This window comes from Paenibacillus sp. NPDC093718 (genome assembly GCF_050279985.1).
GTDB lineage: Bacteria > Bacillota > Bacilli > Paenibacillales > Paenibacillaceae > Paenibacillus_AQ.
Genome location: NZ_JBNNUS010000001.1, coordinates 230,687 through 288,357 on the forward strand (window position 1 = coordinate 230,687; position 57,671 = coordinate 288,357).

Annotated in this window: 56 protein-coding genes, 1 tRNA gene and 1 pseudogene (1 of these 58 cut by a window edge); 6 read left to right on the plus strand and 52 right to left on the minus strand. The window is 48.4% G+C overall.

Going from position 1 to position 57,671, the window contains the following annotated elements; genetic code table 11:
• The 6 genes from ACQKPA_RS01115 to ACQKPA_RS01140 all read right to left on the minus strand — a co-directional run.
• Positions 1-735, minus strand: partial view of an MFS transporter gene (locus tag ACQKPA_RS01115; protein ID WP_427490213.1) — the 5' portion only. Its footprint begins 507 nt before the window's first position; 735 of the gene's 1,242 nt are visible here — the first part of the coding sequence; the start codon lies at positions 733-735; its stop codon lies off the left edge, out of view.
• A gap of 142 nt (positions 736-877) precedes the next feature.
• On the minus strand, positions 878-1,156 hold the full coding sequence (locus ACQKPA_RS01120) for a DUF6171 family protein (protein WP_427490215.1): 279 nt from the start codon (positions 1,154-1,156) through the stop codon (positions 878-880).
• Between the two features lie 9 nt (positions 1,157-1,165).
• Positions 1,166-2,659, minus strand: coding sequence for an alpha-N-arabinofuranosidase (locus ACQKPA_RS01125; RefSeq protein WP_427488699.1), 1,494 nt, complete (start codon positions 2,657-2,659; stop codon positions 1,166-1,168).
• 196 nt (positions 2,660-2,855) lie between these two features.
• On the minus strand, positions 2,856-3,602 hold the full coding sequence (locus tag ACQKPA_RS01130) for an amino acid ABC transporter ATP-binding protein (protein ID WP_427488701.1): 747 nt from the start codon (positions 3,600-3,602) through the stop codon (positions 2,856-2,858).
• Positions 3,603-3,617: 15 nt separating this feature from the next.
• Complete coding sequence (locus ACQKPA_RS01135) at positions 3,618-4,277, minus strand: amino acid ABC transporter permease (RefSeq protein WP_113058793.1); 660 nt, start codon at positions 4,275-4,277, stop codon at positions 3,618-3,620.
• A gap of 158 nt (positions 4,278-4,435) precedes the next feature.
• On the minus strand, positions 4,436-5,203 hold the full coding sequence (locus tag ACQKPA_RS01140; RefSeq protein ID WP_427488704.1) for an amino acid ABC transporter substrate-binding protein: 768 nt from the start codon (positions 5,201-5,203) through the stop codon (positions 4,436-4,438).
• Positions 5,204-5,485: 282 nt separating this feature from the next.
• On the opposite strand from ACQKPA_RS01140, the gene ACQKPA_RS01145 reads away from it, so the two are divergent.
• On the plus strand, positions 5,486-6,211 hold the full coding sequence (locus tag ACQKPA_RS01145; protein ID WP_427488706.1) for a hypothetical protein: 726 nt from the start codon (positions 5,486-5,488) through the stop codon (positions 6,209-6,211).
• Positions 6,212-6,322: 111 nt separating this feature from the next.
• On the opposite strand, the gene ACQKPA_RS01150 is transcribed toward ACQKPA_RS01145, so the two are convergent.
• From ACQKPA_RS01150 to ACQKPA_RS01190, 9 genes are all read right to left on the minus strand, one after another.
• Positions 6,323-6,838, minus strand: a complete 516-nt coding sequence (locus ACQKPA_RS01150; RefSeq protein WP_113058790.1) for a hypothetical protein — start codon at positions 6,836-6,838, stop codon at positions 6,323-6,325.
• A 336-nt stretch (positions 6,839-7,174) separates the two neighbouring features.
• A complete protein-coding gene (locus ACQKPA_RS01155; protein ID WP_339218179.1) occupies positions 7,175-8,104 on the minus strand; it encodes a manganese-dependent inorganic pyrophosphatase in 930 nt (309 codons plus the stop codon).
• 126 nt (positions 8,105-8,230) lie between these two features.
• Positions 8,231-9,253 (minus strand): UDP-N-acetylmuramate dehydrogenase, encoded by a 1,023-nt coding sequence (locus tag ACQKPA_RS01160; protein WP_216531996.1) that lies wholly within the window; start codon positions 9,251-9,253, stop codon positions 8,231-8,233.
• Between the two features lie 201 nt (positions 9,254-9,454).
• Complete coding sequence (gene rpoD / locus ACQKPA_RS01165; protein WP_336245447.1) at positions 9,455-10,432, minus strand: RNA polymerase sigma factor RpoD; 978 nt, start codon at positions 10,430-10,432, stop codon at positions 9,455-9,457.
• Positions 10,433-10,606: 174 nt separating this feature from the next.
• Positions 10,607-11,950, minus strand: a complete 1,344-nt coding sequence (gene nagZ / locus ACQKPA_RS01170) for a beta-N-acetylhexosaminidase (RefSeq protein WP_427488709.1) — start codon at positions 11,948-11,950, stop codon at positions 10,607-10,609.
• 151 nt (positions 11,951-12,101) lie between these two features.
• On the minus strand, positions 12,102-12,257 hold the full coding sequence (locus ACQKPA_RS01175; RefSeq protein WP_427488711.1) for a hypothetical protein: 156 nt from the start codon (positions 12,255-12,257) through the stop codon (positions 12,102-12,104).
• Between the two features lie 123 nt (positions 12,258-12,380).
• Positions 12,381-13,229 carry a DegV family protein gene (locus tag ACQKPA_RS01180; protein ID WP_427488713.1) on the minus strand — a complete coding sequence of 283 codons (849 nt, stop codon included), beginning with the start codon at positions 13,227-13,229 and terminating at the stop codon, positions 12,381-12,383.
• Positions 13,230-13,379: 150 nt separating this feature from the next.
• Complete coding sequence (locus ACQKPA_RS01185; protein WP_427488715.1) at positions 13,380-13,733, minus strand: GIY-YIG nuclease family protein; 354 nt, start codon at positions 13,731-13,733, stop codon at positions 13,380-13,382.
• A gap of 27 nt (positions 13,734-13,760) precedes the next feature.
• Positions 13,761-14,516, minus strand: a complete 756-nt coding sequence (locus ACQKPA_RS01190) for a DUF2087 domain-containing protein (protein ID WP_427488717.1) — start codon at positions 14,514-14,516, stop codon at positions 13,761-13,763.
• 157 nt (positions 14,517-14,673) lie between these two features.
• Between ACQKPA_RS01190 and ACQKPA_RS01195 the strand changes: the two genes are divergently transcribed.
• Complete coding sequence (locus ACQKPA_RS01195; protein WP_427488719.1) at positions 14,674-15,972, plus strand: MFS transporter; 1,299 nt, start codon at positions 14,674-14,676, stop codon at positions 15,970-15,972.
• On the opposite strand, the gene ACQKPA_RS01200 is transcribed toward ACQKPA_RS01195, so the two are convergent.
• The 4 genes from ACQKPA_RS01200 to ACQKPA_RS01215 all read right to left on the minus strand — a co-directional run bounded on the left by ACQKPA_RS01200 (position 15,962) and on the right by ACQKPA_RS01215 (position 19,747).
• Positions 15,962-16,639: a DUF4166 domain-containing protein gene (locus ACQKPA_RS01200; protein ID WP_427488721.1), complete on the minus strand. Its 678-nt coding sequence runs from the start codon at positions 16,637-16,639 to the stop codon at positions 15,962-15,964. The genes ACQKPA_RS01195 and ACQKPA_RS01200 overlap by 11 nt on opposite strands.
• On the minus strand, positions 16,623-17,576 hold the full coding sequence (locus tag ACQKPA_RS01205; RefSeq protein WP_427488723.1) for a DoxX-like family protein: 954 nt from the start codon (positions 17,574-17,576) through the stop codon (positions 16,623-16,625). The genes ACQKPA_RS01200 and ACQKPA_RS01205 overlap by 17 nt, the downstream gene beginning before the upstream one ends.
• A 189-nt stretch (positions 17,577-17,765) precedes the next feature.
• Positions 17,766-18,404: a response regulator gene (locus ACQKPA_RS01210; protein ID WP_427488725.1), complete on the minus strand. Its 639-nt coding sequence runs from the start codon at positions 18,402-18,404 to the stop codon at positions 17,766-17,768.
• The gene (locus tag ACQKPA_RS01215) at positions 18,401-19,747 is read right to left on the minus strand and encodes an ATP-binding protein (RefSeq protein WP_427488727.1); all 1,347 of its coding nucleotides are present in this window, start codon (positions 19,745-19,747) and stop codon (positions 18,401-18,403) included. The genes ACQKPA_RS01210 and ACQKPA_RS01215 overlap by 4 nt, the downstream gene beginning before the upstream one ends.
• Before the next feature lie 262 nt (positions 19,748-20,009).
• Between ACQKPA_RS01215 and ACQKPA_RS01220 the strand changes: the two genes are divergently transcribed.
• Entirely contained in the window at positions 20,010-21,548 is a 1,539-nt protein-coding gene (locus ACQKPA_RS01220; RefSeq protein WP_427488729.1) for a VTC domain-containing protein, read from the plus strand.
• A gap of 72 nt (positions 21,549-21,620) precedes the next feature.
• Here ACQKPA_RS01220 and ACQKPA_RS01225 read toward each other — a convergent pair whose 3' ends face one another.
• The 9 genes from ACQKPA_RS01225 to ACQKPA_RS01265 form a co-directional block, all read right to left on the minus strand.
• The gene (locus ACQKPA_RS01225; RefSeq protein ID WP_427488731.1) at positions 21,621-21,959 is read right to left on the minus strand and encodes a hypothetical protein; all 339 of its coding nucleotides are present in this window, start codon (positions 21,957-21,959) and stop codon (positions 21,621-21,623) included.
• 182 nt (positions 21,960-22,141) lie between these two features.
• On the minus strand, positions 22,142-22,759 hold the full coding sequence (locus ACQKPA_RS01230; RefSeq protein ID WP_427490217.1) for a TVP38/TMEM64 family protein: 618 nt from the start codon (positions 22,757-22,759) through the stop codon (positions 22,142-22,144).
• 53 nt (positions 22,760-22,812) lie between these two features.
• Entirely contained in the window at positions 22,813-23,283 is a 471-nt protein-coding gene (locus tag ACQKPA_RS01235) for a DinB family protein (RefSeq protein ID WP_427488733.1), read from the minus strand.
• Positions 23,276-23,875, minus strand: coding sequence for a DUF4269 domain-containing protein (locus tag ACQKPA_RS01240; RefSeq protein ID WP_427488735.1), 600 nt, complete (start codon positions 23,873-23,875; stop codon positions 23,276-23,278). The genes ACQKPA_RS01235 and ACQKPA_RS01240 overlap by 8 nt, the downstream gene beginning before the upstream one ends.
• A gap of 38 nt (positions 23,876-23,913) precedes the next feature.
• Positions 23,914-24,720: a GNAT family N-acetyltransferase gene (locus tag ACQKPA_RS01245; RefSeq protein ID WP_427488737.1), complete on the minus strand. Its 807-nt coding sequence runs from the start codon at positions 24,718-24,720 to the stop codon at positions 23,914-23,916.
• 99 nt (positions 24,721-24,819) lie between these two features.
• The gene (locus ACQKPA_RS01250; RefSeq protein WP_427488739.1) at positions 24,820-25,539 is read right to left on the minus strand and encodes a DsbA family oxidoreductase; all 720 of its coding nucleotides are present in this window, start codon (positions 25,537-25,539) and stop codon (positions 24,820-24,822) included.
• 136 nt (positions 25,540-25,675) lie between these two features.
• Complete coding sequence (locus tag ACQKPA_RS01255; RefSeq protein ID WP_427488741.1) at positions 25,676-26,257, minus strand: uridine kinase family protein; 582 nt, start codon at positions 26,255-26,257, stop codon at positions 25,676-25,678.
• Between the two features lie 172 nt (positions 26,258-26,429).
• Entirely contained in the window at positions 26,430-26,690 is a 261-nt protein-coding gene (locus ACQKPA_RS01260) for a YqkE family protein (protein WP_071220257.1), read from the minus strand.
• A gap of 132 nt (positions 26,691-26,822) precedes the next feature.
• Positions 26,823-26,895: transfer RNA gene (locus tag ACQKPA_RS01265), tRNA-His, on the minus strand.
• Between the two features lie 192 nt (positions 26,896-27,087).
• Here ACQKPA_RS01265 and ACQKPA_RS01270 point away from each other — a divergent pair.
• Positions 27,088-27,936, plus strand: coding sequence for an alpha/beta hydrolase family protein (locus ACQKPA_RS01270; RefSeq protein WP_427488743.1), 849 nt, complete (start codon positions 27,088-27,090; stop codon positions 27,934-27,936).
• A gap of 73 nt (positions 27,937-28,009) precedes the next feature.
• On the opposite strand, the gene ACQKPA_RS01275 is transcribed toward ACQKPA_RS01270, so the two are convergent.
• The 8 genes and pseudogenes from ACQKPA_RS01275 to ACQKPA_RS01310 form a co-directional block, all read right to left on the minus strand.
• Positions 28,010-28,525, minus strand: coding sequence for a GNAT family N-acetyltransferase (locus tag ACQKPA_RS01275; RefSeq protein WP_427488745.1), 516 nt, complete (start codon positions 28,523-28,525; stop codon positions 28,010-28,012).
• A 2-nt stretch (positions 28,526-28,527) separates the two neighbouring features.
• A pseudogene (locus ACQKPA_RS01280) lies at positions 28,528-28,801 on the minus strand (hypothetical protein).
• 131 nt (positions 28,802-28,932) lie between these two features.
• Positions 28,933-30,537, minus strand: a complete 1,605-nt coding sequence (locus ACQKPA_RS01285) for an S-layer homology domain-containing protein (protein WP_427488747.1) — start codon at positions 30,535-30,537, stop codon at positions 28,933-28,935.
• Positions 30,538-30,642: 105 nt separating this feature from the next.
• A complete protein-coding gene (pulA, locus tag ACQKPA_RS01290; protein ID WP_427488749.1) occupies positions 30,643-32,595 on the minus strand; it encodes a type I pullulanase in 1,953 nt (650 codons plus the stop codon).
• A 12-nt stretch (positions 32,596-32,607) separates the two neighbouring features.
• Positions 32,608-33,912 carry a DUF4129 domain-containing protein gene (locus tag ACQKPA_RS01295; protein WP_427488751.1) on the minus strand — a complete coding sequence of 435 codons (1,305 nt, stop codon included), beginning with the start codon at positions 33,910-33,912 and terminating at the stop codon, positions 32,608-32,610.
• Positions 33,909-35,015 (minus strand): DUF58 domain-containing protein, encoded by a 1,107-nt coding sequence (locus ACQKPA_RS01300; protein ID WP_216531973.1) that lies wholly within the window; start codon positions 35,013-35,015, stop codon positions 33,909-33,911. Before ACQKPA_RS01300 ends, ACQKPA_RS01295 begins: the two co-directional genes overlap by 4 nt.
• Before the next feature lie 12 nt (positions 35,016-35,027).
• Complete coding sequence (locus tag ACQKPA_RS01305) at positions 35,028-36,008, minus strand: AAA family ATPase (RefSeq protein ID WP_427488753.1); 981 nt, start codon at positions 36,006-36,008, stop codon at positions 35,028-35,030.
• A 188-nt stretch (positions 36,009-36,196) separates the two neighbouring features.
• On the minus strand, positions 36,197-36,586 hold the full coding sequence (locus ACQKPA_RS01310; protein ID WP_427488755.1) for an antibiotic biosynthesis monooxygenase family protein: 390 nt from the start codon (positions 36,584-36,586) through the stop codon (positions 36,197-36,199).
• Positions 36,587-36,735: 149 nt separating this feature from the next.
• Between ACQKPA_RS01310 and ACQKPA_RS01315 the strand changes: the two genes are divergently transcribed.
• Entirely contained in the window at positions 36,736-37,035 is a 300-nt protein-coding gene (locus tag ACQKPA_RS01315; RefSeq protein ID WP_427488757.1) for a hypothetical protein, read from the plus strand.
• Between the two features lie 155 nt (positions 37,036-37,190).
• On the opposite strand, the gene ACQKPA_RS01320 is transcribed toward ACQKPA_RS01315, so the two are convergent.
• The 14 genes from ACQKPA_RS01320 to ACQKPA_RS01385 all read right to left on the minus strand — a co-directional run bounded on the left by ACQKPA_RS01320 (position 37,191) and on the right by ACQKPA_RS01385 (position 55,205).
• Entirely contained in the window at positions 37,191-38,123 is a 933-nt protein-coding gene (locus ACQKPA_RS01320; protein WP_427488759.1) for an NAD(P)/FAD-dependent oxidoreductase, read from the minus strand.
• Positions 38,124-38,290: 167 nt separating this feature from the next.
• Positions 38,291-39,520 (minus strand): chromate transporter, encoded by a 1,230-nt coding sequence (locus ACQKPA_RS01325; protein ID WP_427488761.1) that lies wholly within the window; start codon positions 39,518-39,520, stop codon positions 38,291-38,293.
• Between the two features lie 285 nt (positions 39,521-39,805).
• Entirely contained in the window at positions 39,806-41,035 is a 1,230-nt protein-coding gene (locus tag ACQKPA_RS01330; RefSeq protein WP_194543464.1) for a CynX/NimT family MFS transporter, read from the minus strand.
• 166 nt (positions 41,036-41,201) lie between these two features.
• On the minus strand, positions 41,202-42,581 hold the full coding sequence (locus ACQKPA_RS01335) for a helix-turn-helix domain-containing protein (protein WP_427488764.1): 1,380 nt from the start codon (positions 42,579-42,581) through the stop codon (positions 41,202-41,204).
• A gap of 313 nt (positions 42,582-42,894) precedes the next feature.
• Entirely contained in the window at positions 42,895-44,283 is a 1,389-nt protein-coding gene (locus tag ACQKPA_RS01340) for a helix-turn-helix transcriptional regulator (protein ID WP_427488766.1), read from the minus strand.
• Between the two features lie 448 nt (positions 44,284-44,731).
• Positions 44,732-46,006, minus strand: coding sequence for a VanZ family protein (locus ACQKPA_RS01345; RefSeq protein ID WP_427488768.1), 1,275 nt, complete (start codon positions 46,004-46,006; stop codon positions 44,732-44,734).
• Positions 46,007-46,087: 81 nt separating this feature from the next.
• Complete coding sequence (locus ACQKPA_RS01350; RefSeq protein ID WP_427488770.1) at positions 46,088-48,679, minus strand: ABC transporter permease; 2,592 nt, start codon at positions 48,677-48,679, stop codon at positions 46,088-46,090.
• Positions 48,676-49,359 carry an ABC transporter ATP-binding protein gene (locus ACQKPA_RS01355; RefSeq protein ID WP_427488772.1) on the minus strand — a complete coding sequence of 228 codons (684 nt, stop codon included), beginning with the start codon at positions 49,357-49,359 and terminating at the stop codon, positions 48,676-48,678. Before ACQKPA_RS01355 ends, ACQKPA_RS01350 begins: the two co-directional genes overlap by 4 nt.
• Positions 49,360-49,453: 94 nt before the next feature.
• A complete protein-coding gene (locus tag ACQKPA_RS01360; RefSeq protein WP_427488774.1) occupies positions 49,454-50,455 on the minus strand; it encodes a sensor histidine kinase in 1,002 nt (333 codons plus the stop codon).
• Positions 50,456-51,139: a response regulator transcription factor gene (locus ACQKPA_RS01365; protein WP_427490219.1), complete on the minus strand. Its 684-nt coding sequence runs from the start codon at positions 51,137-51,139 to the stop codon at positions 50,456-50,458.
• A 322-nt stretch (positions 51,140-51,461) separates the two neighbouring features.
• Positions 51,462-52,256, minus strand: coding sequence for an ABC transporter ATP-binding protein (locus ACQKPA_RS01370; RefSeq protein ID WP_427488776.1), 795 nt, complete (start codon positions 52,254-52,256; stop codon positions 51,462-51,464).
• Positions 52,256-53,176, minus strand: a complete 921-nt coding sequence (locus ACQKPA_RS01375; protein ID WP_427488778.1) for an ABC transporter permease — start codon at positions 53,174-53,176, stop codon at positions 52,256-52,258. Before ACQKPA_RS01375 ends, ACQKPA_RS01370 begins: the two co-directional genes overlap by 1 nt.
• A 58-nt stretch (positions 53,177-53,234) precedes the next feature.
• A complete protein-coding gene (locus tag ACQKPA_RS01380) occupies positions 53,235-54,275 on the minus strand; it encodes an ABC transporter substrate-binding protein (RefSeq protein ID WP_427490220.1) in 1,041 nt (346 codons plus the stop codon).
• A 291-nt stretch (positions 54,276-54,566) separates the two neighbouring features.
• Complete coding sequence (locus ACQKPA_RS01385) at positions 54,567-55,205, minus strand: SGNH/GDSL hydrolase family protein (protein ID WP_076322084.1); 639 nt, start codon at positions 55,203-55,205, stop codon at positions 54,567-54,569.
• A 201-nt stretch (positions 55,206-55,406) separates the two neighbouring features.
• Between ACQKPA_RS01385 and ACQKPA_RS01390 the strand changes: the two genes are divergently transcribed.
• The gene (locus tag ACQKPA_RS01390) at positions 55,407-56,312 is read left to right on the plus strand and encodes a rhodanese-related sulfurtransferase (RefSeq protein ID WP_427488781.1); all 906 of its coding nucleotides are present in this window, start codon (positions 55,407-55,409) and stop codon (positions 56,310-56,312) included.
• Between the two features lie 100 nt (positions 56,313-56,412).
• Here the strand turns inward: ACQKPA_RS01390 and ACQKPA_RS01395 are convergent, their stop codons facing one another.
• A complete protein-coding gene (locus tag ACQKPA_RS01395) occupies positions 56,413-56,661 on the minus strand; it encodes a DUF1450 domain-containing protein (RefSeq protein ID WP_015736210.1) in 249 nt (82 codons plus the stop codon).
• Between the two features lie 92 nt (positions 56,662-56,753).
• Positions 56,754-57,545: an SDR family oxidoreductase gene (locus ACQKPA_RS01400; RefSeq protein WP_427488783.1), complete on the minus strand. Its 792-nt coding sequence runs from the start codon at positions 57,543-57,545 to the stop codon at positions 56,754-56,756.
• Positions 57,546-57,671 lie beyond the last annotated feature (126 nt).

The following is a 57,671-nucleotide window of genomic DNA, read 5'->3' on the forward strand; positions in this document are numbered from 1 at the left end:
CTTGACATACACCAGCGTGATCGCTCCCACCCAGATGGTTCCCGCGATCCCTTCAATCATATCCATCATCGTAACGATTCTTAATGTAGGATTTCTCCACAGGTAGAACCAGCCTTCACGAATCACTTCCCAGCCTGGTTTCGCTCGTCCAGCCGCAGCCGGTTCCTTCTCCCTCATGGAGCGCGCTGCAATCGAAAGGCACACAACGGATATCCAGATGAGTACGCAGCTCATGATCAATGTGGGCATATGTCCAAACCTTACAACGAGAAAGCCCGTGAAGGTATATCCTGCAATCTGCAAGGATTGACTGGTCACGGATAGTGAGCTGTTAGCCTTAACCAGCCGGTCAGGTGCAACTACTCTCGGAACCATGGACTGGATGAGCGGGTTTCCCCATCCTTCGGTAAAAGCAATGAACAAGATAAACATACACAGCACGGAAACCTGAGATGAGATGTATGGAAATGCAACAACCAATGCGGTTAACAACAGGGCTTTCATCACTTGAAGCCTTACCAGAAGCTTGGAGAAACCGAATTTCTCCATCACAAGCGGAGCCGTAAGGCCGGCGACTAACCGTGCGACTGCGTTAAACAGCGGGAACAGCGCGGCAATAAAGGCCGATCCTGATTCTTGATACATAAAGGTAGTCAGTACCATGATGTAGACAACGCCTGCCAGCGAGATGCTTGAATGCGCGGTCCAATAGTATAGAAAGCCTCCTCGTTTCATATTCACACCCTATCCTGCTGATCTTTCTTCTAATAGTCATAACATAGGTTGAAAGTTTCTGTAAAGATAATGGGAGTTCCCCCATACTAAAAAAAGCCTGCTCCCATGATCCATTCATGAGAGCAGGCTTACTATAACTCCGCTATGAAGCGCTATCGGCAACCGACCAACGGTCTTGCCCCGGATAAGGGCATCGCTTGTCTTTCAGCTTTGCGGTGATCTGTACGATGCAGCCGCACAGCGTGCACGTTGTGTCCCCTTGCAGCTTCGGACAAGAGAAGCACGCACGCAGACGGGTATCATACTCAACATCCGACACGCACCTGTCAGACGCAAACATTGGAGAAGACAGGACGCGCGTAATTTGTTCATCGTTAACCCGGTAATCGTCATGGCAACCTTTACACCGATTATCCGCCATCACCTTCGTTTAGCCTGCTGTAATCTCGAGAACGGTAACGGACATCGGTGCCAGCTTGGCACGCAGTACGTCGCCTTCCTGTTCAAAAGCATGGAATGCAGCCGGCTTCAGGGTCTCCGGCGATTCAAAGGTGTTATGAGCGTCCAGCGAATCGGAGGCTAGCTGCCGGCCTACGATCTTGGACACCGCTCCGCTTAGTCCCCGAAGCTGAATCGTCACGTCACTTTGCTCCGCATGACTCACATTACACAGACTCACATGGATTTTGCCAGCTTGATCCTTCGAGGCCGTTACGGATACTTGCGGAATCTTCTCGCCGTCCATCTCATAATCAGCGCCGCTGTAGTTGGTAGCCAAACGCTCTGCATCCTGATGCACTTTATACATATCAAACACATGATAGGTCGGAGTAAGAATCATCTTCTCGCCTTCGGTTAAAATGACGGACTGCAGCACATTGACTATCTGCGCAATGTTCGCCATGACCACCCGATCATTATGCTCGTGGAAGATATTCAGCGTTAAACCCGCCACCAGAGCATCACGGATCGTATTCTGCTGATACAGGAAGCCCGGATTGGTGCCAGGCTCTACGTCAAACCAGGTCCCCCACTCGTCTACAATGAGGCCGATCCGCTTGTTAGGATCATACTGGTCCATGATTGCCGAATGTCTCGTAATTAATTCATCCATATGAAGTGCCTTCTTCATCGTGGTGAACCATTCCTGTTCGCTGAATCCGGTAGCAGCCCCTTTGCCTGTCCAGAATTCGCCCGGAATGGTGTAATAGTGAAGACTGATGGCATCCATGAACGGGTGCGTTTCTCGCATTACGGTTTCCATCCAGCGGTAATCATCCACGTTCGGGCCGCAGGCAATCTTGTAGATCTTGTTATCGCCATAGTTCCGAACATAAGTCTGATAGCGTCTGTACAGATCCGCATAATACTCCGGCCGCATATTGCCGCCGCAGCCCCAGTTCTCGTTCCCGACGCCAAAATATTTTACATTCCATGGCTTCTCGCGGCCATTCTCCTGGCGCCATGCGGCCATCGGCGACACGCCATCAAAGGTCATATATTCAACCCATTCCGACATTTCCTGCACGGTGCCGCTGCCGACATTGCCCGATATGTATGGTTCACAACCCAGAAGCTCGCAAAGACGGAGGAATTCGTGGGTGCCAAAATGGTTGTTCTCCACAACGCCGCCCCAGTGCGTATTGACCATTTGCTTCCGATTCTCTCGTGGACCGACGCCGTCCTTCCAGTGGTACTCGTCGGCAAAACAACCACCAGGCCAGCGCAGCACCGGTATGTTAAGCTGTTTCAGCGCCTCCAGTACATCATTGCGGATCCCCTCCGTATTCGGAATCGGTGAATCCTCTCCCACCCATATGCCCTCATAAATGCAGCGACCCAGATGTTCGGAGAAATGACCATAAATATTGCGGTTGATCTTGCCTTTGGATAAATCCGAATGAATGGTAATAACATGACTCATGACTTATTCCGCTCCTCGCTGTTGTTTTATAGATGTTTATATGAAACAGTTTAATAATCTTTAAAACAATGATATCGACCAAACCGGATTCCGTCAACCCGTAATTTAAACGCTTTCACGAAATAGCCTTATTTTTCGCCAAAAAAAAGACCGGCCCAAAGCCGATCTTCCGATCGGGCTCTGAGCCAGTTTCTCTTCAACGCGTCGCCCGGATTAAAAATTCCCGGGTCCGTTCTGCATTAGGTTGGTTAAATATTTGATCCGGCGTGCCGGATTCGACGACCTGTCCGTTATCCATGAAGATAATTCGGTCCGCCACTTCTTTGGCAAAACTCATCTCATGCGTGACGATCACCATCGTCATATGCTCCTCGGCCAGCTGCTTGATAACCGCCAGCACTTCGCCGGTCAGCTCGGGATCCAGCGCCGATGTCGGTTCGTCAAACAGCATGATGTCCGGATTCATCATCAGTGCTCTCGCAATGGCCACACGCTGCTTCTGTCCGCCCGACAAATTCCCGGGGTATACATCTGCTTTATCAGATAAACCGACCTTCTTCAGTAAAGCGGCGCTGTTTAACCTAACTTCTTCCTTAGATTGTTTCTTCACATGTTTAGGTGCCAGTCCCAGATTCTCCTGTACCGTGAGATGAGGAAACAGGTTGAAATGCTGGAATACCATGCCCATCCGGGATGTGATCGCTTTGATCCTCGGCGGGCTGGCATACACGCCATCCTTCACGAGATATTGATCCTGCAGCTTGATCGATCCGCCATTAATCTCCTCCAGATGCACCAGGCTCCGGAGCATGGTGCTCTTACCCGAACCGGAAGGTCCGATGACGGCAATCACTTCATTCTTCTGAATCTCAAAGCTGACGTCCTTCAGCACGTCCAGCTGGCCGAAGGATTTTTTCACATGGGTTACTTCGATAATTGCCATTACACGACAGTCCTTCTATTCATATTTAAATCGGCGTTCCAGAAACTTAAACAACATGGTTAACACTAGCGTCATTAGCAGGTATATTACGCCTGCAATGAAAAACGGCATAATCGTGACATCTCGATTGACCGCCGTATAGGCGAAGTGCAGTAACTCCGGAACCGCTACGGCATACAGCAGCGCCGTATCTTTTACCAGCGTAATGGATTCGTTGGATACCGCCGGCAGGGCTACGCGAAACATTTGGGGCAGAATCACTTTCGTGGTCGTTTGCCAGCGGTTCAGGCCCAGCACCTTGGACGCTTCATATTGACCCTTGTCAATCGCCAAAAGGCCTCCCCGGAAGATTTCCGCAAAATAAGCGGCATAGTTTAGCACAAATGCCAAACATGCGGCTACAAAACGGTCCAGAACGAGATACTCTCCGATCACGGGCAGCACTGGCAGTCCGAAACAAAAGAACAACAGCTGCAGCAGCAGCGGGGTACCACGAAACACATAAATATAGGCATTGGCCAACCAAGCCAGCGGCTTGATTGCGCTTCGAACCATTAACGTGAACACAAATCCGAGCGGGATGGAGACCAGGATAGCAATTAAAAACAACAGTATCGTTGTCTGTGCGCCCTCCAGCATCGGTTTGCCGATTTGAACAATGTAATCCATACTCATATACGCTTAACTCCTAATGGAAAAACTTCTTGAGTTACTTGAAGTTTTTCAAAAATATCGTAGACCCAAGGCAGGGAACACAAAACCGGAGCCTTTGGTCAAAGTCCGGTTTCTTGGAATACCTATGGAAGGATGAATAACCATCCTTGTGGAACGTCTTACTTCAACACTTTGTTTTCGCCAAACCATTTCTCGGAAATCTTGGCTGCTGTGCCATCGGCATTCATTTCGTCCAGTGCTTTTTGCAGGCTTTGAAGCAGCTCCTCGTTGCCTTTTTTAACCCCGATCCCGTACTGCTCCGGTGCCAGAGATTCCTCGAGAATCTTGTATATTCCCTCTTCCTTGGACATGAAGTATTTCATCACGACTTCGTCTATGACCACAGCCTCTACGCGTCCATTCTTCAAATCGCTCAGAGCCAGCATATTGTCAGGGAATTCGTTGATCTTCTTCACTTGCGTGTGAATCTCGTTGGCGATTAACGCATCGGCAGCCGAGGACAGCGACTGCAAACCGATCTCTTTGCCTGCCAAATCGCTGATCGAAGTTATATCCGAATCAGCCAGCACGGCGACGACCTGACTGTTCTCCAGATAAGGCTTGGTGAACAACACTTTCTCCTTGCGCTCATCGGTGATGGTATAGCCGTTCCATATCAAGTCAATGCGGCCGCTGCTAAGTTCGGACTCTTTCGATTTCCAGTCAATCGGCTGGAACTTGACTTCCTTGCCCATCTTCTCAGCGGCTGCACGGGCATAATCGATATCAAAGCCGACAATTTCATTGCTCTCGTCACGAAAACCCATGGGCGCGAACTTGTCGTCGATCCCGACAACCAGCTCATTGCCACCGCTTGCTGAGCTTGAACAGCCGACTACGGTTAATAACAGCATGAAGCCTGCTAATACTGATGCTATCTTTTTCACCAAAAAATCCCCCTTGTAGACATTAAACGCAGCTATATTCTGGATGCCAAGGAATCCGCATCAGATGCAAAAACTGCTTTTTCGCTTTAGTACGTTATCAAGACTCCATGATACCATATTAGCAGAGAAGAGTCGATAGTTTCATAGAATGGTCAATTTTCACCACTATTATGAAATTTATGTATTTTCATCCTATTTTAAGGTTATTTTAAGGATGGATTCAGTTTAGCGGGAAAGAATGATGGACTGTAAGGCCAACATCAAGAAAGGCGGTAAACAACAATGACAACCCACTTGAAGTCAGTGAAGCGGCTGGTGCTTGTCGCCATCGCTGTAGTCATGGGCCTCGCTTATCTTCCCGTCTCGGTCTCGGCGGAACCGATCGGACAGCAAACAGAATCACCGGCTGTTCCTTCTTCCCAGGACGAACGCGGGCAACATAAACCCGGTCATATGTTCAAGGCAATCTCCGAATTTCTGAAGCTGGAACCGCAAGTTCTTCGAGATAAACTCAAAACCTCGACACTCGCGGAAATAGCCAAGGAACAAGGTGTATCCAGAGAGGCCATAAAAGCCAGGATCGTTGAGCTGTTGAAGGATAAAATCTCCTCGCATCCGAAGCAGCTGGGCAAATCCATCGATTACTCCGCTGCCGCGGACAAGCTGCTTGACGCCAAAGGCGGGTGGCAGAAGCAGCGAATGCATCAGCGTCATGGCCGGCTGATCTCGGATAGCGACGAGCTGGCCAAACTTTTGAAGACGACGCCGGAAGCACTCAAGCAGTCGCTCCAATCCGGAAAATCGCTGGCACAGATCGCGAAGGAGCAAGACGTGCCCGTCCAGTCCGTCATTGATCAACAAGTCCAGGCACTCACGAAGCGTCTGGATCAGAAGTTGACCGAAGGCAAGCTGACGAAGGAAGAATACGAGGAGCGCAAATCCAGAATTGCTCCGTTCGTCAGCGATGTGGTGAATGGTAAACTCAAACCGATGAAACACAGCCGGTAAAGTACCCGCTTAACGCATAACCTTTTGTCATTGATAAAACACAAGAGCCGCTCCATCGGTTAGGAATAACCCATGAAGCGGCTCTTTATCGTCCGTCTATTTAACTTCCATTTAAGGCACGTATTGCTGGATCATCTTCACTACGACGCCATCTTCGACGGTGATATGAAATGGAAACCATTTCATGTCTACGATATCATCCTTTTCGTAGATGTTCGTGAATTTGTCCAGGCTTACCATCTGATTCCAGGAAATCTGAGCATCCTCATACCGTCCGGTATGATCGTACAACTGAAGCAGCACTTCGGCATCGTCTGCCACAGGAAGTTCAATCTGTTCTTCCGTATCATTTACGATGTAATAGCCATCCGGTGCTTCCGTCATCTCAGGGTCCTGCTCCCGTTCGCGGAATACCTGATTCGCTTCCTCGCCCTCGTACCATTCAATCGGATCTACTTGCAGATAGACCTTGCCATCTCTGATCTCAAGCCCGTTAATATAGACAGCTTCCTGATTCGAAGCTTTCGGAACCGGCTCATAATTGTTGCCTGAGGCTACGCCAACGGTTGTCATCATGATCAGTACCAGCAGCATCATTGCTCCCAATTTCCAAGCCGACTTCTTCATCTTCTCATCGCTCCCTCTTCATTTTCTATTAAATAGATTCAGCTCGTGAACCCAACCCGACTTATCGTGCATTAAATATTAGTAACCCAATTCCTGGATATTTGAAACGTATATGTATTTTATCATTCCTATCTTTATTATAAGAACCCACTTGGTAAAATGGATGTCAATTTGATGTAAATTCATTACAATATTTCAATCTTCGTAAGCGCTTAAATACGGGACGATGAAAGATCGTCCGTTATGGTCGAACCGGGAAACATCCCAAATAAAAAACAAGCCCTCCCCGCTGATTCCTCAGTCGATGGTCAGGCTTGTTTAAATTCACACCAAATATTATTGATTGAATGCTTCGGTCAGGACAGGAACAATCTGCGATTTGCGGGAAACCACGCCTTTAAGAAGAGCCTTGTTCTCCGACAGGGACACATTGTATGCTTTCTCAACGGCTTTGGACTCTTTACCGAGTGCAAGAGCGATCGAATCGTTGTTCAGAATATCTGTCACTACGAAGACGAACAGGTCCAGGTTTTTGTCGGCAATAATCGCTTGAATCGCATCTTCGAGTTCGGCTTGACGGGACAATACATCATTGGTATCAACCGCGTTAACCTGTGCGATTTCCACTTTGGCTCCGCCCATTTGGAATTCCTTGGCGTCCAGGGAGATCAATTGCGCGATGGTTTTGTCGCTCAGATCAGCGCCCGCCTTGAGCATCTCCAACCCATAGCTGTCTGCATCCACGCCAGCGATCTCAGCCAGCTCGCGAGCTGCTGCGATATCTTCGTCTGTGCATGTTGGGGATTTGAACAACAGGGAGTCCGAGATGATGGCGGACAGCATCAGGCCAGCAATTTCTTTGCGAACGGCTATACCTTTTTCCTTGTAGATCTTGTTCAGAATGGTAGCTGTGCAGCCGACAGGCTCCGCACGGTAGTATAATGGGTGGCTTGTCTCAAAATTCGCGATGCGGTGATGATCGATAACCTCAATCACGCGAACCTGATCAATGTCGCTTGCGCTTTGCTGACGCTCGTTATGGTCCACGAGAATAACGTCTTGGGCTTCGTTTGCAACCGTCTCAACGAAACGAGGAGCTTCGACCTTAAAGTAATCGAGCGCATATTGCGTTTCACCGTTAACGTCTCCAAGACGCACAGGCTCGGCGGAAAGGCCGAGCTGGTTCTTCAAATCAGCATAAGCAATAGCAGAGCAGATCGTGTCCGTATCCGGATTTTTGTGTCCAAAAATTAATGTTTTTGCCATATATAATGCCCCTCTCGCAACATAAATTTCATCGTTTATATCAATAAACAGATGATCACCTATCTGATTATATCGTTAAATTCTACTTATTCCAATTCCTTTACAGAGATTATTTTTAGACCGTGTTTATACCAATACGATTTCCGGTTCCGGAACGAATCCAAAATGGTTGTTAATCGACTCCGAGATCAGATTCATCAAGTAGAGGATATCGGTTGCCTTTGCATGCTTCTGGTTCAGAATCATGTTGCCGTGATGCGGAGAGATGATCGCGCCGCCATATTCGGTTCCTTTCATATTCAGCTGATCCACGAGCGAGCCGACAGCTACCCCATAATCATAATTATTTTTGAATACGGAACCGCAGGACGGGTAATCGAAATGGCGTTTACTCGTCCGGTACTTGATGATGTCAAGCATCGACTGCGGCGTCTCTATTCCCCTTCCTGCCAGCGCGTGCACTTCGCCCAGAAAGAATGAGAAAAACGATGGCAATGAGGATGGATGGCTGCCGCGAGTCTTCCACTCCGTGAGAAGTTCAGACGTCATGCTGATCTGTTCCTCCGAGCTGACCGGAATATTAAGATCGGCCCCTACTATGATCCACGGATGCTGCTGGAAGATGGATTGCTTGTATGCAAATAAACAGTCCGCTACGGGAATGGACCGTACCTTTAAGCTCGGATCCGTCGTATCGATATAATAGACCGTGTCCAGAATATCGCAGATTTGACGCGCATTATATTTAGCGTTCATATAGATGCCGGCCCCTACGCAGCCTGGCAGCAAAAAAGTAAAATCAAGCAAATCCGTTCCACCCATTAAACCCATCAAGGACAACAACGACATGGGCGCGCCGGATGAAACGTACCATTTATCACCCGACACCCGCAGCTCCACCAGGTTTTTGAGCGATATAAACACCAGGTCATGTTTCGGTTCATCCGGAAACAGAATATTGGAGCCCATTCCAAAGATGTACCATGGCATCCCGCGTTTCCTGCAGTCCTGCAGGAGATCCGCCAGGTCATTTGCCGTTTCAGGCATGGCCAGATAATTGGCTGAACCGCCGATCCCATACGTCGAAAAAGCAGACAGCTCCACATTGCGCTTGCACAATCGGTCGATAGCAGATGTATGTAAAGTCATCGTAGACATGTCACTCCCTATTCTTCACATTAGGCACAACATTCCTTACTAAATGTGGGGATGTTACATCATTATGATCCAACTGCTTAGGTGGTGTCAATCTGGTGAGGAATCCTGGCGAAATAGCAAAAAATCCCTGGATTACAGCCCGTAGACCGTAACCAAGGGATTCATTCATCATTTCTTTATCGTGCCCAGGATTTATTCGAGGAAATCCTTGAGACGTTTGCTGCGGCTCGGATGACGCAATTTACGAAGCGCCTTCGCCTCGATCTGCCGAATGCGTTCACGCGTAACGCCGAATACCTGGCCTACTTCCTCCAGGGTGCGGGTCCGTCCATCCTCAAGTCCAAAGCGCAGCCGGAGCACATTCTCTTCACGCTCGGTGAGCGTATCCAGCACTTCCTCCAGCTGTTCCTTCAGCAGCTCAAACGCTGCGGCATCTGCCGGCGCCAATGCGTCCTGATCCTCAATGAAATCACCCAGGTTGGAGTCGCTTTCCTCACCGACCGGCGTTTCCAGAGACACAGGTTCTTGGGATACCTTCTGGATCTCACGTACTTTTTCCGGCGAGATATCCATCTCTTTACCGATTTCTTCCGGTGTCGGTTCGCGTCCCAGCTCCTGAAGGAGCTGCCTGGAGACACGTACGAGCTTATTAATCGTCTCTACCATATGCACCGGAATCCGGATAGTTCTTGCTTGGTCAGCAATCGAGCGGGTAATCGCCTGGCGAATCCACCAAGTGGCATACGTACTAAACTTAAAGCCCTTGGAGTAGTCGAACTTCTCCACCGCTTTGATCAGGCCCATATTGCCTTCCTGTATCAGATCCAGGAACTGCATTCCCCGGCCAGCATAGCGTCTTGCTATACTTACAACGAGACGAAGATTCGCTTCGGCCAAACGGCGTTTCGCTTCTTCATCTCCCTCCTCTATTCGTTTGGATAGTTCCACTTCTTCATCGGCTGTAAGGAGGGGAACACGACCGATTTCTTTCAGGTACATGCGAACCGGATCGCTAATCTTGATGCCTGGTGGAAGTGAGAGATCGTCATGAACCGAAAAATCCTCTGTCGGAGAATTAGCCGCTTTCTCTGTTTCCGTAACCTCTCGTTCCAATGCAAAATCCGCACTTTGACGGTTCTCCATTCTATGCCCCCCTGTTGACAATCCCATATTTTCATGCTAATCTAGCATTAGGTTATTATGACATTAAGCCAATAGTTATTTATCCTTCATTCTAGCATATTTTTTACACTATATCAACTTCTAATATATTCTAGTTCGGTTCACCCGATCTCAGGCTGAGATCGGGTTTTTTAATATGCTTCATCCTCATTACATATACGTTTATTTGAGCTGATCTAGTACAGCTTTCGTTTCTTGATTCAACGATTTCACATCGGGAGCCTTCACGGGCTTATCGCTCAGCTGATATTTGTGCTTTAGTTCAAGCGTTGCCCTCACCCGGTCGTTCAGCATCTCCTCCGGGATCACGCCGCTATGGACAGCCTCGGTCAATGCCTGAATGACGGCTTCTTCCAGTGCATATTCATGTCCGATCAGAATAATGTTGCTCCCTGCGACGACGGACTTCACGGAAGCCTCTCTTACGTCCGTGCTGCCGGAAATAGCCCCCATTGTCATATCATCCGTTATAACGACACCCTTAAACCCCATTTCTTCCCTTAACAAATCGTTGATAACGGGTTTCGAATAGGAGGATGGCGTATCCGGATCGATGCTCTTCATCAGCAGATGCGCAACCATGACTACATCGGCCCCTTCATCAATCGCTTGTTGAAACGGTACCAGCTCCAATTCACGCAGACGCTTCAGATCATGGTCAACAACGGGCAGACCGAGATGGGAATCAACCGAAGTATCGCCATGTCCTGGAAAATGCTTCACTACAGGAACGACACCATTCTCCTGTATCCCCTTCATCGAGGCGATTCCTTGCGCGCTTACGGTTTCTGCTGTTGTGCCAAAGGATCGATCGCCGATGACCGGATTGTTCGGGTTGCTATGAATGTCCAGCACCGGGGCAAAAACCATATTGAGTCCGATTCCCGACACCTTCTGTGCGATAAGACCACCAACTTGCTTGGTCAATGCAAGGTCCTCGCTGCTTCCGATTTTTCCGCTTGACGGCAGCTTCGCGTATTCATCAGGAAAACGGGTAACCCGTCCGCCCTCTTCATCGATGCTCAGCCAGAGCGGCACCGGATTCTCAGCATTTGCTTTTTTCAGCTCATTCAACAGGTCTACCGACTGCTGGATGCTCTCGATATTATCCTTAAAAAAGATAAATCCGCCAACATGGTAATCCTCCAGTAATCTGCGCGAGGTATCATCCAAGGCAGTCCCTTCGATTCCAACCAGCACCAGCTGACCGATCTTCTCCTTGACGGTCATGCTATTAAGAAGCTCAGCTACCGCATCTTTAGTCCCGTTCTCGGGCAGATTCCCTTCCTCGCCTTCACTGTCCGTGCTGCCAGATGGAGGCGGTGTCCCGTCTTCATCAGCTGGAGACGGAGTCTGCGGCTCCTGTACTTGCCCGGGCGGCGAAGCTCCTGATCCGTTGTCCCCGGGGTTGCCCGGTTTGGCTCCGCCCTGACAACCTGCTACAGCCAATAGCAAGATGACAACCAGCACCGTTAAGCACATCCATGTTGTCTTACGCTTCAACATTGTCACCTTCCTTCAAATTCACACTACATATATTCGTCCTCTGTTCCACAGAGTCCTTCCATCATAACATGATTTCCTTACACCCCAAACCAGCTGAAGCTGTCCGCTTAAGAAGAAGAAAAGAGCCGCATCGACAGCGACCCTTCCTCTTCTATTTAAGCAGTCCGAGCTCACGGGCTTGCTCCTCTGTTAATATAAACTGCTCTGTGTCCCACACTTCATCCTGTTCCGTTCTACCGAACATCAGCATGATATCATCCCATATATTTTTTTGCATCGCTTCAGCTTGCGTGATAATCACCTTCATATTAACGTCATCCCTTTCCTTGGAAACATCCCCTACTACATATACAACCATCTAGGGTGGTATAGAATCGAAAAACAAGCAAAAGCCTGCAAATAGTATCTGCAGGCAGGATCTGTAATATAACTAGGAATAAGCAGGATGATATTTAATCCACGCCATGGCAATGGTGCCCTCGCCCGCATGGATGCCCGCAACGGGTATAAAGGTCATGATTTCGGTTTTTAACGCCGGATGAGCTCCGCTGATTTCCTTCTGGATTTCCTCGGCCTCTTCTACGTTGTTCGCGTGCATGATGCAGACCTTTTTAATTTTCTGCAAATCCATTTTCATTAGTTCCAGCATTCGCTGCTTGGCCTTCTTGAACGTCCGGATCTTCTCTTCCACGATGACCTTGCCTTCATCAAAACGGAGCAGCAGATGAATGCGGAGCAGGTTGCTGAGAAGAAGCTGGGTGCCGGATACCCGGCCGCTGCTATGAAGCCGGTGCAGGCTTGCCGGAATAAGGTAGAATGACATGTTTTGCACCATGGACTGGATTTTATCTTTAATCACCTGCACGGTATCCCCCTGGCTATGCCAGTGAATCCCGGACATGATCATTTCGCGCACCGGAAACGCTCCCGCTTGAGAATCGATGCCAACCACGGGTACCTCGGCAATCTCTGCCGCCTGCATAGATGAATTCAATGTTCCGCTGAGCTCGGATGAACAGTGAATGGCGATGATATCATCATACTTCATTTTCAAGGATTCATATAACTCGATGAATTCACCGATTGGAGGCTGTGAACTGCTGACTTTCGGTTCATCTTTCATTCTTTCATAAAAGGCCTCTGCCGAAATGTCAATTCCTTCTCTGTACGCCTCCTGTCCAAGTATCAACCTCAAAGGTACAATATAAATGTGATTTTCCTTGGCGAAGTCAGGATCGATCGTACTCGTGCTGTCGGTTACCCATGCTATGGATCTCATTATCGTGTTCACGTCTCGCTTTCGTGTAGTAAGAAGTAGGATAGGAAGCGATATAAGCCGCTAAATTCATCATATCTTACCCTTACAGCGCATTGCAAACGAAAGGAATGTGATTTCATATACTGCACTTAGGTTCGCCACACAAAAGCCTTATTTTCGCTCTACGTTATACCCCTTTTCTCCAAAAGGTTCCAGCTGCTCAATCCAATATGCCTCCCGTTTGCTGACCGCATCCTTCAGATCATAGAACGGATCCTGCTTCGGCTCAATGGTCTCCAGAATCTCAAAGACAAAAGCATCCTCGCCATACTCATTCCATTCCCGCTGAAGCGTCTTATTGTAACTCGTTCCCATCTGCAGCTCGAATCGTTTGCCGTTCATGGTCTTCAAGTTATTCGTTCCGGCAACAAACACTTTGCCGTTCTTGATGTTTCGAATTTGATACACGCCTGCTTCTATCTTGATTTCCTTATACATTTGATTTAGTTCCTGTCTGCGATTCATCGCATTAAACCCTCCTAATCTTAGCGTTCAAGTCGTTAACCAGTACTCGCTGCCATCGTCCTTGCGATCCAAAAAACCATATTCAATCAAATATCGGCGAATCGTCACATAATCGGGATAGTCCCTCCCAATCGTATCGTTGATTTCTTGTTCCGTATATTTGACGTCCGGTTGAAAACGAGCTGCAATTTCTCGCAAAACGACGTACTTCTGCTTCTCTTTGAGCTTAAATGTCTTCAGCGGACCATCGGTCCCTTCAGGAAACACCTTGGCCAGGATCGCTTGCCGCTCTTCTTCGGTGACATTGTAGCGCTCATCCACCATCTTGGCGCGCTTGGGAATCTCCACGAATGCCGGTGCATGGTCATCCTTTTCCTTCAGCAGCTCCATTAAAGTCAACAGCACCTTGGACTGTCTTTCCTTCTCCTTCAAGGCAAACCGGTGATTGCGAATCGTCGATGCACTGCCTATGCCGAGCTCCTGTTGCACCTCTTTATCGTTCATGCCTTGATAGAAGAGCTGCAGCAATCGATTCTGATGCTCGGTCAATCCAGTCAGCTTCTTATCGAGCCCCGACAGATACTGAAACACGGAGCCATGCTCCCGGCGGATATGAACGGTCATGTATCGTTCTGACTCATATAACACATCCTGGTCCGGGTAGATGATCCCTTTCTCGATCGTCTTGCCGCACAGGAGGCATACCCATACGGGACCTTCGTCGATATAACCTTGCTTAAGTTCATCTATAGAAGCATTCCAGAAACGCTCGTTCGGATCCAATGCAAACACCACTTTTCAATTAGTAATTTATATAGACATTTTATATTTTTGTCTATAACATGTCAATCACACTTCATTTCGATATAATATTTCTTCCTCCCTTCTGTGGAACCTGCTAGAATAGAGGGTGCTGCTGTAAAATTTAGGAGGTATCATCATGAGTTTCATCCAACAGTCGGCAAAAGAAATGCGTTCTTGGCCGCGTAACATCAAGCTGTTTTTTCTAGCCAACGTGCTGTATCAGATCGGTACCGGCATGTTTAGCGTGCTCTACAATTTGTACATACAAGGTCTTGGGTATAATGACTCCATGAATGGAACAGTGGTCAGTATTCAATCCCTGGCAACGGCATTGATGTTCATTCCGATTGGCCTGATCGGAGACCGCGGCAGCCGCAAGCGAATCCTCGTCCTGGGGGCATTGTTAAGCGGTGCGGGTCTGATCGCGCGCTCTTTTCTGGAGAGCGAGTTCAGCTTGCTCGGTCTTGCGATATATACCGGTCTGTTCGCATCCTTTTTTCAGGTTCTGGCTATCCCCTTTCTAGCGGAAAACACGGCGAAATCGGCTCGCATGCGGATCTTTAGCATCCACGCCTCGCTTGTCCTTGCTTCTCAAGTGCTCGGCAGCATGGGAGGCGGATTCTTGGCGGATGCCCTGCAGGCCGTTGGTATGAACAAGGTCGGCAGCTTGAAAACCGCGCTATTCATAGGCGGCCTGGCTACCTTGGCGGCATTTATCCCGCTCTTGTTCACAGCCGATCAGAAGGCCGAAGACATACAGGCACTGGATGCACCTCTCACTGATCTTCAACCAGCTCAAGCAGAAGGAGCAGTTAACACCTCCCGTTTGGGGGATTACAAAGTCATCGGTCAGTTCGCGCTTGCCCAATTGTTAATCGGCCTGGGCTCGGGGCTTGTCGTGCCTTATTTGAATTTGTATTTTACCAACCGCTTCTCGGTATCGTTATCGGCCGTCGGCATTCTTATATCACTCGGACAAGTCATGACAATTGTATCGATGCTGATCGGACCTACGCTGGTGAATCGGGTGGGAGCCGTCAGGGCCGTGGTGCTCTTTCAAGTCCTATCCTTGCCCTTCCTGCTGTTAACCGGGTTCACGAACGTACTGCTCATTGCATCGGTCGGCTTCCTGTTCCGCCAAGCTCTGATGAATGCCGCTAATCCGATACAGTCCTCGATTCTGATCGACCGCGTACCGGATCACCGAAGAGGCATCGCCAATTCGGTCACGCAAACAGCCTTCATGCTGGGCTGGGCTACCATGGGACCCGTACAATCCAAACTCGTCACCACTTACGGCAACTATTGGGGATATGCGATCACGTTTTGTATTACCGGAACGCTATATGTTGTATCTTCGTTTCTATACTACCGAATGTTCCGTGAGCGCAAGAGCAGCAGCCTCTCCTCCTCCGATACCGCCGCTACTCTCTAGCCTCAACTCGCAGAGGTTTTACATGGAGCGGAACGGCTCCATCGGCCACAGCAATGGTCCGGGCCTGGAAGCTTCCCTTGTACCGGAAGACAGGCCCCAATATCGGATTGCGCACCTCAACGGATATCCGGTATTGTTGATTCCCGTCATCATACCATTCGTTTACATCGGCTGTTCCGGTGAACCACCGGGGAAATCGAAACTGACAAAGCCCCTCATAAAACCTCTGCTCCCCCGATTGAATGCGAATTCCGCCGTTAGTCCCCGCAGCTATCCGAAGATCGACCGCCAAGTGCTGTTTATTCCCTAAATAATCCACGATACGGCTGCGCTGTGCGCTATAGATCATCGTGGCATCAAACCGCCTCCGAATACCTGGAAAGTCAAAGCTGCGGCACCACGTCACCGTTTCTCTTCCCCATTCGTCCCGATAGGCATAATTCTCAATCCGAAACGGGATCCCTTTCCCTCGATTCGGAAACATAATATGCCGCATCGTGCCTATATAGAGGGGCAGTGCAGCCCAAGGCGCGTACCAGATCTCTTCCATGATGCCTTCACCAATCGAAGCGATGTTATCCTTGCTGTCAAACCCGAAGCGCTCCCGAATTTTGGGATGGAGCATTTGAAATTGATTGCCTAGAGCATGTTCATAGATCGAGGTCATGTCTCTCCCCTCCTTTGCGGGATTTATCCCCGGGGACGGGTTTTCGTGCCGGGCGGTAGGCGCTTGGTAAATCTGATGCGGACAGCGAAGCCATGAAGCATAATCCCATCATGGATCCGCTAAGCGTTGACGGATTGAACGGGGCTTTCATTAACTGAGGGTCTGTTATCCATGCTCCAAGCATCAAGATCACAAGCAAGATAATTTGCAGCCTATACCACAACCGACTCTTGTGAAAGAGCAGCGTCAATAATCCGAACCCGATCTCGGTTATGCCGAGTAAGGTCAGCACCAGGCCCTCCTGCCCTCCTGCCAAGCCCGACTGCCTCAACAGATCAAGCTCCCCGGCTTCCGGGAACAACAGCTTCGGTACCAGCCCCTCATAACACCATAGAATGACCAGCATAAGTACGCTCAAGGCGTGGATGAGTGCCTTTTGGATCGTTGCCGAAGGCGGAATATCCTTCTCTGCCCACAATCGCAGCACATCAAAGCTCCAAGCCGTCGCCAGGCCGAATAAAGGCCGGAACAACAAGCGGTCAAACCAGGCGCCCGCCAGGCCGAACCGCGTTTTGTAATCGTATTGGGTGGAGAAGCTTATGCCCCCGTTCCCCTTGTCCTGATACTTCCAATAGCCGCTGCCCTCCCGAATGAGGGAGCTGTGCTGATCCGAGCCGAATCGCAGCACCGAGATCCGTTTCCCCGTCTTCGGGTGAACAGCCGTTTTCGTGGCTCCCGCCCCTGTAACTTCCAGTCCGAACCCAATGCGGGTTTTATATAAAAACCGCTGAATGTCCGAATCAGCCTCCGGTATATAATGAATCTCGGAAAATCGCAGATCCCACTGTTGATGCAGCTCAGGCCTTTGCGTCAACGTCCACAGCTTATCCATATCCGTCTTAATATCAAGTTCAACATAGATCGGATTTCTCTTCATGCGCTTTAGCTCCCCTTGGGATGTCCTTTAGGTCTTCAGCCGGACACCTCTCTATTTACAAGTCATTGTACCGCCGCGGGGGACTCGCCGTTAGACCTCATTTTTGTAGAACATGCCAAGAAGAGGTACTACGTTTCGTAGTACCTCTTCCGATCCTTCTATATGATCCAGTCTTAATCTGCACCAGTGCTAGTTGTCGTTCTCTCTTACAATCCCTTTGCGGCGGACCTTCTCCACGGCTTCCTTGCTGCTTCTTACCCCGAGCTTTTTCAAGATTTTATTGATCTGGTTCTTGAGCGTGCTCTCGGTTTTGAACAGTTTCTGCTCCATCTGGGAATGGGTGTATCCTTCATCCAACAGATCAAACACCTCACGCTCCGCAGGCGTTAAGCCGCGAAGCTGCTCTTCGCGCTTAAGGCGGGCAAATTCCTTGAGCAGCACCTCCATCGACCCCGGATGAAGCACGGCGCTTCGGATCGCTGCCGGTAGCTCCTTAAACCTGGGCTTCTCAATATAATTGACGGCTCCAGCCGTAAAGGATTGCATGATCACCAGCTCGTCACCCAGCGAGGTCAGCATGATGACCTTGGTCTGCGGTTTACGCTCAAGAATTTCGGCGGCCGCGTATATCCCGTCAAGTCGACCTGCAGTGAGCTGAATATCCATAAGCACGATGTCAAAGGAGAGGATTTGCGCCATCGCAATCGCTTGTTCGGGCGACTCGGCCGTGCCGACAACGATCATGTCTTCCTGCGCATTCAGAAAAACGGTCATCGATTTAACCCAATCCGGATCATCCTCTACCAAGAAGATTTGTATGCGGTTCAAGCTTCTTCCCTCCCGGATAAACGAATCATTTTACTGCGCGGAAAATATAACGAAATCTCCGTACCGACCGATTCGCGGCTCTCCAGACTTACGGAACCACCGCTTTTCTTCATCACGTTATAAACATACGACAAACCGAGCCCGAAGTTATCTTTCTTGTGGCCCTTGGTACTGTAAAAAGGTTCAAACACAAGCGCCTGCTGCGCTCTTGGAATGCCGGTCCCGTTATCTTTAACGGTAATCGCCGCCCCTTTGCGGTCCGCCGTTATCGTTATCGTAATCAGCCCTCCTTCAGGCATCGCCTCCACGCTGTTGCGGATGAGATTGCTGATCGCTTCCTTCAAATGGACGGTATCCGCGAGCAGCCACGGCCGCTGGCGGCAGATTACGTTCAACTCGACGCCATGCCTGCGCAGCAGATCCTGTTCGCGGAGCTGCAGTTCAGCAAGCAGCTGATCCACGCGGACTGGCTGTTCCATCAGCTTATACTCCTTCATTTGCTGCTGCATGCGCCCCACCATGGCAAGCAAATGCTCGGATGAATTCGCTATGACTTCAAGCTGTTCGATGGCAACGCCGTTGTCTTGTGGCAGCAGCCGCTTTACATTTTCAGTGCTCATCGCAATCTTCCCGATCTCGTTCTTAATGGTATGATTCAGCATCGATGTCCCCGAGCTGACGGCTTGCATCGTGCGATCCAGCGGATCGCGCTCGAATTTCAGGCGTACACCCAGGACGCCGTAAACAAAGGTACAGATGACGGCAACGCCCAGCGAATACAGAATGAACAGGGACACGTACCGGAATGAATCATAACCTGGCGAGATCAGATTTCCAACATTAATCAGCAGCATCACCCCGAGCAAGGTAGGCACCATAATCCAGGTGGTGATCCACATGCCTTTGCGTTTTTGCGGATTCATCTCGTGCGACAACGCGCGAATTAGCAAGGCACATGCGGCCACATAATAGGGAACCGTCCATACGAATAACCAGCCATAATGAATTAGGTAAGCTTCCGTCAATAGCACCTGGGCCAGCATCGCGAGCACCGGCAGAAACAAGCCTATTTTGAAATCGCGTTTTCTCTTATGATCCTCAGGCCTGCGGGTATACACCATGCAAAATATTAACACGCCGTACGGTGTCAGCGTATGGTTGAGAAATTGAATCCACGGCTCGTACCGGGCCGCGATAAATCCCGCAGGCACAAGCAAATCTGTCAAGCCGCCGATTCCTGCGCTCCACAGAAAGAAAGCCGCCCAGCGGTTCACCTCGCTCCGAGGCTGATTGAACAGCAGCACAGCCGCCGCGCTCCATAGCGCTACCACATAATATATCATGACGCATCGTCCATTCTCTTCGCGAATATAGTTTCATCCTACCACAATTGTTACAGCAGCGGGACCTCTTAGCTTGCCTCCACGAACAAGTCGAATCCATCGAACCATGAATTTTGTCTTGCTTCGATACTTCGATTTTTTATATAGCGAAAACATTCAGTTTACATTCAGCCGCATTTAAGAAAGATATCAGGAACGATTGATAGGATAGATTTCGTAAGCAATCAAGCACACGAATGATAGAGAGAAACGAGGTGGAATTATGACAACCCAATTGAAATACCGGAACGAGCTTAAATTTTTTGTGAATATTCACCAGTACCGAATCATCCGTCAACGTTTAAAAAATCTGGTGACCTACGATCAGCATGCAGGCCCCGGCGGGGAATATCACATTCGAAGCTTGTACTTTGACGATATCAACAACAAAGCCTTATACGAGAAGCTGGCTGGGGTTCGGGACCGGGTGAAATACCGCATCCGTATCTACAACGTAACCGACAACACCATTCATTTTGAGAAAAAAATCAAATTCCGAGATTACATTGCCAAGCTGAAGGAGCCGCTCACAAGGGAGATGGCCGATCAGATCATGGCCGGTCAATACGAATGCCTCTATCAGCCGGACAAGCCATTGATGATGGAGCTGTATCACGAGATGAAGCATAAGCTGCTGCGGCCCAAGGTCATTGTCGATTATGTCCGCGAGCCGTATGTCTGCGCCAACGGAAATGTCCGAATTACGTTTGACAAGGAGCTTCGAACCGGCCTGCACTCCACGGAGCTGTTTAATCGGAAACTGCTGCCCATCCGGGCGATCGATGAGAATCTGAAAAGGCCCCTGATTGCCAAGCTACTCGAGGTTGACGAATATAAGGAACGCTATCACGCCATCATCTCGGAGATGCTGGAGGGCTACATGCAGCAGGAAACATTCAATGAACGGGTTGCGCAATTACAAGACTTAATTTCCGGGCACGTAAAGCAAGACCCAAGACCCTTCTATTCCTATGAGGAGTACGAGCAATCCATCCCGACATTGACCTCATTCGTGGAAGAGTCCATGGATAATATCCAGCAGCAGCTGGATGGAACGATTCCCTCCGCTGGCGATGGAAGCGGCAGCGGAGGCGGAATGGGTCAAGGTGGTGGTGGCGGCATGCGACCTGGCGGCGGGACGAATGGAACCGGATCGTTTTCCCCTAACGATGCCCCGGCCGGAGGCATCTCTGGCGGGAACACGCCTGCCAACAACGACAGTGCTACCCCTGATTCTTCTGGCAAAGCGTCGGGAAGCAGCGCCGACGTTACCAATAGCAAAGCTGAAGGAGATCTTGACACCGTGCTTGACGTGGACGAACCTTCCTTGTCCGTCGTATCGGCTGTCGGATCGAGCCCAACCAGTTCCAACGAAAAAACAGCGATTGATGCTGCTCCAGCCGATAATGCAGAGCCAACAAGTAATGCGGGGAAAAGTACCGCAGAGGACAGTAAGGAGGATCAAACACAATCGTCGGATCCCCCTTCCGATGACAATCAACCAACCTTGCCTCAGACCCCCGACCTGATTGGGCAAAGCCAGATGCCGGCTTTCCCTCAGGGGCAGATGGGGAACGGGTTCGGCGGTGAGTTTGGCGGTCAAATGCAGGGAGGGCCCGGAATGGGCCGGCCGGGCATTGGGTCAAACGGGGCTGCCGAGGAACAAGGCAGTACCAAGGAGGCCTTGTACGCCGGCGTATCAATCCTACTGCTGCTTCTCTCTTGTCTCTTCGTAACGCTGTTTAAACGAAAAAGACTATAATCATCAAACAAGGGGTAGTTCCAAAGGTCGATACACCTTTGGAACTGCCCCTTTATATCCGAACGTTTGAGCCTATGACCAATGGATTAGACCTATTTCAATGAACCACGTGATCATAATGGGCGCTCCGATCAGGACCATGCCCAGCGTCATGACGATCCTCGTCGTATTTCTGGACAGCTTGTGCTGGGTCGCGGCTGAACGATACCAACCGCTGAACTGCAGGCGATTCCGGTAGAGTACTAGAAACCACAATACATTCCCCACGAACAGAAACAGCGAGTATATTCCATTCCAAGGTATCCAGCTCTTCAGGAATTGAAGTTCTATGTTGCCCAGAACCATGACAAAGATCAGCATAATGATCATCATACGTATGATTTCGAGAATGGATGAGGCCAATTTGCTCATAACGCTTGCTCCTTTTTAATCATGCTAGTACTGGTTATTTTCCATTACACAGCAAAAATAAGCTCATGATAAGCAAAAGGGCGATATGGCCATGATGCACCATACCGCCGCTTTAATTTGGAGGCAAATCGATAACCTGCGTTGGCAATGTAACCATTCTTAAATAACCATCACGGCGCCGGCTATTTCATGGGTCCTAACTCTGCTTGTTGATCGTGGACCGATTGTTTTCTTATAAAGTATGAATCCAGCTTCCGACTGACCCATAAGGAGAGCACGATAAAAGCAAGGACACCGACCAATTTAAAAGGTTCCGCAATAAAATCGGACAGGTTGGCACCGATGTAAGAGACACAGAACACCATAATGCCCTTGCCCAAGGTTACAGCCATCAGATAGGACATCAGGTTCATTCGGGCCAGCCCGGCGGCTACATTGACCGCGACAAACGGCCCAACGGGAAGTATGCCAAGCAGGAAAACGTAACTGAAACCGTTGCGCTGAATCCAGCGCATACCACGCTGAACTTTAGGTTTTTTCGCCCAGCGTTCGATCAGGGCCGTACCGGATATTTTGCGCACGATAAGAAAGGTCGTTAAGCATCCTGCCACCATACCGATCCAGGAGTAAAGAAACCCGGCCCAAAGCCCATACACCGCTGCATTAACACCTACGATCACGATCGTGGGCATCGGAGGAATGAAGGATTTCAGGAAAGTCAGAAGGATGCCCGGCAGAGGACCTAAAGCTCTAAACTGTTCTAACCACCATTCCAGATTGCTCTCTGTAAAGTAAGACATGATGTCCAAGTAGCCATTCAATGACTTCACCCATTTCTGCTAAGTATTGCCGACTAGCCGACCTGAAGCGCCTGATTCAGCTGAGCCAGATGGTGGTTATCGTGCCAGATGAAATCCCGCATAAATTGCGCCACCTCAAAGGGATGCCCGTCCCCGTCCGTGTACCTCAACTCATATGACGTTTCAGGCAAGGCTTCAATCGCCCGAATCAGTTTCTCCCTTGCGGCTATCGTCTGATCCACCAGCGCTTCTATTGATAACGTCTTGGCATATTGCCTCGACTCTTCATTAAAAGTATCATAATCCACATGCCGGACGGTCAATGCATCCCCTGTGGAAATTTTGGCAATGGCTTCATTGTAAAAATACTCATCCCAGCGCATGATATGGCACACCACATCACGAACGGTCCATTTCCCCTCTGCAATCGGGGTGTTCCAATATCCCTCTTCCTCTTCCGCGAACTCTCTCACTTTGCCAATCCAAGCGGAATACTCATTCAGCAGCTGCTGTTTGTCACTCATGTCCATTCTCCTTGTCCATATAAGATTTAATATAGGCGTCAAGTCGATCCTCCGGCCAGTAATACATCTGGAGCAGCTCTTCATAAGGATCGCCCGAGATATGTAACAGCTTCGCAAAGGCAGGCTCCGTCTTGTAACCCGACCTCTTCAGCTTGATGATCTCTTGTCTTGCGGCTTCACCGAGCCGCTTCAAAAGCTTGTATTCCACAATCATATGACGGTAACCATTCTGACTCGTTGAAGGTAATGGCTGTGCAAACACCTCGAATTCCCATCCTTTGTACCGAAATCGCGCTACCGATCGATCCACGTTGTTGACGGTACGGGAGAAGCATGTGAAGTTCGTAACATCTTCGCTATAACGCGTCTTGAACTCTCGTTCAAAGCAGGTAAAATCCGTCACATGGCATATAATATCGAGATCGCTTGAATCGATGTCAATCCCGATAGGAATCGTGCCCACCAATATCGGGTTATAGGGTTTCAAATGATCCCATAATCTAAGCTCATCTATAACCATTGCTGCTTGCTTCTGTTTATTAGAGCCTAGTCGTAAGTATTCCAAGTTAAGAAAATCCATCTTCTCTTGCATGGCTGTCTTCACCTGCCTCACTCAGCTGAACTTTCAGGTTAGCGCTCGGTCCACGTCGCCCGAACATAGCCCAGCTTCATGCCGACCGATTCCATGTTACGATGGCTCTGCGATAAGAAAGCGCACTGCGAGACAACAAGGTCGCACCCTGCAAGCTTCGCCTCCTGTATTCTCCTACGAAGCAGCTCCAGCTGCAAGCCTTGTCTACGATGCTCCGGGAGTGTTGCAGCAAATGTTAGTGACGCTGTCGATTGATTTACGTACATGACGCCAGCGGCGGCCGGTTCCTCTTCGACATAAGCCATATAGAAGCTCCATCCCGGTCGTGAATACAATACTCGATTATTCGAGGCAACAGATGGAATTCCTTGATCAGGCAATCCTGTTCCACGGCAATGAACTTTAGCATAATCCTCAAATTCATCTTTGTCTATTGTTCTGATCACAATTCCATTACCTTGTGCCCCCTCCTGCTCCTGCGGGTTCATATACATTGAATTATGAAAAGCAGATTGATAGAATCCGCGATCGGCAAGCGCAGCCAGAACTTCCTGATTCACCAGGCCGGGGACAATCTCGAACTGGAACTTGCGATCCCTCGATTGATAAAAGTCGATGATATCGTCCAAGTTATATAGATCCTCTGAACGCAGTCCTTTCACCGTGTTAAAAGAAAGCCAAGGCATCGTCTTGCTGTACAAGCACAGCGCATGGCCGAAGCGCTTCATTTCGACCCCTTCGGGATTTCCGGTCCGACCTTCGATTGCTTTCATTCGATCCAACATATAATCCGTTTCCGAATCCTGAATTCGTTGGATAAGTTCCTCAGATGGAAGATGCCGCATATTGCCTCCTATGTATTAATGATTAGTTCTACTTAACGGGATAAATAGAGCCCGAAGATCGCTTACTGATGCTTCGGGCTCTTACTTGCTGTGTATGTTTTATTTCGCGCTGCCCGGCAGATCGCAAGATCCGTCGGCGCACATGCCATCGCTGCTGTCGGAATCATTCACCATCACTAACGGATTCGCTTCACGATAAGCCTTATCTAAAGCGTCCGTGAACACTTCCAGTGGCTGCGCGCCGGACACGGCGTATTTGCCTCCCAGCACAAAGAACGGCACTCCCCGAATTCCCAAATTGGTTGCTGCTGCTTCGTCTGCCCTTACTTCGGACTGGAAATCGTCACTCTCGAGCGCGGCCACAGCCTGATTCCGCTCCAGGCCGACTTCAGCCGCCAGATCGGCCAACCGATTCTTATCACTAAGATTCTCGCCGTCTGTAAAGTGTGCACGGAACAGCCGCTCCGTCATTTCTTTCATTTTACCATGCCCGGATGCAAAATGAACCAGGCGGTGTGCATCAAATGAATTGGCCGGGATGACGCGATCCATGTGATAAGTAAGCCCGACGCTTGCCGCTTGCTGGGTCACGTTGTCGTTCGCAGCCTTGGCCTGTTCGATACTCATGCCGTATTTGGATGCCAATATCTCGTCCATGGAAACCCCGGCCTTATACGATGCATTGGGATCAAGCTCAAAGCTGCGGTATACCACTTCAACCTGATCTTTATTAGGGAATTGTTCCAGTGCCGATTCGAAACGGCGTTTACCAATATAACAGAACGGACACATAAAGTCCGACCATATTTCCACTTTCATTCTTTTCGCCTCCTAGCGAGCATTAATGCTAACTTACTTATTGTAACCCGCTTTCAGCATGACATCAACACCTCACATGAATATGGAAAGGTCTTGCAAGAATGTTCGGGATACCGAGTACAAGCACGCCGGTTATCTAAGCGGGGTTGGTGTTCTCCTCTAATCTGGAAAGAATCCAATCCGTCACAACCTTTAAGCCTTGATTTCCCTTCAAGGAACTATTGATCACCAGATCCGCATGCCAGCGGGTAGGCTCAACATATTCATCGTGCCTGTATCTTACAAGCTGCAAATATTCCTGAAGCACACTTTCCTCGCTGTGTCCCTTATCTATAAACCACCGGTTCCTGCGAAGCATTCTTTCATCCGCGGGGCAGTCTACGAACAGCTTCAAATCAAGCGAGTTCCGAAGGTATTCGAACTGATACAAGAGAAATCCTTCAACAACGATTACATCGTATTCGCCACTATGGACGGCGTGCTCATAATCCTCGGTCAGACGCTCGATATCGACGGCATCCGGATGGTTAAAATCCTCAAATATTTGATTGGTGAAGGGCGCCTTGGCCAAGGGTCTAACGGACTTATAGTATTTATCCATATGGAAGATGGCCACCCGGTACTCGCTTAACCTCTCCTTGAGCTTAAGACTTAGCGTTGTCTTGCCGCTGCCCGAACCTCCGCCAATCCCGATCATTAAAGTCTGCCTATGCTCCATATCCTTTCATCTTCCTCCGTATGTATGTCCAATGTATAGATCCCATTATTATACAACCGATCCAAGTAAGTTGAAAGTTCCTGCGTTACAAGAAAAACCTCTCCCGCTCCCAACGTACGATCACAGAAGACAGACCACGATAATAAAAAAACAGACAGCATAACGCTGCCTGTCACTTATATTTTTTCCAATCCATTTCGCTATGTTCCAGTAAATATTCAAAATCATTGTCCCGCCGCTTCTGTTCAGCCTTGCGCACAGCTTCCCGTTCCTGTCTTTCCTTCTCAAGCCGCTCGGCTTCATTGGCCTTCAAGGATTCGGTTGTTGCCTTCAACTTCGCCAGAACTTGAGGGTCCAGCATATCCTTTAACGTAGCGGGTTTATCGGCAGCTTCGGTTCGCGGCAAGGGGGACTTTTGTTTCTTTTTTGCCATGTTCATTCACCTCGATTTCCACATTATTATATCATCTTATAAAGGACCTGGCATCTATATCTGCTTGGTTATAACCACGAAAAAAGAGAGCCTCTCGGCTCTCCTTCTCATTATGTATACTTTACTTTTGAGGGCGATCGATGGGACTTGAACCCACGAATGCCGGAGCCACAATCCGGTGCGTTAACCCCTTCGCCACGACCGCCATGACAATGAGCAATGGATATGCCCGAGATAATAATTTATCAGATATTTAGCTATTTGGCAAATTGTAATTTCTTACATCCCATTCTTGATTTCAACGGAAAGAACATACTATACTTACTTGATTCCAACTAGATAATAGCGCCCTTATTCGATACAACATGATGATATAAGCATGGGAGGAAGCACATCGATGATCTATCATATTGACTATGTCTCAGAGGGATTGCATGTCAAGGGGTATCTTGGTCTGCCGCCGCAACTGCCCCGTTCGAGCGCCCATGAGATGTCCAAAGCGTTCAACGAAATTAACAGCGTTACAATAACCGGCACGCTGGCATGCTCCTTAAATAACAACACTATCCGGGAAGGATTCTCAGGATCAGCTGCCCCTAAATTGCCGCTCGTCCTGTATTGCCGCGGTGGTATTGGCCGGATCGGTGCGGTAAGGTTGAAGTGGGTCGAAGAATTCGCTGCGCAAGGATATGCCGTGTTTGCTCCGGCCTATCGCGGGAATGAAGGCAGCGAGGGCAGGGATGAATTCGGCGGTGCCGATACAATGGATGTGATCTCCGCAATCGAATGGCTATCGCGCATTTCCTGGATAGATAATAGTCGCATTCATCTGTTGGGCTTTTCCCGCGGTGCGATCAATGCTGCCGTGGCAGCCGCTCTGTCACCGCATGTATCCAAAATGATTCTCTGGAGCGGCGTCTCCGACCTGGCGCAAACCTACGAGGAACGGATCGATCTGCGCAGGATGATGAAACGCGTCATTGGCGGTACGCCAACCAAGTTTCCGGAACGATACCTTCTTCGGTCCCCAATCCATTATGCGGACCGAATACGATGTCCCGTTCTGATTGTCCATGGGACGCGGGACGAGCAGGTCCTGGTGGAGCATAGTTACCGGATGCTGGATAAGCTTCAAGAACAGGGACACCAGCCCGAAGCCCACCTGTACGAAGGGCTGGGACATCATTTCCCGCCTTCGCAGCATGCAGCGGCGATCAACCGAATGTTCGACTGGTTGAAGAAATAAATAGAAGTTGAGGAGCGCGCCTCTCCTTCTACTTTTCTCTCTCCAAGCAATTGTTGATTAGCAATGCTTCCAACTAGTTGTGCCCAGCAGTCGTCTCAATCCAGTATTTACACGTCCGGTTCGTAATGGAACTTAACTCACCGTGATTCGTTTCAATGATGCAACGGGAAGCCAGGTTGAATTCATCGCAGGTCAGAAGGACACGGCTTATGTTCTTCTCATAGGCTTTCTTGACCAGCTCCGCCAGCAGCCGCTTGCCATATCCTTTCCCACGCTCCGACGGCCTGATGACATACCCGATATGTCCCCCTAGCTCTAGCAGATTGTCGTTCAAGCGGTGTCTCAGCTTACCATATCCTACAGGCCTGTCGTTATCGTACAACCAATATATCGTCTGGGGAACATACTGATCCGGCAGATCGATGCCTCTGGCCATTTCGTAATTGCGCTGTACCTTGGTAGCGAACTCTTCCATGCTCCCGCTATTTAGACCATTAACGAAGCCGTTCCCGCCCTGGCCGATTTCCTGGACCATGAGCAGCAAACTTTCATCTTCCTTCACCTGCAGCTCCCTTAATGCTAATGCCATGACTATTCCTCCACTTGAAAGATCGAATCTACAATGACGGGCAGCTGATCCCGTAAGGATACGGCTCCGAATACGGATCTGGCGTGAATGCCTTGGTCCCCGAACACCTTTAGCATCAAGTCCGAGAATCCATTCAACACCTTATGATGCTCCCTTGCCTGAAACATACATCAACCCGTTAACAATGACATAGTTGGCATACTTGGCTTCTGGCGAGCCTGCTTTAGGCAGGCTGATCCCCAGCCGCTTCAGACGTTCCTCGGCTTGAACGGTCATGTGATCACTCCTACAGGAAAAATATTCTATCTAAATTTTAACTATTGTATCACGGAATAACCTTTTTACAAGTAAAAAAAAAGACCAATCTCACTCTTCGAGGCTGGTCTTAAATTCAACATGTCGGATGTCTAGATCCGGAACGAATAATAAGCATACCGTTCCGCATTATGAATGGCCTGCCATACGTCCGTCGTCTCGGCGCCCGGATACCAGTAGGCATAACCGGCAATCTGATATTTGGCGGCCATAAGATGCTTCATGGATAAAGAACGGGACTCCTCGGTCCATATGCGATGCGGAATGCCGCCGCTATTATAAGCTGCTTCATACTGCGCCACGCTCTCATTCCATGTGAATGAAGCCTTGTTCAGGCGAATGCGATGTCCTTGCTCAGCCAAACTAATGTCCTGTGAGGATACCGACGACGCGATCTTCCAATCCCTCGTGTACAGCGGATACGCGATGATGCTCTTCTTCGCCGGCACTTGGGTCAGCAGCTTGCGCAGCCCGGACTCGCTCCAAGGGAGCGAGGAAACGGAGCCCGCTTTGGGCGAACCGCCCCAGTGCTGGTCATAACTCATGAGCACCATATAGTCCACTTGTGTACCAAGGGTTGCATAATCGAATGCAGCCGTCCAATCCGTATTCAGATCAGGGGAAACATCGATGGATAACTTGGCTCCAAGCCGTCTCATCTCTATGGATAACTGCGTGATAAAGGCCGTCAGATTCTGCCGGTCCTGAGGCATAACATTCTCAAAATCAATATTAATTCCATCCAATCGATACCGGGATACACTCGCTGAAATACTGTCAACGACAGACTTTCGGGACTGTGCGCTGCTTAAAACTTGATGAGTTCCTTCCGCATTCCCGCGGTTCCCCACCATACCCCACACCTGCCGACTGTTGTTATGAGCCCAATTCAACAGCTCCTTGTCGGTATGGTCCGTCACCTTGCCGTTAGCCTCCATGTAGTACCAGCGCGGTACCAGAACATTCAAGCCGGCCCGTTTGGCATAGGAGATGTATTGCTTCGTTGTACCGTTATATAACCAGCCCATATGAATATTTGCAGGCGTCTGGCTATCGATCATGGACTTCACATTTCCCGATTTGAGGACCCTGTCCAGCAGCATCGCCGTCTCTTCCCGGGTGATCGCGTCCTGCGGTCTGAATTGACCTTTGCTTCCTTGCAGCCAGCCTGCATTCGTCGCTTTGCCAACCGCACTCCAAGCCCATTCCGCGATCCAACCCGAATCCGTATATAGGCCGGCTGTATTTCCGTTATCATAACCACTTTCTTTCATGGCACGAATAACCATGACCGCGGCCTCTTGTCTTGTTATCGAAGCATTTGGAAAGAACTTGTAACCGTTCCCCTCCACGATGGATAGATTAAGTCCTGCATGAATCCAGCCGTAGTACCAAGCTGATTTGGATACGTCCTGAAAGGAGGACAAATCATTTGGAACAGGCTCCATCTTGAGCATTCTGGCAACCATGGCCATGAATTCGGCACGCGTAACCGGATTACGCGGCAAAAAAGCTCCTGTGCCATCCCCGCTTACGATACCTCTCTTGGCTAGACGATGGATCGCGTCTTTTGCAAAGCTTGCCGAGATATCGTGAAAATCGGTCGGACTAGGAGCTTGAGCCGCTGATGCCTGAAGAGAGCCAAAAAGCGATGTAAAAGACAACAGCAAACAAAGTGAAAGGAAATATTTCTTCAAAGGGACGCCTCGATTCTATTCTATCATCTGATTCCATCAGCATATCAGATGATCATAGACTCAGGCATTATTCATTTCTTGGTAATATTCACTGCCGGTATAGATTTAACAGGATAAGATAACCGCACCGATCCCTTTTACAACAAGGGAATCCCGGGTTAAACGTGTAATATGCTCTTCGCCAAGCAGAATCTTCCATTCGCCCAGCTCAGGCAAAGCCAGGGAGGACTCTTTCCGTGCGGCATAATAGAGCACATAGATATGTTTCTGTGGATCACCGCCCGCATGATCACGAAGCGTGTAAGCGACAGTATGCTCAGGACATCGTTCAAAGTGAAGATGTTTACGAATCGACGCGGCATCCCTCAATCTGAATGCCGGATGTTGCTTGCGGAGCTGAACGAGCCGTTGAATGTATTTCACGCCATCCTGGTGCTCAGATGCCATTCCCCAGTCCAGCCAGTTCACCTCGTCGCTGGCATTATAGCTGTTCTCCACTCCGTTCTTGGAGCGGTAATACTCTTGACCGGCGTGCAGGAAAGGGATGCCTTGACTGGTAAGAATCATGGCCGATGACAGTCGGTGCATAGCTCGGCGCACTGCATCAGACTCCCCATCCGTCGACAGCATAATTTTGTCCCATAGCGTATGGTTATCGTGACACTCCACGTAATTTACGCACTGATCCGGCTCGGAGGCAAACGCCTTAATATCTTTGGAATACGGAATACCGCCCACGATGCCTTGCTTCACTTTGTCTTTATATCCAACTCCGCCGCTCACAAAGCCTTTATAATCAAATTGAAAAATATCCCCTTTGACCGCATCACGGAAACCGTCGTTAAAATGCGCGATACGCGGCATCACGGCTGCCTGCTGCTGGTTCGCTCGCTTCTTCTCATCCAGCTCGGTATTCATGACCCAACCTTCGCCGATCGTGATGATCGACGGATCAATCTCGTCCAGGCGCGCCCGGACTTCATTCATCGTCTCCACATCCAGCAATCCCATCAGGTCAAATCGGAACCCGTCAATCCGGTACTCCTTCACCCAATGCAGGACGGATTCCACAATGAATTTCCGCATCATCGGACGCTCGGATGCCGTGTCGTTACCGCATCCGGATCCGTTGGAAAATTTGCCGTCCTTCGTATAGCGCAGGTAATATCCGGGGACCAGCTTCGTGAAATTGATCAGATACCCGTCATATACGTGGTTATACACCACATCCATAATGACCCGAAGGCCTTGATCGTGGAATGTCTGAATCAACTGCTTCAATTCACGAATCCGAACCTCCGGCACATACGGATCCGTAGCATAAGAGCCCTCTGGAGCATTGTAGTTCTTCGGGTCGTATCCCCAATTGTACTGCGGCTCATGAAGCTTAGTTTCATCCACGCTTTCCGTTGCAAAATCGTAGATCGGGAGCAGCTCTACGTGCGTGGCCCCAAGCTCTACAATATGATCAAGCCCTGTACGAATCCCTCCGGGACCTCGGGTACCTGTCTCCGCTAGACCTTTAAACTTGCCTTTGTGTTTCACTCCGCTGCCTTGATGAATCGTGTAATCACGAACATGCAGTTCATAGATCACGGCATCTAGAGGACTATGAAGTGGCGGCTTGTCTTCTGTCCAGTGTTCGGGATCAGTCGAGGCCATATCCAAGATGTAAGCACGATCCCCATTGACGCCTACGGCGGCAGCATAAGGATCGACAGCTTCGTTCCATTGATCCCCGATAAGAACCTGGTAGGTGTAGAACATGCCGTGAAGATTCTCTCCTACTTTCAGCAGCCAAGTTCCCTTCACATCGCGAGTCATCGCGAAACGCCGGGCTTCTGCTGCCTGCCAATCCGGATACAGGAGAACGTATGCCTCGCTAGCCGTCGGTGCCCACAGGCGAAACGTGGACTCTTGAGGTTGGTAAGTTAAACCCAGATCCGTTCCATCGTAATAAAATAGCTTGTCAAATTCCTTATCAAATACGGAGACTCCCCCGGTGACCGTAGGATCTCCGTAGTGAATAACAGCATTGCTTTCTTTTTGTACCGACAAGATGCTCACTCCTCATGTATGCTTCCTATCCATTTGTATCCGTTCAACTTCTTCTTCCGTGATGGTACGGGTACCATAGCGGGCTTCCTCGTAAAGATCAATCAAAGATTGTGGAATACGTTCCTTCCGCCCGTCCCATTCCTTAAGATCACTTTCGGTTTCCCGCGGCGTTAGCGATGCTTTCCAATTATAGCCTTCCCTGATGCTTCGGGAAAGTATCATCCGATACATTCGGCGAATTTTCTCATTCAAATGCTCAGATCCTTCCCCCGCCCGTAACTTACCGCCGATACGCATGCCGGACAACAGCCGTTTTAGCCGCTTGGATGCCGGGTCATGTTCAATATTCTCCACTTCATCCTCATAACCTAGCGAGGGCTGAACGTTCTGTCTGTTCATCATTCTGTTCATCCATGCAGAGAATCTTCTATACAGCTTAGGCAGTACTTTGCCGAACCTGAACAAAACATACATCATCCCGATACCGATAACGGTGAATACGCCATAGATCAGCACTTGCTCCAATACTTTCATCCATGGGCTCGGCGGCTTGGTTTCTTCATCGAGAAATGACATATCGGGCGGAGGCTCCGACATCGAAGGCGGCTCCGGGGCCTGCTCCGCTCCGGAGCCGAACCATCCGGAGATCCATGCGGCGATCCCTCTCGCCATATCAGAGACCCATTGCTGCAGCTGCGGTAGAAAAGCAACCACCGCGACCAGAAGCAGCAATACGAGGATAAACCAGCGATTGTAGCGCAGAACGCGCCGTTCCAATACGGGCTGATCATTGCCTGGCAGTGTTTCATCCAACACCAACTGCCGGTTGACAATCAACAGGGTCAATCCTAACGCTGCCGCCCCCATCCAGGTCAGTGATGATATCCCTCCCTGGAAAGAATCCATAAAACTTAATATGAAGCTGCTGACACCGTACACAATCAATCCTATTAGGAAATACGTCCCCGGAAACATCAGATTCCAGCTTGCCTGCTCCATCCGGCTTCCGCGATAGCTGGCAATAAATATAATGGGAATAAAATAAGCAAGGGTAAGATCAACGCCTACAAATGCGATGGCTGCCGTAATGGAAACCAGGCACGCCCACAAAGTTGCTTTAAACTGTCGATCCAGCTTGAACCATCGCGCACCTGTGTAGCCCAGTAAGTACCCGCCTAATACTAGGGCAGGCCATATCCATCGGTATGATTCAGGCAGCAGATAGAACGCCGGAATAAAGAGTACCGGGAAATACAGCACGCATTCCACGAATCCCTGCAAGAACGCCTTTATAAATCCAGTGTCTCGAGAGGTCATGCAGACACCTCCTTCGCAGGAGACGGCACTTCACCGAGAGGAAATACCTGAATCGTGTGCCCATGGTCCCGAAAACGCTGAAACATCTCTTCCAGTCTGGGGCTGACATAAGTGCTTAGAATGAGGATATCTCTTGCCTCTTCATGCCGGGACAGTTCAGAGGCCAGATAATCATGAAAAGAAGCCTTTCGGGTCAGCTCCAGTCTCGCCAGCATTTCAAATATCAGATGCTGCTGTGTCATGCCGCCTGCAACCGGGACGAATGCTTCATCGGTTGAATCCTCGCCAAGCGTTCCGTTTGTCCCCATTCCGATCTCCATGCCCTGCGATAATAAGTGAGCTGTAATGCCCGCTGCCAGTCGGATGCCATACTCGATCGGCTCGGGCCGTGTCGCTTTGCTCCACATCTGCTCATGATCCTCTATATTCAGATAGATCAAGAGTCGGCTGTCCGCCGTGGTATCCCGCCTGTGGACCTGCAAGATGCCCGTCCGTGCGGTCGCTTTCCATTGAATATCCTTCAGCGGATCGCCGTCCCGATATTCGCGTACGCCCGATATCAGGAAAGGATCCTCCAAGATCCATCTTCGGACCAGCATTTCGCCCATCCAGGTCTGGACCGGGAGGGCCATGTCTGACACATCCATCGGCATCGGGTACACGATAATGCCACCGGACAACGTCTTGCTCTGGACAATCGACTCCATTCCGACCAGATCCCCCGTCGTCATCGATACCGTACCCAGCTTGTACAGACCTCTGCGCTTCGCGGTAATCCGATGTCTGCGAAGGATCTTGGTCCATGGCAGAAGACTGAAGAAGCTCTTGTGGTTCTGATTGAATTGCCCCTCACTGATATCCAGGTTCAATTGATTATCAAATGCCAGGCCCGAGCGGAATTGGGATTCTACCCTTAACCAGGGCACAGGCAGCGCTTTGCGGTTCTCAATGATTTCGATCAATTCCACGGAATCTCCCTCATAGCAGGTCGACACCTTGAAGGAACGACTGTAGTTCAGCTTTTTGAGTGCCGTCCGTTTGAAAATCTTGCCCTGTACAACGATGACCACTGCGGCGATTAACAATATCCAATAGGCTCCCATCGACATCCGCCCCTACGACGAAATGCCTTCTTCTGTCGGTACGGGAACCTGCTGCAGCAGCCGTTCGATCACTTCCTCCGCCGCGGCCGCGCCGCCGCGGCTGTGGAGCGTCCCTCGAAGCTTCAGTCGATGCGCCCATGTCGGCACAGCCAATTCCTTTACATCATCAGGGGTAACAAACTCCCTACCCTTCAGGACGGCTTGTACCTGCACCGCCTTCAATAATGCTTGGCAGCCCCTTGGGCTTACGCCGGAGGCAACCGCTTCATCCCGTCTTGAATGCTCGGAAAGCGCAACGATATAGGATAACACCTCATCACTGACATGTACTTTGCTGACGATATGTCTGGCTTGTACGATCCGCTCAGACGTTGCAATCGCCATGAGAGACTCCAAGGGCTGATCATCTTTAAATCGCTTCAGAATATTTACACTTTCCTCTGAGGTAGGGTATCCCATATTCAGTTTGAACAGAAAGCGGTCCAGCTGTGCCTCAGGCAGCGGAAACGTTCCTTGCTGTTCCAGCGGATTCTGCGTCGCGATGACCAGAAACGGTTCTTTCAGCTGATGGGTTACTCCGTCAATGCTGATCTGGCGTTCCTCCATGCACTCCAATAAACTGGACTGCGTACGGGGTGTCGCCCGGTTGATTTCATCGGCTAGAAGGATATTCGTGAACAGAGGACCCGGACGGAATTCAAACGTCGCGGATTGTTGATTATAGAAGTAGATGCCGCTCAGATCCGACGGCAGCAAATCCGGCGTAAACTGTACTCTCTTAAACGTGCAATCAATCGACTTTGAGATGGATTTGGCCAGCAACGTCTTGCCTGTACCCGGAACATCCTCCAACAGAACATGACCTGAAGTGACCATGGCAATAAATAGTCTGTCAATCAGCTGCTCTTTACCTACCATAACTTTGGAAACGTTTGCCCGAATGTCGTCGGCAAGACGGCGAACACCATGATAATCTATAGTAATTGTAACCACCCCTTATGTAGTTTAACTTTACAACAAAGTTCGTCATGACATCCCATAATTCCTGTTATTCGGGACAAAATAAGACCAATTGCTGGATATTCGGCTCCCCCGTCCTTTCAAATAACGGCAAGAAGCTGTCCAAGGACAGCTTCCGAGAATGCACCCTATTGACGGATCACCCGATATTTAAAATCTGATTATTCTGCCGTCCTTTCTTCCTGGGAAGAAGTCGAATCCGTCCTGCTTTCTGGAATCAATAGTTTGGTCAGCTCCGCTTCAGCCTGCTCGCGACTATCGATCCGGATATCGATATAATGCCTAACCTCAGGCGGCCGGGCATAAAACGGCTCCAGCGACGCATTCCATCGCTTATAGTCCGGATGCCCGCGGAAGCCGATCAGGTGATCCTTAATGCCGCTCCAGCGGACGAGGAATATATATTCATCCCGGTTCTCCACGCACTTATTAAGCTCATGGCTTACATATCCCTTTTTCGATAACAGAACACCGGAAGTTTCCCGAAAGACACTTTCAAACTCGCTTGCCAGCCCCGGTTTGATATAAAGTATCGCTGATTCCAGTATCATATCGTATCCCCCTCTTCGATATCCATCCGATCAAAGGTAAAATGTAACGCTTGTATATGGCAGCGCCATCCTAGGAAAACAAGTAGGTGCAGTCAAGTATATGCTGATATAATGAGAAGCATGAATACACTTATAAGGATGAGACAAACATGGCATTCGGCATCTCGAGACAGGAATTGCAGCAATGGAAGCAGAAGGTCGCACAAGGAGACATCGCTTTCTTGACCCATTATTGGTACGACAAGCGGTTTCCGGAGTTCCGTACCGTTACCAAAGTAGGCTGCTCGAACATCCAGCGCCTGGAGGACTGGTGTGTATCCAACGGACTTAATCCGGAATATATCCATTACCGCCTGCCTTACCCGCATTTTGATCTGATCGGTCGCAAGCAAACCGAATTACTGCAAAAGTATAGCCTCGATGATCATATCACCCGATTCGGTCTGTAAACGCCGATCGGCGTATTTTTTCAGAAGACAACAAAACCCGCCTTGATCCACGGCCATATTCACTACTTGCCGTGTTGATCAGGCGGTTTTTTTATATTACTCCATCGACTGGATCGTACCGAGTTTTCGAATTGTTCTGTTCTCTTTCTATAACCTCATGTAACGGCTCCGCTAGTCATCTTCTTCAGTGTCTTGTTTATCCAGATCGCAGCCGTTGCGCCTTCCCCCATCGCCACGGTGGTTAATTCGGAATGGACGCCCAGGTCACCCGCGGCCCATAGTAACTCGACACTCGTCATTTTGGACCTTGGATCGGTCTTGACATGACGGTTGTGCTCCAGCTCTGCCCCCAGCTGCTCGGCCAATTCGGAATAGATCATATTCCCGCCAAAAGATATGAACCCCCGCTCCGCAGGCACGATGCTCCCATCCTCCAACACAACGGCCGATAGGATGCCGCCCTCCTCACGAATTTCCGACACCTTTTTCTCTATATACGGAATCCCGAGATCCGCCAATTGGGACATATGCTCGGAAGAAGCCGGCTCCCCCTCGTGATTGATGTAGATGATATCCTGGGTCCGCTCCGATAGCAGCACGGCCATACTGGCACCGGGATCGCCCGATCCCATCACGACGGTCTTGCGATCCTGAATTTCATAACCATCGCAATCAGGGCATACAAAGACGGATGTGCCCAGCGTGGACATCAGGCCTGGCAGCTTGGGAAAACGGTCCATCACGCCTGTTGCGAGCAGCAAGGTTTTGGCCCTGTAACGAACTCCGTCATTACCAGTTAACACAAAATACTCCGATTCATCTCGCTCCGCCTTCCGGATATCATCGGCTGCAAATGTAACGCCGACAGATTCCGCCTGCTGACGTCCCCGCCCCCTGAGCTCTTCACCAGAGACCCCATCCGGCCATCCGAGGATATTGCGGTAGCTCTTGCAGATGGTGGACCGCCCCGTTCCCCGGTCGATCACCAGGACATCGTAGGCAGAATACCGCCCCAGCTGTATAGCCGCCTGCAGACCTGCGATTCCGCCGCCAATGATAATGCAATCCTTCACTTCAGTATCCAACATGTAGGTTTATCCACTCATTTCTATATGAATTAATAGCTGGAACTCTTTGCATCAAGATCTGCTTCAAAAAGAGAGGTACACCCTAAATATTTAACCAATCTGCCGTGATTTACTCCTGATAAATCAAATAGACCCCGGCACAATGCGCCGAGGTCCAAATCAATGAATCACAGGAGAAGCTGTCCGGCTAATGCACCGGCGATCACAACAAGCCACGGAGGGCTCTTCCAGAACATCAGCATCCCGAACAGCCCCGCGCCGATCACAAATTCAAGCGGACTGTGGATGGAGGATGTCCATATGGGATGGTACAGAGCAGCCAGCAGAATCCCGACCACTGCCGCATTCATGCCTGTCAGCAAGCCTTGCAGCTTAGGGTTTCTGCGGATGCTGTTCCAGAAGGGCATGGCCCCTACAATAAGCAGAAATCCAGGCAAAAAGATAGCCAGTGTAGCAACGACGCCTCCAGGAATCCCCTGAATCAAGACCCCGAGGTAAGCGGCAAAAGTAAATAACGGACCGGGTACTGCCTGTGTTGCTCCGTAACCCGTCAGGAAATCCTCTTTAGACATCCATCCGTTCAGCACCGTCTCACTCTCCAGCAATGGGAGTACGACGTGTCCTCCGCCGAATACAAGCGATCCGGCTCGGTAGAAGCTGTCCACAAGGGCTACCCAACCGTTATCGGTCAGACCTTTAAGGAGCGGCAGACCCACTAATAACACAACAAACATGCCCAAGCAAAAGAGTCCGGCTCTCCGTCCGATCGGCATCTTGATCTCGGGTGCAGCCTCATCGTTCGCTTGACGCTTAAACAACCACAGTCCCGATATGCCGGCAAGAGCAATGACCGTCACTTGAGAAATGGGACTCTGCCACAGCAGAACGACGGCCATGGCTATTAACGCTATACCCGCCCTTACAGGACCTGAGGCCAGCTTTCCTGCCATACCCAGAACCGCTTGCGCCACGATGGCCACTGCAACAATTTTCAGCCCTTGAATCCAGCCTGCCGAGCCGGGATCGAAGGTTTGCATCAAATAGGCGAAGATCATAAGCATGAGCACGGACGGTAATGTGAAGCCAAGCCAGGCGACGATACCGCCCCATATCCCCGCTCGCATCATCCCAACACCAATACCCACCTGGCTGCTGGCGGGTCCGGGAAGGAATTGGGCCAGGGCCACCAGATCCGCATAGCTTTTTTCGTCCAACCATTGCTTGCGGCGCACATAAGTCTGGTGGAAGTATCCAAGATGTGCGATCGGTCCGCCAAACGATGTGAGCCCCAGCTGCAGAGCGGTCCACCAGGTTTCGCCGAGGGCACGCCACCTTCCAGAGGGCTGCCTATTGCCAACCTGAGTTTGAACTTGTTCTTTCTCTGTCTCCGGATTCAATATCCATCGCTCCCCATATGCTTGGTGTAATGTAATAGAACTCGTAAACCCGTTCACCCTTAAGAAAACAGATCATCTTTATCAAATTTTAGAGTATACCAAACTCTCATTAACAATCTACCCATTTATGTAAACGCTATGTAAAATCTATAGAATTTTTGAATGATATCGTGTGAAAGTCCGTACATGCATTAAAAAAAGAACGACCCAGCAGAACTTATGTCCATGGATCGCTCTTATGATCATATTCAATGTATGCGTCACTATAAAGTGACTTGTATAACTTTAAGCCTCCGGCTTCGTTTCGTTCGGCACGGAGAGATAACCTGGTTTCGCTGCGCCAAAACCGAAGATGAACAATACAACAACAATGGCGGATAATACCGCCAGAGGCACCTTCCATCCGCCTGTCGCATCATGCAGGAACCCGATGAGCAACGGACCTACTGCAGCCAATAAATAACCCAGCGACTGGGCCATGCCGGATAAAGCGGCAGCTTCTTGAGCTGATTTCGTACGAAGGGTAAAGAACATCAGGGATAAACTGAAATTGGCCCCGCCTGAAATACCTACCAGCATCACCCATAGCAGGTTTAATGAAGTCAGGCCAGAAAATAAGCCTGCGTATCCGGTCAGCATGGACAATGCAGAGATCGTTACCAGCATGCGCTGATTGGGATTCCGGCCAGCCAGAACAGGAATAATGAAGGAGAATGGCAGGCTGACAAATTGGAGAATCGAGAGCATCCATCCCGCAGCACTATAATCCATGCCTTGGCTTCTCAGAATCTCGGGCAGCCATGAGATGTTCACGTAGAACGTAAACGATTGAAGACCCATGAATAAAGTAATGTACCAAGCAAGCGGTGACCTCAGCACACTCTGATGTTTGGTCGCAGCCGAACTGACCTCAGCGGTTCTTCCGGAGCTCCGGCGCTGGATGATCCACACGATCAGAGCCAAGACGGATAACGAACCCCAGATTAATAGGGACCCTTGCCAACCAAGCCCAGCTTGAGTAGCCAGCGGAACGCTGATCCCGGATGCGATCGCGGCGAGCAGGTTCATCGAGGCAGAGTACGTCCCCGTCATCAATCCGATATGCCGCGGGAAATCCCGCTTGACCAGACTTGGAAGCAGCACGTTCCCAACGGCTATAGCCATTCCGAGAAATGCGGTACCGATTAACAGCGTATAAGGGGATGATATCGAGCGGATGCCGATGCCGAATGTCAGCACCACCATACTTAGTAAAAGAGTAGTCTCCAGCCCCCATTTTTTAGCCATGGCCGGTGCCATTGGCGACAATAAAGCAAAGGCTAATAGCGGCAGCGTAGTGAGCATACCCGCCAACGTGTTCGAGATTCCCGTATCGTCGCGGATGATCCCGATCAGTGGGCCGACCGAAGTAATCGCCGCTCTCAGGTTAATGGCAATCAGGATGATACCTGCAAACATCATCCATGTGCGCCCAGCGGAAGTTGTGTTTTGATCTATTGATGTTCTTGATGTCATGACATGAACTCCTTACTTTCAAGCGATATGTAAAAATAAACTTATCCGAGTTTATCACAAACCCGGATATTAGGCTATAGCCTCGGGAAGCTTCATGGCAGCTTTTAGGGCCAGTCTGGCGCCTATTCAGCGATGTACATTAACCTGTAGACGCACGTATAGAGCCCTACACAAGCGGGCTCCAAGCGTAAACGGATAATTTTTGGACATCACGAATGAATTCATTATATCGTTCCTGTATTTCCTCGGATGCGTACTGACGGAACTGCTCGAAGATTCCCATGCACCGCAGCATCCCGTTATCACTTTTGATTCTGATCGAATACTCGAGGCTGTCCAGGATGTAGGATAACCCCCGATCATACTGTTTAGCATTCAAATAGTATATTCCTAGTTCGGCGAGGAGGCGGGTGTATCGGTTTATTGTGACCTGATCGCTAACCTTTCCAAGTTGATTTTGCTGAGATCTATAATGAATATGCTCTTCAAAGCGTTCCAAAATAGGATCTACACGTAGATGATGACGATTGGCTGCAATCATAATATTACATATTGCCAAAAAAATCTCATCTTTTCTTGATTCAACATAATCTACATACTGATTCAGAGCACCTGGCTGCCCACTCATTAAACCATACATATATCGATTAGCCTCAGCCCATTCACTGAACTGCTCCAAAATCAGTGATTCCTCTTGGCTCGGATTTATTACCCAATCTGGTTTATCATACAATGATACATAGTTGAAAGCATGATCGTAATCTCCTCGTTCTTGATACACAAATGCCTGAATTAGGTACGAATATAGTAAATAAAAAAGAAGTGGTCTCTTTGGAAATTCAAGCGATTTAAACGTATCTCTATTTTGCTGATAATGAATTCTGGCTTGATGTTCCATTCTTTTGGCTAGAGCTTCGATTTTATCCATACGCTGCAAAGATATATTCAAATTAATAAGCTTAACTAACGCATCCAATTGATAGATTTCATCTAACCTATCAATATAAGGCTCAAAGTATACAGCTGCTTGTAAATTTTCCTCTTGGTTCTCACCTAAGCTGATTAAGAATAGTCGATACTGGCACAGAGCTAAACGCTCTGAATATTGAAATTTTTCGCACTCCGCAACGCACTCGTATAACAAAGCGGCCGCTTTATACTTTTCTTCGTTGAACATATCTTCCGCCATCTCGAAAAGCATTGGTGCATAATTGATATTTTCCATCGTCAGTCGTGCAGCTCTATGCAAACAATCCAATTTATCCAATTCCGCACATCGCTCAAGAAAAGGACCAAGCCGCCGCCAATCCGGAGTGGTATGAAAAATGCTTTCCGTTATATAAAGTTCATAGAAGTACCCCTCTTCCAGACCCATCCCTTCGGTTATCCGATCTAACTGGTGCATGGACATGGGACGATTACCATTCAGAATATTACTAAGCGTCCCGCTGTTAATGCCCGATAACCTGGCAAATTGGTTGAGCGTCATATGATGATTCTGCAAATATCTAACTATTTCTCCGCGAATCGTGGCTGTCGTCTCCATATAACAACACCCCCAGATGGAAAACCAAATATTAGTATAGTAAATAATTAATTACATGCTATTATTTTACATTCATTAGGTCAATAGTGGACGCATTGAATATTGTTTGATGAGCAAATGCATTCAAATTATTTATATGAAAAAGGTGGACCAGATTAATCACTGGAACCACCTTTTTCATATAAATATTATAGTTGTAAATTATGTTTCTTGTCCTCCCCCATGATCGCTAAAAAGCCTAACCTGTGTATGTATAGGTGTTCTTGTGTCAGCATTATTTGTTGTATCCGAAGTATTAAATATCCAAATAAAGCTACAAATAACCAACAGATAAGCCAATTTTCTTTTCATTTATTTTATGCACCTCACTGACTAAATTTTTGTATTGTTGCTGTTTTTCGTATGATGAAAGGTGGCGAAACTCCTCAAATAAACCCATACATCTCAACATACCTTTAACACTATTGATTCTAATCGAATACGTTAAACTTTCCAATAAATAATCTATTCCTCTGTCAAATTGTTTACTTTTAAAATTGTATATAGCTAATTCAGTTTGCAAACGTGTAAAGCGATCCAGCGTCACTTGATTGCTTATTTTTCCAAGATGACTCTTTTGGTCTTTAAAAGCCAGATAATCCTGAAAACGGTCAAGAATATGATCGATATCTAGATTATATCGGTTAGCAGCAATCATAATATTACATAGTGCTAGAAAAATCTCATTTTCTCTCGTGGCTACATATTCAACATAATCAATCATTACTTCGTCCTGTCCAGCCATAAGTTGATACGAGTAACGGTTTGCCTCAGCCCATTCCTTAAACTGAGTCATAATCTTTCTTTCTTGAGGATCAGGTTCCTTTATCCAATCGGGATCTGAATACAAGGATATATAATATAAACCTTTTTCATAATCTTCTTGTTCACGAGAAACATTGGCTTGAATTAGATATGCATATAAAATATAAAAAATAATTGGCTGCTTTGGATACTCTTGATTTTTGAAGTCGTTTTTCAGTTGCTTATACTGAGCTATTCCTTTATTCTCTAATCTCTTAGCCAAATATTCCATTTTATCCCATCTGTGTAGAGACAAGTTTACGTTGATTAATTTTACAAGCGCATCCAACTGATACATCTCATCCAACCGATCCACGTATGGCTCAAAATAGACAGCAGCCTGCAAATTTGCATCCTGATCATCGCCTAGCCCAAGCATAAACAACCTATACTGACAAAGGGCCAACCGCTCCGAATGCTGAAATCGTTCACTCTCCGCCACGCTTTTATACAGCAGTACAGCCGCCTCATGTTTTCCCTCTTTGAAAAAAAGCTCTGCCGTTTCAAAGAGCAAGGGGGAATAAGAGATATTATCCATCGTCATCCGGACAGCCTTGTCCAGACAATCCAGCTTCCCAAGCTCCGCGCATCGGTGAAGAAACGGGCCCAGCCGACGCCAATCCGGCGTAGCATGAAATATGCATTCATCTATATACAGCTCGTAAAAATAACCCTCTTTCAGACCCATACCTAACGTAATCCGGTCCAACTGCTGCATGGAAATCGGGCGATTCCCATTCAGAATGTTGCTGAGTGTGCCGCTATTGACCCCCGATATCTCAGCAAACCGATTAATTGTCATCTCGTGCTTATGTAGAAACTCTTCCATTTGTTCGCGAATCGTGGCTGTCCTTTCCAATCTAACACCACCCTCTTAGATCGAACCCAAATATTAGTATATTTCTCTATACAGCAATCATACTTGATTAATATTCCAGTGGTCAATACTTATTTACGTCATTTTTTTACAAAAAATAACCAATACAATTTAGAAATGCCAAATTCAGCACTTTTCTTTACTATTTATATATCGTCATATTGATCACTACGATGAGAAAAAGCGCTCCGAAATTTTCGGAAGCGCTTTGAAAGTTGGACTTCACCATAACAGCCCCTGACTTCAACCATGCCTGGGCCGGTTACCTACTATTTACTCTCCTAGCTCCTTCTTGCCTGAATTAAGGTGAACCAATTCGTATCCCCATTAAATATACCATGTACTCTGTATACAGGCTGATAGAAGTTCTTCGTGTCATATATAAACGTAAGCTCAATCCCTGTTATATCAAGTCGGTCACCTTTTTTAATCACGAGTTGATCAGCTTTAATACTGCATTTCTTTTGATTTGAGGAAATTCACCATTCTTTATACGCTCATATACCTCTGCAGGAGACAGTATATCTACTTCTTTAATCAATTGATTCTCCTGGAGCCCATTATCTATTGAATAGATATTGCCATCTTGTTTAAGACCGAGTAACAGTTCGCCAGTCCAATAACTTTCATTTAACCCCGCTTTATCCGGGAGGGACCATTGAAATTCTCCGTCCTCCAATGCTGTTAATTCAGCCTCTTGAGGGAGTAGGCCAAGATCGGCCATCATGGTTTTGGCTTTCTGTGACATCAGTTTTTGGTCATTGAATGAAGTTCGCTCTGGTGTAAAATTGTTCTCGGTTAACGACCAGTTCCCCTCTTGGGATTGATAGAATGTATATGGTGTTCCTGATTTGTCTTCCATTAGAACCTCACGATCGCCGCCCCAATCCTTAACCATCAACTCAGATAATCCTAAGCCCTGCTGCAGCAGGGCTTCTACACCATCCCGCTGAGTGATTTTCTTGTATACGGGGGCGACTGCAGGTGCCGAGCTTAGCTGAAGGGATGTTGTCACTTGAACATCTGTCATGTTCCATTTGGTATATGAGTTTATGGCCAGATTGCCGAACTCCTGTTGGGAATACACAATATTCATACCTACAAAAAACAAACCCATGATTAGAGGTATCGCCAGGCTTCTTTTCATTTTTACTCTTTTGTTATCCACAATGGAAGCAGTAAGTCTGTATAACTGATATCCAAAAATACCACCAAGCGTGTTGTTCATGATATCAGCAAGCTCAAACAGCCCTGCACCTGACAGCGTCTGGTAAGTTTCAATAAAGAGTGTAGAACCTACAACGACTAGAAGCAGCCACTTAAATGCTTTACATTTTCGGCTGATAAAGGGCAGCAATACCCCCATCGGGATAAACATGATGATATTAAATAACCCGTTCTGAAGATCACGTAAGGAATATTTATTCCATGCTTCGATATAATCGCTGAATGGATGGAGATTCATCTGCAAGAAATGGGAACGGCCGCGGCCGAGCATGGTTAGCTCGAGCACAAAAACAACATATCCGATGAACAAAGCGCCAAGAAAAAGCTTTTTCATATGAATCCGTGGCTTTCCCTCTGATTGTTGTTTTCTATAATAAAGGTAATAATATAGCCCGATTAGAACGAATTCGATCCCGATAATTAATATGACCGGCAGCATTAAAAAACGTAGATTAATGTAGATTTCATCGATCCCCAAGACGAGATCCCCCTTATGACTTTATTCTAATGATGGTTAACACTGTCTTTCCTTGCAGCTTCAAGTCAGAGTCGGTCACTTTTATATACTCTCCTGCTTTAACGCGTCGATAATGTTATCCTTTTTTACTTTCGCGCTGGAATATAGCATGGCAGAACCGACAATGACAAATACGGCGGCAATGACAGATAGAATACTCATCCAGGGGAGGACGAATCCGTAGCTAAATTTGTTCGTAAATCCCATATACATCAAATACATCACGACGAAGCTGATAGGAAGCCCAAACAGCAGCGATTTGGCCCCATAGAAAACACTTTCGTAGTTCATCATTTTCGCAAAGCCTTTTGGTGTCATTCCAACGGATTTCAGCATCGCAAATTCCCGCTTTCGAAGGGAGATGCTCGTTGAGATCGTATTAAAAATATTCGCAATCGAAATCACGGAAATTAATACGATAAAGCCATAAGAAAAGACCGACATCAATAGTATCATCTGTTCTTCTTGTTTTCTTGACTGGTACAAATTGTACACATGCAGATTAGGCTCTTCCATTTCTTCGATTTCCTGCTGCGTTTTCAGCGGGTCCGCACTTTTCAGATAAAGATAGGTTTGAACGAACTCCCTGCTCTTATCGTCTGCCAGTTGATTCATGACTCGTTTTGAGACAACGATATTTAACCCGCCTGTTCCGACTAGGTTCATCCCCATCGGAGATCGATCTGTCAACGCCGCAATGTACATTTTAGCTACATCCGTCACTTCTTCCGTTTCCTCATGGATCGTGGCCAAATCGAGACTTTGGCCGACATTTGCATGAATAGCCTTCGTTTGGATGAATTTTCCTGTATTCATATCTTTATAATCGATGGTATCGATCACGATGGCGGCGGGATGATCCGGGTCCGTCAATAGCTTGTAATCTGCGCCGACTGCTTTGGCATAGGCTTTGAGGTTCGAATCATTTAATGCATTGATTTTAATATCGTAAGGATATTTTCCGTCCTTCAGCATACTCTTATCCTGCTTGACCGCCTCCTTCAATTCATCGGCGATGGACGCTTCTTCGATCCAAGCGTTCCTATACAACTCATGAATCACGCTGTATTCCGACACATCCGAAAGGGATGCAATGGATTGAACGAGCCGATCGTCTATTCTTTTTTCATTGCCGTAGGATAGCTCAATATCATAATTGACGCCTTCCAGCGACATTGCCAAGGATTGTTTCAGATTGCCGGTAAAAAATGATACCGATAAAAACAGAACAATGCTGATCACGAGCGAAAATACGGTGGCATGGTACCTCCGCTTGTTCCTTTTTAAGTTTTTCAATCCGATCTCCGCTTCGATTCCGAACAGTTTTCGAATCCATTTTGACGTTTCTACGGTTTTACCCGTAAGCTTCACATCGGCTGTTTGACGAATCGCATCCATGGCGGAAATCCGGGATGCTTTGACGGCCGGGAGATACGTCGAAATAAAAATCGTCAACATCGAAACAGCGCAGGTAATCAAAAGCGATAACGGCGTGACGATTACCGTTAGCTTTTCAGTAATTCCTAAAGCTCCTTGAATTGTAGCGTTAATAAAATGAAAAGTAATGCCGATCCCGGCAAGACCGCATAGGATTCCAACGGGAATGCTGATTAAGCCAATAATGACACCCTCAAAAAACACCGAATTTCTCTTCTGCCTTTTCGTAGCCCCCACGCTTGCAAGCATCCCTAAATGGCGGGAACGTTCCGATACGGAAATCGCAAAAGCATTATAGATCAGCGAAACCGAGCCGATCATAATGACCGCCATCAGGATCACCGATAAGGAGAACATCGTGCTGTACGAGGCCTCGCTTTTGGAGACGCCATAATAATGAAGCAAATCATGATGATATTGGACTGTTTCGATATGGTTGTTCTCTGCCAAGTTTTCTGCATGAGCGAACAAGGACTGATTGACTTTTTGCAAGACGACCGCCCCATGGACCCGATCGTTTGCCCCCATAAGGTTTTCATCGACATAGCTAATGGTCGTATATCCCGGGGCCCACGCCGGTTCCCATACAGGATGCTTGATGAAGCCTACCACCGTGTAATCCCTTGTCGTTATATTTTGCAGCGTTTCGTTTTTTTCGTTATCTACGATACGCAGCGATTCGGTTTGACCCAGCGGTTGATCGTTCCCCACTTCGAATCGTTCGCCGACGCGAAGGTTGAGACGATCTCCGAGTTCGTATTTCACCTTGGCATTCGTCGCAACGGCTTCAGAAATAACAACTTCCTTGTCTGTTTGCGGTAGACGCCCCTCGCTCAATTCAATCGGAAATTGCGCTAAACCCTGTGCATCGTACGCCTTGATGAACAAATACGGCTTATTTGGACTTTGTCCCCCTTCTAATGGGGCATAGCCAAGATCCTTGGTGATTGCAAGGGTCTTGGTTGCGTCATCGTTTTTTATCGCTGCAAGCTGTTCCTTGTTTACATCTTGGTATAGGACATGCCATTCCCCTTCATCCGCGATGGTTTGCCTTTTCATTAAATCCAAGTAAGAAAAACCAAGCGTTGCAACAGCCGTCACCATGGCAACTGACAACATGACACCTATGATGGTTACAAGCGTTCGTCTCTTGTTTTGCCGCAAATGTCTGACGGTGAGTTTATTGACAATATTCAAGGGCGAATCACCTCGTCTTTGGCAATCCTTCCGTCTTCAATCGAAATGATCCTGTCAGCTTGCAAAGCGATTCGTTCGTCATGTGTGATCACGATCAATGTCTGGTAATAGGTTTTATTCAACATTTGTAATAAGTCGATGATCTCGCTGCTATTCTTGCTGTCCAAATTCCCGGTCGGCTCGTCCGCCAGCATAATGGCAGGATTACTAATGAGGGCTCTGCCGATCGACACCCTTTGCTGCTGTCCGCCTGATAATTGATTGGGCAGATGGTGTAAACGATGCTGCAGATCCAAAGTTTTCACGAGACCGTCCAACTGCTTCTTGTCTACCTTTTGGTCATCAAGCAGGAGTGGGAGCGTAATATTCTCTTCCACCGTCAGGACGGGAATCAGATTGAAAAACTGGTAGATCAGGCCGATTTGTCTGCGCCTGAAGATGGCCAGCTGCGTTTCGTCCAAGTTATACATATCCGTATCCTCTACGAGGACTTTGCCGCTCGTCGGCCGATCCACACCGCCCAGCATATGCAGAAGCGTCGATTTCCCCGATCCGGACGGGCCGATGATCGCAACAAATTCACCTTTTCGGACCGAAAAGGAAACATTGTCAAGCGCCTTTACCGCCGATTCGCCTTTACCGTATATTTTAGACAGATGATCTATTTTTAAAATTTCCAATGTAAACCCTCCATCTCTTTGCTGATGGATATCATTTTACCTGTCCAAAATGACTTTCAAGTGACTGCGAAGATGACTATTTAGTCACATACGGTTAAATCACTTGTTTATAAAACTTAATTCGAAACTGTGTACCCTTGTCGCTGCTGCTTGTCACATCGATCACTCCGTTCTGACTCGCAATGATGCTGTAAGCCATCGCAAGTCCGATGCCGATGCTCCCCTCGCTCGCATTTTTCCCTTTATAAAAACGTTTGAATATATACGGTAAATCTTCTTTTGGAATTCCTTTTCCGTTATCAGCAATGATAATTTCCGTAAATAGCGCATTTTCAGAAAAAGAAATGGCTATGAGTCCGCCATCATGCGTATGCTCGACGCCGTTTTTCAATATATTGATGAGCGCTTCAGCCGTCCATTTGAAATCACCGACAAAAGAGACGTTATCATCGCCCTTGATGGTTACCGTTTGGTCGTTGATTTCCATTGGGATCAACACCGGTTCTAATGCCTTTTGTATAAGCTCATTAACGAATACCTGATCTTCTTTGAACTGGATGGTCTTTTCCTCGATTTTCGATAGCTTTAATAAGGAAGAAACCAGCCAATCGATTCGTTCAAGCTGAATACCGATATTCCGGGTGAACTCCGTTCTTTTCGCTGGAGGCAGGTCCGGTTTGCTTAACAAATCCGCCATCACCGTCATGGAGGTAAGCGGCGTTTTAAGCTGATGAGAGATATCGGAAATGGCATCCGTTAGCCCCGTTTTGTCTCGCTGCAGAAGCGATCGCTGCTCTGATAGCATGAGCGTCACTTTATAAATATCATTCTTTAAAATGCTAAGCTCGCCTTCTTGATTATCGCGAGCGTCAAGTGAATAATTGCCGCTGCTAATTTCACGCAAATAGACGGACAGCTTTTCAAGTTCACGGTATCTCCATCTCGTGAATAACAGACTGCTTGCAATAAGTAAAATAGACATGATGAAAACAATCGTCGCAGCAGCAGACGAAATGAAAGCAGCGGCAACGACCCCCGTTAAACTGATTAAACCCATGATAAACAATAAAATTCGAATCTCTCGATTACGCAGCATCTAATCACCAACCTTATAACCTAAACCGCGTACCGTTTTGATCATCGTGGGATGCTGCGGATCATCCTCCAGCTTTTCCCTTAGCCTTTTGATATATACCGTTAGCGTATTGTCGTTCACGAAGTCGCCTGCTACGTCCCAAATCTGCTCCAAAAGCTGATTTCTTGAGAGAACTTGTCCAATATGGTTGCCAAATATCAACAATAAGCGATACTCCAAAGCGGTCAATGAAATTTCGGTGCCGTTCTTATACACTTTTCCTTCCAGCGTATTCATGCGAACCTGGTCCATGTTAATGATCCCTTGGGTCTGTGGCGACTTATGGTATCTCCGCAAGACGGACTTGATCCGCGAGAGAAGCTCGCGAATACGAAAAGGCTTTGTAATATAATCATCGGCTCCCATGTCAAGCCCCATCACGACATTGACCTCATCGTCGATCGCCGTTAAAAAGATGACCGGAATATCTCGTCGTTCTTTCACCATTTGGCACAATTCATAACCGCTTCCATCCGGAAGCGATAAATCAAATAAGCATAGAGCGAATTGATCTATATCTTCAGTGAGCACTTTTTTTGCAGATTCGACATCATAGCAAAGAACGGTAGAGAAGCGATCTTGCTGCAGCGAATATTCCAGCCCGGACGCAATCGTTTTATCATCTTCCACTAATAATATTTTCATCTGCAGATCATCTTTACGAACGACCATGAAGAAATAAGCCTCCTACATTCAAATGTCCGCTAGTTCAAGCTTAGCGGTCGTCAGGCATTTCAAAGCACACTCTTGATGTTATTCCCGATTAAAGATGTAGCTCACCCAACATTAACACGTTATCAGGAATCCTTGCAAAAAGCGATGGAACTGAAACCAGTCATATTATTAACCGACCTCTGTAGTTTACTGGCCAGGAAAAAATTAGCGTATAAAAAAAACGCTAAGCCTGTCAAGATTGAAGGCTTAGCGTTATATTCGTTAACATGTTTTCCGTCTCAACGCAAGATGCTTACCCAAGAACCAAACGATCATCCGACAGCTTATGGCCGCTAATCTGCTCAAATTCCCCGAGCAGCTGCTCCACCGTCAGAGATTTCTTGCGCTCTTCGTTTACATCCAGAATGATACGTCCTTTGTCCATCATAATGAGGCGATTGCCAAGACGGATGGCTTGCTCCATGTTATGCGTGACCATGAGCGTGGTCAGCTTCATGTCCCGCACGATGTCATCGGTAATCCGGGTAATCAGCTCCGCACGCGCCGGATCGAGCGCTGCCGTATGTTCATCCAGCAGCAGAATTTGCGGCTGCGTGAAGGTCGCCATCAGCAAGCTTAGTGCTTGACGCTCCCCTCCGGACAGCATCCCCACTTTGGCCCGAAGCCGATCCTCAAGACCAATGCCGAGACGTGCTAAATGATTGCGGAAACCCGCCCGCTTGGAGGCTGTAACGCCAATGCTGAGTCCACGGGACTGACCGCGGCGATGAGCCATCGCCAGATTCTCTTCAATGGTCATATGCGGCGCAGTGCCCGCCATCGGATCCTGAAATACCCGGCCGATCCAGCGGCTGCGACGAAATTCCGGCAAATGGCCGATCGAAGTGCCGTCAATGCGCACTTCACCCGCGTCCGGCTTCATTACCCCGGAAATAATATTCATCAGCGTGGACTTACCCGCACCATTACTTCCGATAACCGTTACGAAATCCCCCGGCTTCAAGTGAAGATTAACATCCATCAAGGCAATCTTCTCATCTACCGTTCCCGGATTAAACAGCTTGGACACACGGTTCATTTCCAGCATCAGAGCGCACCTCCTTTGGTCTTCCCTTGCGTAGCTAACAGTTCAGTCGAGCGCTTCCGTGCCTGTGAACGCTGTTTCATCGCCCGATTGATGGTCGGAACCACAAGAGCGATAATGACGATGATCGCGGTGATCAATTTTAAATCCGAAGCTTCGAGCCATTCAATCTCATAAGCAGCGGCAACAACAATCCGATAGATAATCGAACCGCAGACTACAGCCAGCGTCGTCCGGAATACCGAACCGGTCCCAAGAACGGCTTCGCCAATGATAACGGAAGCCAAACCGATCACAATCATACCGATGCCGGAACTGATGTCGGCAAAACTGGATTGCTGGGCCACCACGGCCCCGGATAAGGCCACCAGCCCGTTCGAGATGCTGAGCCCCAGAATGGTTGTGGTGTCCGTGTTCGCACCAAAGCTGCGGATCATCCGCTTGTTATCCCCTGTCGCGCGCAGTGCAAGACCAAGATCCGTACGGAAGAATGCATCCAGCAGCAGCTTGCCGATGATCACGATCACTAACATAATATAGATCGGATCGATCGATCCGAAGATAATTTTTTCCTGGCTTAGTGAGATGTTAGGCTTGCCCATAATTCTCATATTAATCGAGTACAGCGCAATCATCATAATAATACCTGAGAGCAAGCCATTGATCTTACCCTTGGTGTGCAGCAAGCCTGTACAGATACCGGCTAACATCCCTCCGGCAAGTGCAGCCAGCGTAGCAAGCCATGGATTTACGCCGTTTGTGATCAGAATCGCTGCAATCGCTGCGCCTGTCGTAAAACTTCCATCTACTGTCAAATCCGGAAAATCCAATATTCGGAACGTAATATATACACCGAGTGCCATCAGCGCATACAGCAGCCCCAATTCAATCGGACCATCCAGTTTCATCACGAAATCCAGCATGTCTTTGACCTCCTTAAGGATTAAGCAAGGCGCGGGCTGTTATCTCCGCGCCTTACAGTTACTCAATGATGTTGTTGTCCGGGTCTTTGACTTCCTGTTTCATGGCGTCGGTCACTTCAATTCCATATTCAGCCGCAACCTTCGTGTTCAAGATCAGATCCAGCTTATCCGGCTTCGTGATTTCCATGTCCCCCGGATTCTTGCCGTCCTTCAGGATCTCTACAGCCATCTGTCCCACTTGATATCCATGATCGTAGTACTTGAATCCAACCGTTGCAAAAGCCCCCTTCTCCACCGTATCGCGGTCGCTGGAGAAGAACGGAATTTTATTTTTTTGTGCCGTCTGGATTATCGTGTCAACACCACTTACTACGATGTTATCCAGCGTGATATAATAAGCATCCACTTTACCGACTAACGATTCTGCCGCCTGCTTTACTTCCGAGGTGTTGGTAACGGATGCTTTCACAAGCTCGATCCCGTGCTCAGCGAGCACCTCTTCAGCCGTTTTGGCCATGACAACCGCATTGGCTTCCCCTTCATTGATAACCAGACCAATCTTCTTTACATCAGGGAAATGGGTGCTGACAAAATCCATCAACTGCTTGGTAGCCTCAGGATTGGTATCCGATGCCCCGGTAATGTTGCCACCCGGCTTTTGCAAATCGCTGACCAGCTTCGCGTCAAGCGGGTCCGTCACTGCTGCGAACAAAACCGGCTTCTCCTTCTGATTATCTGCAACAGCCTGAGCCGATGGAGTCGCTATAGCGACGACCAGATCCGATTTCGTATCTTTCAGTTTCTGACCAATCGACAAGTTGTTGGCTGGATCCCCTTGTGCGTTGTTATAATCGAGCTTCAGGGTTTTATCATCCTCTGATATACCGGCATCCTTCAAAGCTGCCAAAATCCCTTCACGGGTTGCATCCAGGGACGGATGCTCAACATATTGCGAAATTGAGATGCTATACTCTTTCTTCTCCGCTTCTCCGCCGCTTCCCGTTTGAGTCGTACCTCCGCCTTCCGGCTTGTCCCCGCATCCTACAGCTGTAACCAGCAGTGCGGAGAGTGTAAGTGATAACCACATTTTTCTCTTCATCATGATCCCCCTCTCATTTGTTAACCGCTTCGTTCTTAAACCATAATTTTCTACATAAAGCGACAACGCTTCCCCGCTTTCATCGACGAAAGCATTAAAGTCAAAAAATAGGTCGTTCCAATTGAACAACGGTCTATTATGAACATTTTATATGTACCCAATTGTTTTCGTCAATCAAGATTTTATAAAGCGTGTAATGGTTTACATAAAGAACATCCCCGGACATTACACGCTCCCGGGGATGTCAGCTAAACGAAATATTATTTATATAGTAGAAAAAATTCGGAGCGTCTACAAAATGGACCGACCCTGCATCGTCGCTAGCCACGCTTCTGCCATGAGCGCATGACCTGCGGGGGAAGGATGAACACCGTCAGATGCCCAATAACTCATCTCTATCTTGGAGCTGGCTGCAGCAAAAATGCCGTCGAGCGGAACGTACAGCGTCTCAAATTCTCGCGATAATTCGCGAACAGCCTGAATTTTGGGATCCAGATCCTCCCGCCATTCCTTCTTCGCTTCCGTAACAGGCAGCAAGAACGGCTCCATAAGAATAAAATTCGCGCCGGTTAACTCGCGGGTTTGGATAAGCAGCTCACGATACCCTTCATAGTAGGCTTCCACGGACGTTGCTTCACCACGGTTATACTTCCTGCCGGTCTCGTTAATACCGACCAGGATGGATACCCATGTCGGATCCAGGTCAATGCAATCTTCCTCCCAGCGCCCCCGCAGATCGACGACCCGGTTACCGCTGATTCCGCGGTTTACAAAACGCAGCCTTTTCAAAGGCAGCTCCATACCAAGCCGGGCAGCAGCCATCAGCGCATATCCATGCCCCAAACTGTCCGACTCCTCGTAATTTCGCCCGCAATCGGTAATACTGTCGCCTTGAAACAATACGAGTGCATTTTGCTCGATATGTACCATGCTGTTCAACGCCTCCAATAATTGAAAGTGTTCTCAAGCTCACCCCTTCATCATAACCGCTTTCCTGCAATCGTGAAACCCCTTAAATTCACATATCATGGCAAACTTTCTATACATTTAAGTTGACTATGTGAAGTGAATTCACTACAATTCTATAGGTACACGTATGGCTGAATATATAAAAGAACAGGTGATTAAATCATGTCAGAGCAACAGAGCTATCAGATCCTTCTCTATTATAAATTTGTTCAAATCCCGGACCCTGAAGCGTTCAAAGACGAGCATCTGCAATACTGCAAAGATCTTGGACTCAAAGGACGTATCCTGGTTGCCTCCGAAGGCATCAATGGCACGGTATCCGGCACGATTGAACAAACTGAGCAATATATGCAGGATATGCACGCCAACCCGCTATTTGCGGACATGGTGTTTAAGATTGACCCTTCCGAAGGACATGCATTCAAAAAGATGTTTGTCCGTCACCGCGAAGAACTCGTTACTTTTCGTGTCGAGGATGAACTCGACCCCAACGTGATTAGCGGAAAACGCTTGTCGCCCCCGGAATTCTTTGAACACTTGCAGCGTGATGATGTCATCGTCATCGACGGGCGGAATGACTACGAATACGATATCGGCCACTTCCGCAATGCGATACGTCCAGAGGTGCAATCCTTCCGTGAGTTTCCGGATTGGATTCGCGAGAACCTGAGCGAGCACAAGGACAAAACCATCCTGACATACTGCACAGGCGGCATCCGCTGCGAGAAGCTGACCGGCTTTATGCTCAAGGAAGGTTTCAAAGACGTTGCCCAGCTTGACGGCGGCATTGTCACCTATGGTAAAGATCCTGAAGTCCAAGGCCGTCTGTTCGACGGGAAATGTTATGTATTTGATGAGCGTATTGCCGTGCCGATCAATCAAACGGACGAGGATGTCATCGTTGGTAAATGCCACCATTGCGGAAAGCCCGAAGACCGGTACATCAACTGCGACAATGACGCTTGCCACCTGCAGCATGTATGCTGCGAAGAGTGTGAGGAGCTTCATCATAGCTGCTGCTCTGCGGAGTGTGAAGAGATTGTTGCTGCAAGCCACAACGCTTCCTGAGCCAACCCAGCCATAGATGCTATAACCATTCGAAAGGGCAAGGTGCCAATCACTCGCGCCTTGCCCTTTTACTATACGATCTCGTCTACATCCAGACGTATTAAATATCATGGAAAACAGCCAGTTCAGCTTCGATAGCAGCTTTGATCTTCTCGACGCATTCTTCCGTCGTTGCCGCAAATACACGTTTACCATTCACCAGTGCATATGGTCGCAGCTTGCACAGACCACAAAGGTTCATGCAATCAGCCCGCAGGACAGCGATTTCGGGATACAATTCCTCAAGATGCTCAAGTTCCAAAGCACTCATCAAGTTGCTGTCGCATATTTCCACAACAACAATCCCCATCCCCATCTTCATCACCACTATTCAAATTTGACAATTCGTTCATTCATTATGAGGAAAACGCCCGCTTTTGTCAAATCGGTCTATGTGGAAGATCAATGAATGAGGGATTCCGCCCCATCAATGTAGATTTCAGTGCCGGTAATATGGGAAGCATCATCGGATGCAAGAAATGCTACAAGCTGGGCAACCTGCGAAGGCTGTCCCGGTCCATCTGCTAAGGGCTGATCACCTTCCGGATATTCAATCGGGATCGTCACCTCTTCCAGCTCTGGCTTCGCAATGGTGCTCTCATCAATGTTAGTGGCAATCGCGCCGGGGCAAATGGCATTCACCCGGATTTTATAACGTGCAAGCTCCAGAGCCGCCATCTTCATGAAAGCCACCTGCCCAGCCTTCGTGGTGCTGTATGCGGAGAAACCAAAGCCGGTAAACACCCGGTTGCCGTTGATGGAGCTGGTAATGATGATGCTGCCTCCATGCTCCTTCAAATAGGGAATCGCGTATTTAACCGTGGCAAACGTTCCTCTTAGATTGGTATTGATCGTAGCATCCCATTCATCCAGCTCCATGATCTCGATCGGGGCCTTGATCCCGTTGATCCCGGCGTTGGCAAACACGATATCAATCTTTCCCCACTTCTCGGCAGCCTGGCTAAAGCAAACCTTCAGCGATTCCGCTTTGGAGATGTCGCAGTTGCCGGTTAGCGCTTCGCCCCCGCCTTGTTCAATCGTTTGTTTAACCTTCTCCACGCGTTCACGATCAATATCGATCAACAGCAGTTTAGCTCCTTGCTCCGCCAAAAGAAGGGCTGCGGCCTGGCCGATTCCGGAACCAGCACCGGTAACGATGGCTACCTTACCATCCAAACGTTGATTTGTTGACATTGCCACAACCTCCTCGTTTAAGTTTTCCTGATTATAGATAACCCAACGAGTCCGTGTCTGAATCTTGGCTGCCTCGAGCTGTTATGATGAGTATATGTAAACAATCTCCTCTCTGCCCAAAATCTC

Bases quoted from the DNA above. Each gene is read 5' to 3' on its own strand.
- ACQKPA_RS01120 (WP_427490215.1), bottom strand. From the start codon at position 1,156: ATGGCGGATAATCGGTGTAAAGGTTGCCATGACGATTACCGGGTTAAC.
- ACQKPA_RS01125 (WP_427488699.1), bottom strand. From the start codon at position 2,659: ATGAGTCATGTTATTACCATTCATTCGGATTTATCCAAAGGCAAGATC.
- ACQKPA_RS01130 (WP_427488701.1), bottom strand. From the start codon at position 3,602: ATGGCAATTATCGAAGTAACCCATGTGAAAAAATCCTTCGGCCAGCTG.
- ACQKPA_RS01135 (WP_113058793.1), bottom strand. From the start codon at position 4,277: ATGAGTATGGATTACATTGTTCAAATCGGCAAACCGATGCTGGAGGGC.
- ACQKPA_RS01145 (WP_427488706.1), top strand. From the start codon at position 5,486: ATGACAACCCACTTGAAGTCAGTGAAGCGGCTGGTGCTTGTCGCCATC.
- ACQKPA_RS01150 (WP_113058790.1), bottom strand. From the start codon at position 6,838: ATGAAGAAGTCGGCTTGGAAATTGGGAGCAATGATGCTGCTGGTACTG.
- ACQKPA_RS01155 (WP_339218179.1), bottom strand. From the start codon at position 8,104: ATGGCAAAAACATTAATTTTTGGACACAAAAATCCGGATACGGACACG.
- ACQKPA_RS01160 (WP_216531996.1), bottom strand. From the start codon at position 9,253: ATGACTTTACATACATCTGCTATCGACCGATTGTGCAAGCGCAATGTG.
- rpoD (WP_336245447.1), bottom strand. From the start codon at position 10,432: ATGGGATTGTCAACAGGGGGGCATAGAATGGAGAACCGTCAAAGTGCG.
- nagZ (WP_427488709.1), bottom strand. From the start codon at position 11,950: ATGTTGAAGCGTAAGACAACATGGATGTGCTTAACGGTGCTGGTTGTC.
- ACQKPA_RS01175 (WP_427488711.1), bottom strand. From the start codon at position 12,257: ATGAAGGTGATTATCACGCAAGCTGAAGCGATGCAAAAAAATATATGG.
- ACQKPA_RS01180 (WP_427488713.1), bottom strand. From the start codon at position 13,229: ATGAGATCCATAGCATGGGTAACCGACAGCACGAGTACGATCGATCCT.
- ACQKPA_RS01185 (WP_427488715.1), bottom strand. From the start codon at position 13,733: ATGAATCGCAGACAGGAACTAAATCAAATGTATAAGGAAATCAAGATA.
- ACQKPA_RS01195 (WP_427488719.1), top strand. From the start codon at position 14,674: ATGAGTTTCATCCAACAGTCGGCAAAAGAAATGCGTTCTTGGCCGCGT.
- ACQKPA_RS01200 (WP_427488721.1), bottom strand. From the start codon at position 16,639: ATGACCTCGATCTATGAACATGCTCTAGGCAATCAATTTCAAATGCTC.
- ACQKPA_RS01205 (WP_427488723.1), bottom strand. From the start codon at position 17,576: ATGAAGAGAAATCCGATCTATGTTGAACTTGATATTAAGACGGATATG.
- ACQKPA_RS01215 (WP_427488727.1), bottom strand. From the start codon at position 19,747: ATGATATATTATGTGGTAGCGCTATGGAGCGCGGCGGCTGTGCTGCTG.
- ACQKPA_RS01220 (WP_427488729.1), top strand. From the start codon at position 20,010: ATGACAACCCAATTGAAATACCGGAACGAGCTTAAATTTTTTGTGAAT.
- ACQKPA_RS01225 (WP_427488731.1), bottom strand. From the start codon at position 21,959: ATGAGCAAATTGGCCTCATCCATTCTCGAAATCATACGTATGATGATC.
- ACQKPA_RS01230 (WP_427490217.1), bottom strand. From the start codon at position 22,759: ATGTCTTACTTTACAGAGAGCAATCTGGAATGGTGGTTAGAACAGTTT.
- ACQKPA_RS01235 (WP_427488733.1), bottom strand. From the start codon at position 23,283: ATGAGTGACAAACAGCAGCTGCTGAATGAGTATTCCGCTTGGATTGGC.
- ACQKPA_RS01240 (WP_427488735.1), bottom strand. From the start codon at position 23,875: ATGCAAGAGAAGATGGATTTTCTTAACTTGGAATACTTACGACTAGGC.
- ACQKPA_RS01245 (WP_427488737.1), bottom strand. From the start codon at position 24,720: ATGCGGCATCTTCCATCTGAGGAACTTATCCAACGAATTCAGGATTCG.
- ACQKPA_RS01250 (WP_427488739.1), bottom strand. From the start codon at position 25,539: ATGAAAGTGGAAATATGGTCGGACTTTATGTGTCCGTTCTGTTATATT.
- ACQKPA_RS01255 (WP_427488741.1), bottom strand. From the start codon at position 26,257: ATGGAGCATAGGCAGACTTTAATGATCGGGATTGGCGGAGGTTCGGGC.
- ACQKPA_RS01260 (WP_071220257.1), bottom strand. From the start codon at position 26,690: ATGGCAAAAAAGAAACAAAAGTCCCCCTTGCCGCGAACCGAAGCTGCC.
- ACQKPA_RS01270 (WP_427488743.1), top strand. From the start codon at position 27,088: ATGATCTATCATATTGACTATGTCTCAGAGGGATTGCATGTCAAGGGG.
- ACQKPA_RS01275 (WP_427488745.1), bottom strand. From the start codon at position 28,525: ATGGCATTAGCATTAAGGGAGCTGCAGGTGAAGGAAGATGAAAGTTTG.
- ACQKPA_RS01295 (WP_427488751.1), bottom strand. From the start codon at position 33,912: ATGACCTCTCGAGACACTGGATTTATAAAGGCGTTCTTGCAGGGATTC.
- ACQKPA_RS01300 (WP_216531973.1), bottom strand. From the start codon at position 35,015: ATGGGAGCCTATTGGATATTGTTAATCGCCGCAGTGGTCATCGTTGTA.
- ACQKPA_RS01310 (WP_427488755.1), bottom strand. From the start codon at position 36,586: ATGATACTGGAATCAGCGATACTTTATATCAAACCGGGGCTGGCAAGC.
- ACQKPA_RS01315 (WP_427488757.1), top strand. From the start codon at position 36,736: ATGGCATTCGGCATCTCGAGACAGGAATTGCAGCAATGGAAGCAGAAG.
- ACQKPA_RS01320 (WP_427488759.1), bottom strand. From the start codon at position 38,123: ATGTTGGATACTGAAGTGAAGGATTGCATTATCATTGGCGGCGGAATC.
- ACQKPA_RS01330 (WP_194543464.1), bottom strand. From the start codon at position 41,035: ATGACATCAAGAACATCAATAGATCAAAACACAACTTCCGCTGGGCGC.
- ACQKPA_RS01335 (WP_427488764.1), bottom strand. From the start codon at position 42,581: ATGGAGACGACAGCCACGATTCGCGGAGAAATAGTTAGATATTTGCAG.
- ACQKPA_RS01360 (WP_427488774.1), bottom strand. From the start codon at position 50,455: ATGCTGCGTAATCGAGAGATTCGAATTTTATTGTTTATCATGGGTTTA.
- ACQKPA_RS01365 (WP_427490219.1), bottom strand. From the start codon at position 51,139: ATGAAAATATTATTAGTGGAAGATGATAAAACGATTGCGTCCGGGCTG.
- ACQKPA_RS01370 (WP_427488776.1), bottom strand. From the start codon at position 52,256: ATGCTGGAAATGAACCGTGTGTCCAAGCTGTTTAATCCGGGAACGGTA.
- ACQKPA_RS01375 (WP_427488778.1), bottom strand. From the start codon at position 53,176: ATGCTGGATTTCGTGATGAAACTGGATGGTCCGATTGAATTGGGGCTG.
- ACQKPA_RS01380 (WP_427490220.1), bottom strand. From the start codon at position 54,275: ATGAAGAGAAAAATGTGGTTATCACTTACACTCTCCGCACTGCTGGTT.
- ACQKPA_RS01385 (WP_076322084.1), bottom strand. From the start codon at position 55,205: ATGGTACATATCGAGCAAAATGCACTCGTATTGTTTCAAGGCGACAGT.
- ACQKPA_RS01390 (WP_427488781.1), top strand. From the start codon at position 55,407: ATGTCAGAGCAACAGAGCTATCAGATCCTTCTCTATTATAAATTTGTT.
- ACQKPA_RS01395 (WP_015736210.1), bottom strand. From the start codon at position 56,661: ATGGGGATTGTTGTTGTGGAAATATGCGACAGCAACTTGATGAGTGCT.
- ACQKPA_RS01400 (WP_427488783.1), bottom strand. From the start codon at position 57,545: ATGTCAACAAATCAACGTTTGGATGGTAAGGTAGCCATCGTTACCGGT.